Annotated in this window: 41 protein-coding genes and 1 pseudogene (1 of these 42 running past the window's edge); 17 read left to right on the top strand and 25 right to left on the bottom strand. The window is 70.0% G+C overall.

From position 1 onward, the window contains the following. Nucleotides 1-41: 41 nt before the first annotated feature. From RISW2_RS12880 to RISW2_RS12870, 3 genes are all read right to left on the bottom strand, one after another. On the bottom strand, nucleotides 42-722 hold the full coding sequence (locus RISW2_RS12880; protein WP_084615383.1) for a sugar transferase: 681 nt from the start codon (nucleotides 720-722) through the stop codon (nucleotides 42-44). A gap of 534 nt (nucleotides 723-1,256) precedes the next feature. Then, nucleotides 1,257-1,550, bottom strand: coding sequence for a hypothetical protein (locus tag RISW2_RS12875; RefSeq protein WP_043771824.1), 294 nt, complete (start codon nucleotides 1,548-1,550; stop codon nucleotides 1,257-1,259). 237 nt (nucleotides 1,551-1,787) lie between these two features. Continuing rightward, nucleotides 1,788-2,468 carry a sugar transferase gene (locus RISW2_RS12870; protein ID WP_043771823.1) on the bottom strand — a complete coding sequence of 227 codons (681 nt, stop codon included), beginning with the start codon at nucleotides 2,466-2,468 and terminating at the stop codon, nucleotides 1,788-1,790. A 532-nt stretch (nucleotides 2,469-3,000) separates the two neighbouring features. On the opposite strand from RISW2_RS12870, the gene RISW2_RS12865 reads away from it, so the two are divergent. Continuing rightward, complete coding sequence (locus RISW2_RS12865; RefSeq protein ID WP_043771820.1) at nucleotides 3,001-4,446, top strand: mannose-1-phosphate guanylyltransferase/mannose-6-phosphate isomerase; 1,446 nt, start codon at nucleotides 3,001-3,003, stop codon at nucleotides 4,444-4,446. A 31-nt stretch (nucleotides 4,447-4,477) separates the two neighbouring features. Beyond that, the gene (locus RISW2_RS12860) at nucleotides 4,478-5,878 is read left to right on the top strand and encodes a phosphomannomutase (RefSeq protein ID WP_043771818.1); all 1,401 of its coding nucleotides are present in this window, start codon (nucleotides 4,478-4,480) and stop codon (nucleotides 5,876-5,878) included. Between the two features lie 4 nt (nucleotides 5,879-5,882). Here RISW2_RS12860 and RISW2_RS12855 read toward each other — a convergent pair whose 3' ends face one another. Genes RISW2_RS12855 through RISW2_RS12840 form a run of 4 tightly spaced genes read right to left on the bottom strand, consistent with a single transcriptional unit; the run spans nucleotide 5,883 to nucleotide 12,584 of the window. Continuing rightward, nucleotides 5,883-7,922: a membrane protein gene (locus tag RISW2_RS12855; protein ID WP_043771816.1), complete on the bottom strand. Its 2,040-nt coding sequence runs from the start codon at nucleotides 7,920-7,922 to the stop codon at nucleotides 5,883-5,885. Beyond that, entirely contained in the window at nucleotides 7,919-10,708 is a 2,790-nt protein-coding gene (locus RISW2_RS12850) for a DUF4159 domain-containing protein (protein WP_043771814.1), read from the bottom strand. The genes RISW2_RS12855 and RISW2_RS12850 overlap by 4 nt, the downstream gene beginning before the upstream one ends. Then, on the bottom strand, nucleotides 10,705-11,580 hold the full coding sequence (locus RISW2_RS12845; RefSeq protein ID WP_043771812.1) for a DUF58 domain-containing protein: 876 nt from the start codon (nucleotides 11,578-11,580) through the stop codon (nucleotides 10,705-10,707). Before RISW2_RS12845 ends, RISW2_RS12850 begins: the two co-directional genes overlap by 4 nt. Continuing rightward, nucleotides 11,577-12,584 carry an AAA family ATPase gene (locus RISW2_RS12840; RefSeq protein ID WP_043771810.1) on the bottom strand — a complete coding sequence of 336 codons (1,008 nt, stop codon included), beginning with the start codon at nucleotides 12,582-12,584 and terminating at the stop codon, nucleotides 11,577-11,579. Before RISW2_RS12840 ends, RISW2_RS12845 begins: the two co-directional genes overlap by 4 nt. 70 nt (nucleotides 12,585-12,654) lie before the next feature. On the opposite strand from RISW2_RS12840, the gene RISW2_RS12835 reads away from it, so the two are divergent. Next, nucleotides 12,655-13,245, top strand: a complete 591-nt coding sequence (locus RISW2_RS12835) for a DUF1285 domain-containing protein (RefSeq protein ID WP_043771809.1) — start codon at nucleotides 12,655-12,657, stop codon at nucleotides 13,243-13,245. Here RISW2_RS12835 and RISW2_RS12830 read toward each other — a convergent pair. Together RISW2_RS12830 and RISW2_RS12825 are read right to left on the bottom strand one after the other, a co-directional pair. Continuing rightward, the gene (locus tag RISW2_RS12830) at nucleotides 13,242-13,568 is read right to left on the bottom strand and encodes a hypothetical protein (RefSeq protein WP_043771806.1); all 327 of its coding nucleotides are present in this window, start codon (nucleotides 13,566-13,568) and stop codon (nucleotides 13,242-13,244) included. The genes RISW2_RS12835 and RISW2_RS12830 overlap by 4 nt on opposite strands. A 105-nt stretch (nucleotides 13,569-13,673) precedes the next feature. Further along, nucleotides 13,674-14,492 carry a sulfotransferase family protein gene (locus tag RISW2_RS12825; RefSeq protein ID WP_043771804.1) on the bottom strand — a complete coding sequence of 273 codons (819 nt, stop codon included), beginning with the start codon at nucleotides 14,490-14,492 and terminating at the stop codon, nucleotides 13,674-13,676. A 161-nt stretch (nucleotides 14,493-14,653) separates the two neighbouring features. On the opposite strand from RISW2_RS12825, the gene RISW2_RS12820 reads away from it, so the two are divergent. Together RISW2_RS12820 and RISW2_RS12815 are read left to right on the top strand one after the other, a co-directional pair. Beyond that, nucleotides 14,654-16,231, top strand: coding sequence for a DUF5928 domain-containing protein (locus RISW2_RS12820; RefSeq protein ID WP_043771802.1), 1,578 nt, complete (start codon nucleotides 14,654-14,656; stop codon nucleotides 16,229-16,231). 8 nt (nucleotides 16,232-16,239) lie between these two features. Continuing rightward, nucleotides 16,240-16,608 (top strand): histidine triad nucleotide-binding protein, encoded by a 369-nt coding sequence (locus RISW2_RS12815; protein ID WP_043771800.1) that lies wholly within the window; start codon nucleotides 16,240-16,242, stop codon nucleotides 16,606-16,608. Nucleotides 16,609-16,731: 123 nt separating this feature from the next. Here RISW2_RS12815 and polA read toward each other — a convergent pair whose 3' ends face one another. The 3 genes from polA to RISW2_RS12800 form a co-directional block, all read right to left on the bottom strand. Then, nucleotides 16,732-19,539, bottom strand: coding sequence for a DNA polymerase I (gene polA / locus RISW2_RS12810; protein ID WP_043771797.1), 2,808 nt, complete (start codon nucleotides 19,537-19,539; stop codon nucleotides 16,732-16,734). A gap of 95 nt (nucleotides 19,540-19,634) precedes the next feature. Then, entirely contained in the window at nucleotides 19,635-20,324 is a 690-nt protein-coding gene (gene trhA / locus RISW2_RS12805; protein WP_051492012.1) for a PAQR family membrane homeostasis protein TrhA, read from the bottom strand. 70 nt (nucleotides 20,325-20,394) lie between these two features. After that, a complete protein-coding gene (locus tag RISW2_RS12800) occupies nucleotides 20,395-20,574 on the bottom strand; it encodes a zinc-finger domain-containing protein (protein ID WP_043771795.1) in 180 nt (59 codons plus the stop codon). Between the two features lie 73 nt (nucleotides 20,575-20,647). Between RISW2_RS12800 and RISW2_RS12795 the strand changes: the two genes are divergently transcribed. Continuing rightward, complete coding sequence (locus RISW2_RS12795; protein WP_043771793.1) at nucleotides 20,648-21,598, top strand: ABC transporter ATP-binding protein; 951 nt, start codon at nucleotides 20,648-20,650, stop codon at nucleotides 21,596-21,598. Nucleotides 21,599-21,616: 18 nt separating this feature from the next. Here RISW2_RS12795 and RISW2_RS12790 read toward each other — a convergent pair whose 3' ends face one another. Then, the gene (locus RISW2_RS12790; RefSeq protein ID WP_244437559.1) at nucleotides 21,617-22,516 is read right to left on the bottom strand and encodes a LysR family transcriptional regulator; all 900 of its coding nucleotides are present in this window, start codon (nucleotides 22,514-22,516) and stop codon (nucleotides 21,617-21,619) included. Nucleotides 22,517-22,607: 91 nt separating this feature from the next. On the opposite strand from RISW2_RS12790, the pseudogene RISW2_RS12785 reads away from it, so the two are divergent. Next, nucleotides 22,608-23,432 (top strand): annotated as a pseudogene (locus RISW2_RS12785) (MFS transporter); the annotation flags it as partial. On the opposite strand, the gene RISW2_RS23985 reads toward RISW2_RS12785, so the two are convergent. From RISW2_RS23985 to nth, 3 genes are all read right to left on the bottom strand, one after another. Beyond that, nucleotides 23,339-24,403, bottom strand: a complete 1,065-nt coding sequence (locus RISW2_RS23985; RefSeq protein ID WP_043771790.1) for a S8 family serine peptidase — start codon at nucleotides 24,401-24,403, stop codon at nucleotides 23,339-23,341. The pseudogene RISW2_RS12785 and the gene RISW2_RS23985 sit on opposite strands and share 94 nt — an antisense overlap. Nucleotides 24,404-24,526: 123 nt before the next feature. Further along, on the bottom strand, nucleotides 24,527-25,516 hold the full coding sequence (locus RISW2_RS12775; protein ID WP_043771788.1) for an adenosine kinase: 990 nt from the start codon (nucleotides 25,514-25,516) through the stop codon (nucleotides 24,527-24,529). Next, the gene (nth, locus tag RISW2_RS12770) at nucleotides 25,513-26,157 is read right to left on the bottom strand and encodes an endonuclease III (RefSeq protein ID WP_043771853.1); all 645 of its coding nucleotides are present in this window, start codon (nucleotides 26,155-26,157) and stop codon (nucleotides 25,513-25,515) included. Before nth ends, RISW2_RS12775 begins: the two co-directional genes overlap by 4 nt. Before the next feature lie 107 nt (nucleotides 26,158-26,264). On the opposite strand from nth, the gene RISW2_RS12765 reads away from it, so the two are divergent. From RISW2_RS12765 to RISW2_RS12755, 3 genes are all read left to right on the top strand, one after another. Then, a complete protein-coding gene (locus RISW2_RS12765) occupies nucleotides 26,265-27,146 on the top strand; it encodes a methylated-DNA--[protein]-cysteine S-methyltransferase (protein ID WP_051492011.1) in 882 nt (293 codons plus the stop codon). Between the two features lie 138 nt (nucleotides 27,147-27,284). Next, nucleotides 27,285-27,953, top strand: coding sequence for a YiaD family glycine zipper/OmpA-like lipoprotein (locus RISW2_RS12760; RefSeq protein WP_043771786.1), 669 nt, complete (start codon nucleotides 27,285-27,287; stop codon nucleotides 27,951-27,953). Nucleotides 27,954-28,119: 166 nt separating this feature from the next. Continuing rightward, a complete protein-coding gene (locus RISW2_RS12755) occupies nucleotides 28,120-28,671 on the top strand; it encodes an NADPH-dependent FMN reductase (RefSeq protein ID WP_043771785.1) in 552 nt (183 codons plus the stop codon). 48 nt (nucleotides 28,672-28,719) lie between these two features. On the opposite strand, the gene RISW2_RS12750 is transcribed toward RISW2_RS12755, so the two are convergent. Beyond that, on the bottom strand, nucleotides 28,720-29,412 hold the full coding sequence (locus RISW2_RS12750; RefSeq protein ID WP_043771783.1) for a sugar transferase: 693 nt from the start codon (nucleotides 29,410-29,412) through the stop codon (nucleotides 28,720-28,722). Between the two features lie 893 nt (nucleotides 29,413-30,305). Here RISW2_RS12750 and RISW2_RS12745 point away from each other — a divergent pair. The 6 genes from RISW2_RS12745 to RISW2_RS12720 all read left to right on the top strand — a co-directional run bounded on the left by RISW2_RS12745 (nucleotide 30,306) and on the right by RISW2_RS12720 (nucleotide 34,214). Continuing rightward, nucleotides 30,306-30,920, top strand: a complete 615-nt coding sequence (locus RISW2_RS12745; RefSeq protein ID WP_043771781.1) for a ribonuclease D — start codon at nucleotides 30,306-30,308, stop codon at nucleotides 30,918-30,920. A 14-nt stretch (nucleotides 30,921-30,934) separates the two neighbouring features. Next, on the top strand, nucleotides 30,935-31,546 hold the full coding sequence (lptC, locus tag RISW2_RS12740; RefSeq protein WP_043771778.1) for an LPS export ABC transporter periplasmic protein LptC: 612 nt from the start codon (nucleotides 30,935-30,937) through the stop codon (nucleotides 31,544-31,546). Nucleotides 31,547-31,568: 22 nt separating this feature from the next. After that, complete coding sequence (gene lptA / locus RISW2_RS12735) at nucleotides 31,569-32,063, top strand: lipopolysaccharide transport periplasmic protein LptA (RefSeq protein WP_043771776.1); 495 nt, start codon at nucleotides 31,569-31,571, stop codon at nucleotides 32,061-32,063. A gap of 1 nt (nucleotide 32,064) precedes the next feature. After that, complete coding sequence (gene lptB, locus RISW2_RS12730; protein WP_043771774.1) at nucleotides 32,065-32,823, top strand: LPS export ABC transporter ATP-binding protein; 759 nt, start codon at nucleotides 32,065-32,067, stop codon at nucleotides 32,821-32,823. A 291-nt stretch (nucleotides 32,824-33,114) separates the two neighbouring features. Then, nucleotides 33,115-33,681, top strand: coding sequence for a ribosome hibernation-promoting factor, HPF/YfiA family (hpf, locus tag RISW2_RS12725; RefSeq protein WP_043771772.1), 567 nt, complete (start codon nucleotides 33,115-33,117; stop codon nucleotides 33,679-33,681). A 68-nt stretch (nucleotides 33,682-33,749) separates the two neighbouring features. Next, nucleotides 33,750-34,214 carry a PTS sugar transporter subunit IIA gene (locus tag RISW2_RS12720; protein ID WP_043771770.1) on the top strand — a complete coding sequence of 155 codons (465 nt, stop codon included), beginning with the start codon at nucleotides 33,750-33,752 and terminating at the stop codon, nucleotides 34,212-34,214. A gap of 10 nt (nucleotides 34,215-34,224) precedes the next feature. Here RISW2_RS12720 and RISW2_RS12715 read toward each other — a convergent pair whose 3' ends face one another. The 8 genes from RISW2_RS12715 to cysQ form a co-directional block, all read right to left on the bottom strand. Further along, nucleotides 34,225-35,652 carry a nodulation protein NodH gene (locus tag RISW2_RS12715; RefSeq protein WP_043771768.1) on the bottom strand — a complete coding sequence of 476 codons (1,428 nt, stop codon included), beginning with the start codon at nucleotides 35,650-35,652 and terminating at the stop codon, nucleotides 34,225-34,227. A gap of 40 nt (nucleotides 35,653-35,692) precedes the next feature. Beyond that, nucleotides 35,693-37,399 carry a DUF5927 domain-containing protein gene (locus tag RISW2_RS12710; RefSeq protein ID WP_043771766.1) on the bottom strand — a complete coding sequence of 569 codons (1,707 nt, stop codon included), beginning with the start codon at nucleotides 37,397-37,399 and terminating at the stop codon, nucleotides 35,693-35,695. Beyond that, nucleotides 37,396-38,406: a glycosyltransferase family 2 protein gene (locus tag RISW2_RS12705; protein ID WP_043771764.1), complete on the bottom strand. Its 1,011-nt coding sequence runs from the start codon at nucleotides 38,404-38,406 to the stop codon at nucleotides 37,396-37,398. Before RISW2_RS12705 ends, RISW2_RS12710 begins: the two co-directional genes overlap by 4 nt. A gap of 45 nt (nucleotides 38,407-38,451) precedes the next feature. Next, nucleotides 38,452-39,618: a glycosyltransferase family 4 protein gene (locus tag RISW2_RS12700; protein ID WP_162164327.1), complete on the bottom strand. Its 1,167-nt coding sequence runs from the start codon at nucleotides 39,616-39,618 to the stop codon at nucleotides 38,452-38,454. 34 nt (nucleotides 39,619-39,652) lie between these two features. Next, on the bottom strand, nucleotides 39,653-40,636 hold the full coding sequence (galE, locus tag RISW2_RS12695; RefSeq protein ID WP_043771759.1) for a UDP-glucose 4-epimerase GalE: 984 nt from the start codon (nucleotides 40,634-40,636) through the stop codon (nucleotides 39,653-39,655). Between the two features lie 7 nt (nucleotides 40,637-40,643). Then, complete coding sequence (galU, locus tag RISW2_RS12690; protein WP_043771848.1) at nucleotides 40,644-41,537, bottom strand: UTP--glucose-1-phosphate uridylyltransferase GalU; 894 nt, start codon at nucleotides 41,535-41,537, stop codon at nucleotides 40,644-40,646. A gap of 104 nt (nucleotides 41,538-41,641) precedes the next feature. Continuing rightward, on the bottom strand, nucleotides 41,642-42,925 hold the full coding sequence (locus RISW2_RS12685; RefSeq protein ID WP_051492010.1) for a glycosyltransferase family 2 protein: 1,284 nt from the start codon (nucleotides 42,923-42,925) through the stop codon (nucleotides 41,642-41,644). Between the two features lie 6 nt (nucleotides 42,926-42,931). Further along, on the bottom strand, nucleotides 42,932-43,729 hold the full coding sequence (gene cysQ, locus RISW2_RS12680; protein WP_043771757.1) for a 3'(2'),5'-bisphosphate nucleotidase CysQ: 798 nt from the start codon (nucleotides 43,727-43,729) through the stop codon (nucleotides 42,932-42,934). 202 nt (nucleotides 43,730-43,931) lie between these two features. Here cysQ and RISW2_RS12675 point away from each other — a divergent pair, with 202 nt between their 5' ends. Further along, on the top strand, nucleotides 43,932-44,591 hold the 5' portion of the coding sequence (locus RISW2_RS12675) for an ABC transporter permease (protein WP_043771754.1). Its footprint extends 171 nt past the window's final position; only the first 660 of its 831 coding nucleotides appear in the window; it begins with the start codon at nucleotides 43,932-43,934; its stop codon lies off the right edge, out of view.

The following is a 44,591-nucleotide window of genomic DNA, read 5'->3' as shown; positions in this document are numbered from 1 at the left end:
GCACTGGGAGGCCGGCGGCGCGGCCTGACCGCAGGGCGGCGTCACATGCCCGTGCGGTTCAGCACGGCCTGCGCCGTCCGCGCCAGGATCATGACGTCGTGGAGCAGCGTCACGCGTTCGACATAGGCCACGTCCAGCATCACGCGGTCAGCGTAGTCGAGCGCGTTGCGCCCCGACACCTGCCAGAGCCCCGTCACGCCGGGGCGCAGTGCCAGGTAGGCAGGCCGGTGCGCGCCGTAGAGATCGAGCTCGGCCGCCGTCACCGGGCGCGGCCCGATCAGGCTCATGTCGCCCTTCAGCACGTTCCAGATCTGCGGCAGCTCGTCGAGCGAGGTCGCGCGCAGCATCGCCCCCAGCCGGGTGATCCGCGGATCGCGGCGCAGCTTGCGGCCGGCCAGCCATTCCCGGCGTGCCGCCGGGTCGTCGCGCAGCAGAGCCTGCAGGCGGGCCTCGGCATCGGGCACCATCGTGCGGATCTTCCAGCAGCGGAAGGGCCGTCCGTTCCGCCCGACCCGGACATGGCCGAAGAATCCCGGCCCACCCTCGATCCGCATGCAGAGGTACAGGATCGCGATCAGCGGCAGGACGATCGGCAGCATGGTCAGCGACAGCGCGATGTCGAACAGCCGCTTGGGCATCCGCGCATAGGCGAGCCGCGACCCCGGGGCGCTCGCGACCTCGACGGACGCGCCGCAGCCGGCGTTCGTGTGCGAAAGGCTCATCTGGTCATTCCTGGAAATTGCGTCGGGTCGATCCCTGTCCGGTCGGTGCGGACACGCCGTTCCCGGCTCAGCCGACGTCGAGTTTCCTCATGGCCGGACAATCGACCTCCGCGAACATGCCAGGGACGGAACCCGTCCAGGGTTGAAATCCGACCGGGATGCGGAAGCCCCTGAATGTGGAGCGACCGACCGACGGGCGGCTCCCGGTCACCGCGTTGTGCTACATCACAACCTTCGTGCGCGCAGCCCTTTTCCGACAACCTCGGGGCGAAGTTGCCGCTTTTTTGCCATTTTTGGACTTCGCGTGCGCAATTTTCATGCGTATGGGGCGGCGGAATGGGTCTTTTCGGCCGGCCGGCGGCCCTGTCGGGGCGTCGCGGACGCCTGTCCGGCGCGGGGCGATTCCCTTGGGCCACGGCAATGACGGCGAAATCGGCGGCCTGCCCGCGAAGCGTCATGCGATCGAGGGATTGCGCCGTGACGGCCAATGCCTTTGCGGCCGGCGGGCAATCACGGGCTGCGGGTCCGTGTGCGTCAGCCGCGATCCCGGGCCACGGTTCCGACCGCGGCGCCCACCAGGACACCGATCGAGCCCACCACGGAGTAGAGCGGCAAGAACCACCAGAAGCTCAGGGAAAAGGCGACGATCAGGCAGATCGAGATGACCGCCGACAGCCCGGCGGCCGCCAGAACAAGCCCCAGCGGAAAGCCCTGTCGCGATTCGGTCCGGCAGGCGCCGGTGGATGTAGCGGCGCGGGGTGCCGACTTGCCGGGCCTTTCAATCCAGGTACTTGAATCGGTTCCGAAGACTCGCTTTTCCTGTCGCACACAACGCCTTTCCATTCGTACCCATGACGAATTGGCGCTGCCGAACGAAAGCGGTACCGAACCCGACAGCCCCGATCCCTTTCGCGACGCTACCCGGATTCCGGTAGAATTTCATGCACCGATATTCGGAACTTTACCGTTTTTTAAGAACTGTTACTGGCCGGAAGGGAAAAGGGTCCGGCACATGCATCGGTCGCGCACGCCGCGCGGCTGGCTCGGCCGCACTTGGGCGGGGGCCTATTTCCCGGTCCGGCCCAACACGGCGCCCGTGGTGCGCGCGAGGATGGCGAGGTCGCGCCGCAGCGAGAGGTTCACGAAGTAGCGCGTGTCGAGCGCCACGCGCTCCTGGTAGCTCAGGTCGTTGCGGCCCGACACCTGCCACAGCCCCGTGACGCCCGGGCGGAGGGCCAGGTAGACCGACTGGCGGTGGCCGTAGCGTTCGAGCTCGGTCTCGGTGATGGGGCGCGGGCCCACGAGGCTCATCTCGCCGCGCAGCACGTTCCAGATCTGAGGCAGCTCGTCGAGCGAGGTCCGGCGCAGCAGCCCGCCGATCGCGGTGATGCGCGGGTCGTCGTGCAGCTTGTGCTCGGCCTCCCACATCTGGCGGGCGGCAGGATCGGTGCGCAGGAGCTCGAGCAGGCGATCCTCCGCGTCGGGCACCATGGTGCGGATCTTCCAGCAGCGGAAGGTCTCGCCGTTGCGCCCGATGCGACGGTGCCCGAAGAATCCGGGGCCCCCGTCGCACCGTGCGAGGACGTAGAGCAGCGCGATCAGCGGCAGGATCACCGGCAGGATCACGAGGCACAGAAGGATGTCTATCACGCGCTTCGTGGAGCGGTCGTACAGGCGGCCCGAGAGCGGTCGGCGCACCCTACGGTCCGCAAGCTGCACGTCGCAGTCGATCCTGGCATCGGTCATGTCTTGTCCCCGTAACTGAGTGTGGGCCGGGCTGCAGCCCCCAAGGTTGTTTCTTACGGCATATACGTCCCGTGTAGGTTGCATATCGCGTCCGTGCAACGGTTTACATGCCGCATCGACCTCCCTGGCCTCGTGGGTGCGTACACATTCGTCAAACGTGCCCGTCACCTTCGACACCCCCTAGCCGGTTGATAATGCATCCGCGACACCCTGCGATGCCATCTTGACGCCGTGATGCGGTCGACTTGTTGCACTGCAGCGTAAACTTGCGATGAAGATTGCGGTTGTTTGCATTTGAGGCTTCCGAAAAGCGGCCTGCGCGGGCGGCGGTGCCGGCCGGAGGGCAAGCTAGGCCGCACCTCCACCGAATCGCGGGTTCCGTGGAGTCGGGCGCGGGACAGGCCGGATTCCATGCTGCGGCGCGACAACCGGTGCTGGCCTTGCGTCGGTGCTTTGGTATGGTGCTCATCGGCCGGCCGGTGCCGGCGCACGCGATTTGGGCAGATCACGGCGTATTGGACAGAAGGCATCCATGCAGAAAATTCATCCTGTCATTCTCTGCGGCGGCTCCGGAACCCGTCTCTGGCCGCTGTCGCGCAAGAGCTACCCCAAGCAGTTCACCCACCTCATGGGCGCCGAATCGCTCTTCCAGGGGACCGCGCTGCGGCTCTCGGGGGTGCAGGACGGTCTCTCCTTCGAGCGTCCGGTCGTCGTCACCAACTCCGACTTCCGGTTCGTGGTGACCGAACAGCTGGCCGGCGTGGGGGTCGATCCCGGGGCGATCCTGATCGAGCCCGCGGGGCGCAACACCGCGCCCGCCGTGCTCGCCGCCGCGCTGCACCTTCACGCGACCGATCCCGACGCCGTCATGCTGGTGGCGCCGTCCGATCACATGATCCGCAGCCCCGATGTGTTCCGGCAGGCGGTGGCGCGCGGGCTCTCCTCGGCCGCCGCGGGCCACCTCACGCTTTTCGGGATCGCGCCCGACCGCCCCGAGACGGGCTACGGCTATCTCGAGCTCGACGGTGCGGCGGGCGACGGCACCGTGCCGCTCAAGAGCTTCGTGGAAAAGCCCGACGCGGACCGGGCGGCTCAGATGGTCGCCAGCGACGCCTATCTCTGGAACTCCGGCATCTTTCTCTTCCGGGTGCGCGACATCGTGGCGGCGTTCGAGGCGCACGCGCCCGAGGTGGTGCCGCCCGTGTCCGCCGCGGTGGCCGAGGCCGAGGTCGACCTGGGCTTCCTCCGCCTCGCGCCGGCCCGGTGGAAGGACGCGCCCGACATCTCCATCGACTACGCGGTGATGGAAAAGGCGCAGGGCCTGCAGGTCGTGCCCTATAGCGGCGACTGGTCGGACCTGGGCGGCTGGGACGCCGTCTGGCGCGAGAGCGAGCGCGACGCGGACGGCAACGTGGCCGGCGCCGGCGCCACCGCCATCGACTGCCGCAACTCGCTGCTCCGCGCGGATTCCGAGCGGCTCGAGATCGTCGGCATCGGGCTCGACGACATGATCGCGGTGGCGATGAAGGACGCGGTCGTGGTGGCGCCCAAGGGGCGCGCGCAGGACGTCAAGAACGCCGTGTCGGCGCTGCGCGACAAGAAGGCCGAGCAGGCCGAGACCTTCCCGCTCGACCATCGCCCCTGGGGCTGGTTCGAGAGCCTCGTCGTCGGCACGCGCTTCCAGGTCAAGCGCATCCTCGTGCACCCGGGCGCCTCGCTCAGCCTGCAGTCGCATTTCCACCGGTCCGAGCACTGGATCGTGGTCGAGGGCACCGCGCGGGTGACCGTGGACGACGAGGTCAAGCTCGTGACCGAGAACGAAAGCGTCTACATCCCGCTCGGCGCGGTGCACCGGATGGAGAACCCCGGCAAGGTGCCCATGGTGCTGATCGAGGTGCAGACCGGCTCCTACGTGGGCGAGGACGACATCGTGCGCTACGAGGACATCTACGCCCGCGGCCAGGGCGCCAAGGGCTGAGCCCCGCACCGGCATCAGGAAGGACGCGACCATGGCACCGAAATTCGGCACGAGCGGCCTGCGCGGTCTCGTCACCGAGCTGACCCCGGACCTCGTCACCGGCTACGTGCGCGCCTTTCTCGCGGCCTGCCCCACGGGGGGCGGACTGCAGGTGGGGCGCGACCTGCGCGAAAGCTCCCCGGCGATCGCCGCCATCGTGGCGGAGGCCGCGCGCGGCGCCGGCGTGCCCGTGACCGAATGCGGCGTGCTGCCGACCCCGGCGCTGGCGCTCGCGGCGCAGCGGGCGGGGCAGGCGGCGGTGATGGTCACCGGCAGCCACATCCCGGCTGATCGCAACGGGCTCAAGTTCTACGTGCCCGCGGGCGAGATCAGCAAGGCCGAGGAACAGGCGATCCAGGGCGCGCTGGGCACCGGTGCGCCGGACGCGGACCGCGCGCCGCTCGTCGAGGATGCAGGTGCGGGCGACGCGTTCCGCGACCGCTACGTGACCGCCTATGGCGGCGGCGCGCTCCGGGGGCTGCGGATCGGCGTCTACCAGCACAGCTCGGTCGCGCGGGACATGCTGGTGGAGGTCCTCGGCGCGCTCGGCGCCGAGCCCGTGCCGCTCGGCCGGTCGGACAGCTTCGTTCCGGTGGACACCGAGGCGCTCGATCCCGCGACGCGCGGCATGCTGGCGGGCTGGTGCGCCGATCACCGGCTCGACGCGGTCGTGTCCACGGACGGCGACGCGGACCGGCCCATGGTCGCGGACGCCTCGGGCCGCGTGGTGCCGGGCGACATCCTGGGCGCGCTGACCTCCCGCGCGCTGGGCGCGGGCACGATCTGCACGCCCATCTCGTCGAATTCCATGGTGGTCGACCTCTTCGGCCCCGAGGCCGTGCACCTGACGCGGATCGGATCGCCCTACGTCATCGCCGCGATGGAGGCCGCGCTGGCCGACGATCCCGCGGCGCGCGTTGTGGGCTACGAGGCGAATGGCGGCTTCCTCCTCGGCTTCCCGGCCGAGGGTCCGGCAGGCACGCTCGAGCCGCTGATGACCCGCGACTGCGTGCTGCCCATCGTCGCGCCGCTCGCCGCCGCCGTGGCCGAGGGCCGCACTCTGGCGCAGCTGGTGGCGGCACTGCCGCCGCGCTTCACCGCCGCGGACCGAATCCAGAACGTCCCCAGCGAGGCGTCGGCGGCGTTCATCGCCCGGCTGGCCGACGACGCGGCGGCGCGCGCGGCATTCTTCGAGGCGGGCGCGCCCGAACGGGACACCGACCTGACCGACGGTCTGCGGGTATCGTTCGACACCGGCGCCGTGGTGCACCTCCGGCCCTCGGGCAACGCGCCCGAATGCCGGATCTACGCCGAGGCCGACAGCCCCGAGGCGGCCGAGGCGCTGGTCGCCACCCATTTCGCCCGCCTGGCCGAGGCCCTGCGCGGCGCCTGAAGTCTCACCGGCCCTCGCGCAGCCAGGCGCCGACGATCAGGCCCGAGGCCAGCATCAGCACCAGCCAGGCGGGCAGCGCCGGCACCTGCGTCACGTCCATCGTCTCGTAGGCGTCGCGCGCGGTCAGCCCGATCCAGCCGCGGCCCGCGGCGGGGCGTCCGGGCGACACCTCGCGCAGGTCCGGCACGCCGTCCTCGAGCCGCACCACGCCCCCCCGGGCAGGGGCCAGCACCGGTTCGAGCAGCTCGCCCGTGGCGATCGTCTGCTCGAGTTCCCGCGGCGCCGCGGGGCCGAGGCCCACCACCGCCGACTGCTCGCCCTCGCGAAGGCGGTAGAGCCCGATCTCCGGACCCTCGTAGACCGCCTCGAACCGGCCCGGCGAGGTCTCTTCCAGCGTGACCTCCTCGGTCTCGCCGTCGGGCCGCGTGATCGTGACCGGACCCACGCTGTCGCCCAGCGTCCGGCGGATGATGCGCATGCTCTGCCCGGTCGGTTCGGCCAGCAGCGTCTCCTCCTCGAGCTCGGGCTCCTTCATCATCCAGTGGGCGAGCCGGCGCAGCAGGTCGAGCTGCGGCCCGCCGCCCTCGTACCCGCGCGACCAGAGCCAGGCCTGGTCCGATCCCATGAGCGACACGCGCCCCTCGCCTACCCGGTCGAGGATCAGCAGCGGCCGGCCGTCCACGCCGGACATGACCACGTCCCCGGCCTCGGACGGCGACAGGTCCACCTGCCGCAGCCAGCGGCCCCAGGTCTCCTCGCCGGCGAGCCCGGCCGTGACCGGGTGGCGGTGGCCGAGATCGGTGATCGTGGGGCGGTAGGCTTCCTCGACCACGCGCGCGGTGGGCGCGGCCGGCATGATCTCTCCCAGCGGCGAGCGGTAGAGGCTGTCGGCCGAGGCGAAGTCCGGCCCCGCCGCGACCAGCACCGCGCCGCCGTTCTCGACATACTGGCGCACGTTGTCGAGGTAGATCGAGGGCAGGATCCCGCGCCGCTTGTAGCGGTCGAAGATGATCAGGTCGAAATCGTCGATCTTCTCGAGGAACAGCTCGCGGGTGGGGAAGGCGATCAGCGACAGCTCGTTCACCGGCACGCCGTCCTGCTTTTCCGGGGGGCGCAGGATGGTGAAATGCACGAGGTCGACGGAACTGTCGGATTTCAGCAGGTTCCGCCAGGTCCGCCCGCCCGCGTGCGGCTCGCCCGAGACGAGCAGCACGCGCAGCCGGTCGCGCACGCCGTTGATCTGCACGAGCGCGGTGTTGTTGCGCGCGGTGATCTCGCCCTCCGCCTCGGGCACCGAGAACTGGATGACGTTGAGCCCGCCATGGGGCAGCGTGATGGGCAGGTCGAAGCTCTGCCCGATGGGGATGGTGAAGGTCTGCGGCTCGGCGCCGTCGACGGAGATGTCGATCGTCGTCTCCTCGGCCGGTGGTGGCGCGCCCTCGTCCTCGACCCGCACGGTCAGCGTCACCGGTTCGTCGAGGATGGCAAAGGCCGGCGCGTTCTCGACGATCAGCCGGCGGTCCCAGTCGTCCTCGCGGCCCGTCATCACCAGGTGCATGGGCGCCGGCAGGTCCGGCGCGCGGTCGAGGTCGTGCACCCGCCCGTCGGACAGGAGCACGATGCCCGCGATGCGCGCCTGCGGCTCCTCCGCCAGCGCCTCGGACACCGCGGTCATGAGCAGCGTGCCGGCGTTTTCCTCGCCGTCGCCCACCTCGATCCGGCGCAGCTCGGTGTTGGGGCGCTCGGCGATCTCCGCGGCAAGCTCCTCGGCCGCCGCGTCCGTCGTCTCGGCCCGGTCGGCCAGCCGCTGCGAGGCCGAGCGGTCCTCGACCATCAGCACGATGTCGGTAAGGGGCGCGCGGTCCTCCACCTGCCAGGACGGCTGCGACAACGCCGCCACCAGCACCGCACCGGCGAGCGCCCGCAGCGCCCAGCCCGAGAGCCCGCGCCAGAGCGCCAGCGCCACGCCCAGAAGGGCGACGCCGCCCAGTGCCGCGATGGCGGCCCAGGGCAGCAGGGGATCGAAGACGAGCGTTCCGTTCATTGGCCGAGCCTGTCCAGGAGGGCGGGCACATGCACCTGGTCCGACTTGTAGTTGCCGGTCAGCACATGCATCACGAGGTTGACCCCGAAGCGGAACGCGATCTCGCGCTGGCGTTCGCCCGCGAAGCCGCGGCCGATCGGTGTCGTGGGCTGGCCGTTCTCGCCGACCGCCCAGGCGGCGGCCCAGTCATTGCCGCCGATGACCACCGGGGTCACGTTGTCGTTGAGGTTGCGGAAGGGCATGCCCTCGACGAATTCCGCGTCGGCGGGCGCCGCCTCGACCCAGACGTCGCGGCTGGCGTAGCGGCCGGGAAAGTCCTGCAGCAGGTAGAAGGTCCGCGTCAGCACGTGGTCCTGCGGCACCGGCTCGAGCGGCGGGATGTCGAGCGGCGCCGCCAGGTCCTGCAGCTTGCGCCCGTTGGGCGAGGCCGCGCCAAAGCTCGCGATGTCCGCGTCCCGCGTGTCGAACAGGATCATGCCGCCCGAGCGAAGGTATTCGTTGAGCTTGGCATAGGCCTCGGCCGACGGTGTCGGCTGGTCCGGCGTCACCGGCCAATAGAGCAGCGGGAAAAAGGCGAGCTCGTCCGTCTCGAGATCGACGCCCATCGGGTCGGAGGGTTCGACCGAGGTGCGGAAGAACAGCGTGTCGGACAGGCCGCGCAGGCCCGCCGCGGCCAGCGAATCGAGCTCCGCATCGCCGGTCAGGACATGCGCCAGCGTCACCTCGGACGTGGCGGCGATGGCGAAATCCACGTCCGCGCCCTGGGAGTCGCCCGTCTCCTGCGCGCGCGCATGGCCGGGCATCAGCAGCGCGAGCGCGACCAGCGCCGCGGCTGTTCCGGCGGTCGCGCGCGCGCCGCGCAGGCGCCCCGACAGCGCGAGCGAGGCCAGCACGTCGGCGAACAGCAGCACCGTGGCGAGCGCGATCAGCCAGCCCGCGAGCGGCGTCTCCTCCGGCCCCGCGAGCCCGCGCACCGGCACGTCGTCCGGCCAGACGGCGGGGCGGATCTCGGTCTCCGCGGTGACCACGTTGCGCGCGAGGCTGCGGTCCTCGCCCTGGTAGAGCCCCGGCTGCAGGTCGGGCCCGAGCGCCCCCGTGGCGAGCGCCGCGCCGTCGACGCCGGGCAGGGTGCCCGCGTCGCGCAGCGTGCCGAAGGCGTCGAGCACCATCTGCGGCTCCCAGGTCGTGCCCTCGAGCTCGGCCGCCTCGGGTTCGGCCGGCATCGACGACACCGCCAGCCGTTCCAGCATGTCGACGAAGAGGACCGACAGCGGCAGCGACGACCATTCCGCGTTCGCGGTCACGTGGAACAGCACGACCTGCCCCTGTCCCACGCGCTTGCGGGTCACGAGCGGCGTGCCGTCGGTCAGCTGCGCGATCACCCGCTCGGCGAGCGTCGGGTCGGGCTGCGCCATGACCTGCGCGGTCACGGTCACGTCCGGCGGCACGTCGAGCCCGAAGAACGGGCTCTCGGCATCGAAGGGCGCCAGCGTCTTCGGCTCGCCCCAGCTCATGGCGCCGCCGACGCTGCGTCCGCCCGCGCGCAGGCGGACCGGCATCAGCGGGTCCTCCTCCTCGCGGCTGAGCTCGGAGCCCGCAAGCCGCGGGCCGGCGAAGCGCAAGAGCATCCCGCCATCCTCGACCCAGTCGAGCACCTCCTCCTCCTCGCCGCCGAGCGCGGCCACGTCCGCAAGCACGATCACGTCCGGGTTCGCGGGCAGGATGTCGGGCAGGGCGCCGTCGATCAGGTCGGCGGTCGGCTCGAGGGCGCGTTCGAGGTAATGCAGCGGCGACAGGAGCTCGAGCCCCTCGCGGTTCTCGCTCCCGGCGATCAGGGCGACCTCGCGGCGGCGGAGCGAATCGTCGGACAGGGTCAGCGCCCCTGCCGATGCCGTGCCGACGACCTCGAACCGTTCGACCCGCGCCCGCAGCTCGGCGGGCAGCGACAGCTCGCCCTCGGCCAGCACGGCGCCGTCGGCAAAGGTCACGGGCAGCGCGGCCAGCTCGGCGGGGGCGCCCGAGGGGTCGCGCCCCTGCGCCACCACGCGCACCTCGCGTTCGGGGCCGGGCCGCAGCCGCTGCAGCGACAATGCCACGTTGCCGTCCTCGAACCGCGCGGGAGCGAGGGCAAAGAGCGTCTCCGGGCTCTCGTAGACGGTGACCGACCCCCGACCCTGCAGCGCCTCGAGCAGGGGCGTGCGGCTCTCCCGCGCGATCCCGTCCGAGAACCAGAGCGTGTCGAACGCGCCCTCGGGCAGAAATTCGATCGCGCGCCCCGTGCGCTCGGCGTCAGGCTCCCAGGGCCGAGGGATCAGCCCCGTGATGCGGGACGCGACCGTGTCCGCGGCGGCGAAGGTCGTCGCTTCGGGTTCGGTCAGCCGCAGGACGGCGGCGGGCCGGTCCTCGCGGCCCGCGCGCGCCAGCACCGCGCCGAGCGCGGTCTCCTGGGCGCGCCACGCCTCGGCGCTGGCCCAGCTCGCGTCCATCACGATCAGGAGCGGCGCCGCGCCGGCAGCCTCCTCGTCGGTCTCGGGATTGAGGACCGGGCCGGCCAGGCCCAGGATCACCGCCGCCACCGCCAGCATCCGCAGGAGCAGGAGCCACCACGGCGTGCGGTCGCTCACCTGTTCCTCGTCCCGGAGCCCGAGCAGCAGCACGACCCCCGGGAACAGCCGCCGGATCGGCGCCGGCGGCACGGCGCGCAGGATCACCCACAGCACCGGAAGGGCGAGAAGGCCCACGAGCAGCCAGGGCGTCGTGAATCCGAGCGCGCCGAAAAGGGTCATCCATGGCCTCCGTCCATCGCGCGCCAGATCCACAGCATGGCGTTCTGGGCGCTGTCACCGGTGTGGTGGCACTGGTACTGCCAGCCGGTCAGCCGGCAGAGCGCGTCGAGTCGCCCCTTCCGCTCGGCCAGCCGGTCGAGATAGCGGCCGCGCAGGTCGCCCGCCTTGAGCGTCTCGTGCGCGACCGACCCGCCCACCGACTGGAAGATCGTGCGCCCCTCGAACGGGAACGCCTCTTCGCTGGGGTCGAGCACCTGCACCAGGACGCCGCGCACGCCGCGGTCGGCGGCCTTGGTCAGCGCCGCCTCGACCGGTGCGATGTCGCCGAGAAAGTCCGACACGAACAGCGCCCGCGCATGCGGCAGCATGCCCCGCGCCTCGGGCGCGCCGTAATCGTCGGCGCCGTCGTCGCTCAGCGCCGCGGCCAGCCGCGCGATCTGCGGCCTGCCGCCGCGCGGCGGCAGCGACCAGCCGGTCAGGCCCACCCGTTCGCCCGCGCGGATCAGCAGGACCGTCGTCGCAAGCGCCAGGAGCCGCGCGCGGTCGGCCTTGCTGGGCAGGTTCCGGCCCGAGGTGAAGCGCATGGACGCGCCCTGGTCGACCCACAGCAGCACGCTCTGCGCGATCTGCCATTCGCGGTCGCGCACGAATTGCGAATCGCCCCGCGCCGAGCGACGCCAGTCGATGGCGCGGTAGCTGTCGCCGGCCGCCATGGGCCGGTACTGCCAGAAATCGTCCCCGAGCCCTGCGCGCCTGCGGCCGTGATCGCCCAGAAGGACGGTGCCCGCGAGCTGTTCGGCCCGGGCGAGAAGGGCGGGGAGTCTGCTGGCCTCTTCCTCGGCGTGCTGGCGAAGGGTCGGGGCCGTCGTCACGCCGCCGCCTCGGTGCGCACGAGCGCCCCCGCGACATCCTCGATGAACCCGCCGAGATCCTCGCCCCGCGCCCGCGCCGAGAAGGTCAGCGCCATGCGGTGCACGAGCACGGGCCGCGCCATGTCGATCACGTCCTCGGGCGAGGGCGCGAGCCGGCCCTGCAGCAGCGCGCGCGCCCGCACCGTCAGCATCAGCGCCTGTGCCGCCCGCGGCCCGGGGCCCCAGGCGACGATGTCGCGCACGCGGTCGGAGGCCGAGGGATCGGACGGACGGAACGCGCGCACGAGGTCGAGGATCATCTCGACCACGCGGTCGCCCACCGGCATCCGTCGCAGCAGCCGCTGCGCCGCCAGCAGCGAGCGGCCGTCGAACACCTGGTGCGCCTCGGCCTCCTCGGTGCCGGTGGTGGCGAGCAGGATGTCGCGCTCGGTCTTGCGGTCGGGATAGGCCACGTCGATCTGAACGAGGAAACGGTCGAGCTGCGCCTCGGGCAGGGGGTAGGTGCCCTCCTGCTCGATCGGGTTCTGCGTCGCCAGCACGTGGAACGGCAGGTCGAGCGCGCGGGTCTCGCCCGCGACGGTCACCTTCTTCTCCTGCATCGCCTGCAGCAGCGCCGATTGAGTCCGCGGGCTCGCGCGGTTGATCTCGTCCGCCATCAGCAGCTGGCAGAAGATCGGCCCCTCGATGAACTTGAACGCGCGCGCGCCGTCCGCGCCGGTCTCCAGCACCTCGGAGCCCAGGATGTCCGCGGGCATCAGGTCGGGGGTGAACTGCACCCGGTTGCCGTCGAGGCCCATGACCGTCGACAGCGTCTCGACGAGCCGCGTCTTGCCGAGCCCCGGCAGGCCGATCAGCAGGCCGTGGCCGCCGCAGAGGAGCGCCGACAGGGTCAGGTCGACCACGCGCTCCTGGCCGATGAAGCGCCGGGTGATCGCCGCCTTCGCCTCGGCGAGCTTCGCCTCCAGCGCCTCGATCTCGGCGACCAGGTCCTCGGTCTCGGCCATGACAACGCTCCTTGTCGGGTTAGGTCTTGAGTGAGAAATGGTATCGTGACTGGGAGAAATGGCAAAAGCGATGAGTTCACAAAATTCCGTGACGCCCTCCGCCGAGGGGATTGCCGCCCATGCACGCGCCGCGAAGGGCCGCGGCCTGCCGCCCGTGCACAAGTGGAATCCGCCCTTCTGCGGCGATCTCGACATGCGCATCGCCCGTGACGGGACGTGGTTCTACCAGGGCAGTCCCATCGGGCGGATCGAACTGGTGCGGCTCTTCTCGTCGATACTCAAGCGCGAGAACGGTAAATATTTCCTTGTGACACCTGCCGAGAAGGTCGGCATCACCGTCGAGGACGCGCCCTTCGTCGCCACCGACTTCGAGGTCGAGGGGGACGGCGAGACGCAGGTGCTCACCTTCGTGACCCATGTGGGCGACCGCGCCGCCGCCGGTCCCGACCACCCGATCCGGGTGGAACGCGACCCCGAGACCGGCGAGCCGTCGCCCTACGTGCTGATCCGCCACGATCTCGAGGCGCTCATCGACCGCAAGAGCTTCTACCGGCTGGCGGAGATCGGCGCGCATCACGGGCATGACGGGCAGGACTGGTTCGGCCTCTGGTCCGGCGGGCGATTCTTCCCGATGATTCCCTCGGCCGAACTGCCCGACTAGCGGCGCGACAGGGGCGTGCGGCGCGCGCGGCCCGCGGGGACGCGGACCGGGATCGCCACGAGGTCGGACCGCAGGCCGCCGCGCGGGCCGTCCCCGCCCGCATCCTCGGCCATCAGCAGGACGCGCACGCTGGCCTGCGCGCCGGTGAACACGATCCCGTTGAAGAACCACAGCAGGAAGAGCGCCAGAGGACCCTCGGCGGTCCCGGCGATCAGGTGGCCCAGCCCGGCGATGTCGCCCCAGGCCAGCGCACCCACGAAAACCGCGGCGAGGGCGAAGCCCACGACCGCGCATTGCACGTAGAAGGAAACCAGTCGGGGCATTTCACGGATACTCCTGCGGCATGACATGACCGGCTTCTGCCGGCAGCCTTCCTTGCGGAAGATAGCGCAGCCGCGGCCCTCCGCATAGGGGCCGCCCGCGCGCGGTCAGTCCCCGAGCTTGGCGTGGACCTCGTCGAGGTCGATCTCGCCCGTGGGCATCTTGTTGGCAGGGTTCTCGAAATCGTAGCGGAAGAGCTCGAAGTCGCGCTTGTAGATCTCGTAGACGAGATGCATCGACAGGTCATCGAAATAGGCCTCGACCGGGTGCGCGCGCTTCGGCCCGTGCCCCTCGCTCTCGTTGAAGCGCGGGATCGCCGCGAGGTCGACGCGGTGCGGCGTGCGGGTCCGGTCGAGCACGGCCTGCATCCCCTCGTCGAAGCGCTCCGTCCAGAAGATCGAATCGTAGCGCCCGCCGTTCACGATGAAGGTCGACACGTGCCCCGACACCGCCGACCAGTGGATGTCGGGCTCCATCGGGCGGCGCCAGCGGATCGTGTCGCGCACGAACAGCAGGAAGCGGCGGAACGACCGCACCTGGTCGAACGGCTCGCGGCCGTCCTCGCCGCCGACCTCGATCCCGTATTTCTGGATCAGCAGCGGCACGAGGTTCCCGCGGTAGCGCCGGCCGTTGCGCTGGATTCCGCAGATCTTGTCGAAGAACGACGACAGGATGCGGGTGTAGGGATTGCGCACGCAGGTGAAGGCGTAGGACGACCGCGTCTTCACGTTGGCGCGGATCGGTGCCTGGCTCTCCTCGCGCGCCCACTTGTGCAGGCCGTCCTCGGCGTCGTGGATGTCGCCGTCGAAGAACCGGCCGTGGTCGGAATAGTACATGATCTGGCCGATGGTCGAGCAGGCGCATTTCGGGACCACCCGGTACACCATGCTCTCGCTCTCGGTCATCCAGGTGCCGGGAAAGCCCATCGCCCGCCAATCTCCGCTCGTGCCTCGGGAGGCGCGCGTCCGGTCTGTCCCTGCCCGCGCCACCGGGCGAAAAAACCAGACCATGGTCATTCGTTCAACGCCCGTTTATCTCTATCAACCTAAGCATTCAGGCGACAAAAGGGCACAACGCTTCCGTCGACATGGCAAAGATCGCCTTCATCCTGCTGTGCCACAAGGATCCGGATGCGATCATCAAGCAGGCGCAGAGCCTGACCGCCGTCGGCGACTGCATGGCGATCCATTTCGACGCCCGCGCGCCGCGGCAGGATTACCGCCGCATCCGCGCGGCGCTCGCCGACAATCCGAACGTCACCTTCGCGCGCCGGCGCGTGCGCTGCGGCTGGGGGGAATGGAGCCTCGTCGCGGCGACGCTCGCCGCCGCGCGGGCCGCGCTCGACGCCTTTCCGCGCGCCACGCATCTCTACATGGTCTCGGGCGACTGCATGGCGATCAAGTCGGCCGAATACGCCCATGCCTTCCTCGACCGGCGCGACTGCGACCACATCGAGAGCGTCGACTACTTCCGCTCGGACTGGATCCGCACCGGCTGGAAGGAAGAGCGGCTGATCTACCGCCACTGGTTCAACGAGCGCACACAGAAGCGGCGGTTCTACGCGATGTTCGAGCTGCAGCGCCGGCTGCGCCTCTCCCGGCCGATCCCGGGGGACCTCGAGATGATGATCGGGTCGCAATGGTGGTGCCTGCGCCGCCGCACCGTCGAGGCGGTGCTCGACTTCGCGCGGGCGCGCCGCGACGTGATGCGCTTCTTCCGCACCACGTGGATCCCAGACGAGACGTTCTTCCAGACGCTGGTGCGCCACCTCGTGCCCGAGGCCGAGATCGAGAACCGGACGCCGACCTTCCTGCTGTTCACCGACTACGGGATGCCGGTCACGTTCCACAACGACCACTACGACCTGCTGCTGGCGCAGGACTACCTCTTCGCCCGCAAGATCAGTCCGCACGCCACCGACCTGCGCCGGCGGCTGGGCGTGCTCTACGCCTCCGAGGGCGCGCGGTTCCGCGTCTCGAACGAGGGACGCGCGCTCTTCCGCTTCCTGACCGCGAAGGGCCGGATCGGGCGGCGCTTCGCCCCCCGCTTCTGGGAGACCGAGAGCTCGCTCGGGCGGAACCGCGAGCTGCTGATCGTGGTCTGCAAGAAGTGGCACGTGGCCAAGCGGCTGCTCGACCGGGTGCGCCAGCTCACCAACCTGCCCTGCATCGAGTACCTCTTCAGCGAGGAGAACGCGCGCCTGCCGGACCTCGGCGGCATCCAGTCGACGCTGGCCAAGCGCCACCGTCACCGCCGCGCGCTGATGCGGATGCTGTTCGAATATTACGAGACCGACCGGCTGATCGTCTGCCTCGATCCGGCGAATCTCGATCTGATCGAGGATTTCTGCCGCGACCGCGCCCTGACGCGCATCCTCGAGGTGGAATGCCAGTATTCCGACGCCTACCTGTCCGGACATGCGCTGCGGGTCGGGCTGGCGGGCGACCGGACGCCGGCGGAGGCGCTGGCGCGGCTTCTGCCAGCGATCCGCGACGATTTCGGCCACGAGAGCGACCGCATCCGCGACCGCGGCTTCGAGAACCACCTGCGCATCCGCGAGATCGACAGCGCCGAGGCCAATGCCGCCCCGCTGGCGCAGTTCCTGGGGGTGCCGCACGACCAGGCGCGCGGCATCGCCGAGACCCCCCACCTGTTTGCCGATTGAGGAGACCCATGGCCTATACCTACGATTCCCAGAACATCTTCGCCAAGATCCTGCGCGGCGAGATCCCGAACGACACCGTGCTCGAGACCGCGCACAGTCTCGCCTTCCGCGACATCCGTCCGCAGGCGCCGGTACACGTGCTGGTGATCCCCAAGGGCCCCTATGTGAGCTACGACCACTTCGCGCAGGAGGCGAGCGAGGCGGAGATCGTCGACTTCACCCGCGCGGTCGGCCGGGTCTGCGAGATGGAGGGCGTGGCCGAAGGCGGCTTCCGGATGATCGCGAACGCGGGCCGCGACGGGGTGCAGGAGGTGCCGCACCTGCACGTGCACATCCTCGCGGGCCGCGGCCTCGGGCGGATGCTCGCACCCGCCTGATCCCCCCTGGTCCCCGCCGGACCGGCGCGATCCGGCGGAGCCGCGCCTGCCGGCGCGGCACAGGTCATGTCGCTGCCGCGCCTGTCGGCGCGGCGCTCCGGCGGGTGCCCGGCGCGGCCGGCGTCAGTGCGCGGCGGCCCAGTTCGGGCCGGCGCCCGCCTCGACCACCAGCGGCACGTCGAGGCGCACCACCGGGTCGGCCGCGCCTTCCATGACCTCGCGCGCGGTGGCGACGAGCGCGTCGACCGCGTCCTCCGCCACCTCGAAGAGCAGTTCGTCGTGGACCTGCAGCAGCATCCGCGCCGGCATCCCGTCGATCGCGGGGGGCATGCGCACCATGGCGCGGCGGATGATGTCGGCGGCGCTGCCCTGGATCGGCGCGTTGATCGCCGCGCGCCGCGCGAAGCCCGCGCGCGGCCCCTTGGCGTCGATCTCGGGGGTGTGGATGCGCCGGCCGAACAGCGTCTCGACCCGGCCATGCGCCTTGGCGAAGGCCACGGTCGCGTCCATGTAGTCGCGGATCCCCGGGAAGCGTTCGAAGTAGCGGTCGATGAAGCCCTGCGCGTCGCCGCGCGGGATGCGCAGGTTGCGCGCCAGCCCGAAGCCCGAGATGCCGTAGATGACGCCGAAATTGATCGCCTTGGCCTGGCGGCGGATCTCGGGCGTCATCTCGGCCATGGGCACGCCGAACATCTCGGACGCGGTCATGGCGTGGATGTCCTGCCCGTCGCGGAAGGCCTGTTTCAGCGTCTCGATCCCGGCCACGTGGGCGAGGATCCGGAGCTCGATCTGGCTGTAGTCGAGCGAGACCAGCACCCGGCCCGGTTCGGCGACGAAGGCCTCGCGGATGCGGCGGCCCTCCTCTGTGCGCACGGGGATGTTCTGCAGGTTGGGCTCGGTCGAGGCGAGGCGCCCGGTATTCGCGCCGGCGATCGAGTAGCAGGTGTGCACGCGGCCGGTCTCGCGGTTGATGTGCTCCTGCAGCGCGTCGGTATAGGTCGACTTGAGCTTGGAGATCTGCCGCCAGTCGAGCACGCGCGCGGGCAGCTCGTGCTCGGTCGCGAGGTCCTCGAGGATGTCGGCGCCGGTCGCGTAGGCGCCGGTCTTGCCCTTCTTGCCGCCGTCGAGGCCCATCCGGTCGAACAGGATCTCGCCGAGCTGCTTGGGCGAGCCCACGTTGAACGTCTCGCCCGCGAGCGCGTGGATCTCGGCCTCGAGCGCGGCCATCTTCTGGCTGAAGGCATTCGACATGCGGCTGAGCGTGTCGCGGTCGACCTTGATGCCCGCGCGTTCCATGTCCGCGAGCACGGGCACGAGGGGCCGTTCCATGGTCTCGTAGACGCGGGTGACCTGCGCGCGGTGCAGCTGCGGCCGGAAGAGCCGCCAGAGCCGCAGCGTGACGTCCGCGTCCTCGGCGGCATAGGTCGTGGCCGCGTCGATCGGCACCCGGTCGAAGGTGACCTGCGTCTTGCCGCTGCCGATCACCTCCTTGATCGGGATCGGGCGGTGCGCGAGGTAGCGTTCGGACAGCGTGTCCATGCCGTGCCCGTGCTCGCCGCCATGCAGCGCGTAGGACATGAGCATCGTGTCGTCGAAGGGCGCCACGTCGATCCCGCAGCGCGCGAGGATCTTGGCGTCGTATTTCATGTTCTGGCCGATCTTCAGGACCGACCGGTCCTCGAGGAGCGGCTTCAGCGCGGCGAGGGCGTCCTCGCGCGCCACCTGGTCCGGCAGGAGCGCACCGTCGTCGAAGAGGTCGCCGTCGCCGGCCGCGCGGTGCGCGAGCGGCAGGTAGGCGGCGCGCCCCGGCGCGGTGGCGAGCGAGACGCCCACGAGCTCCGCGGTCATCTCGTTGAGGCCGGTGGTCTCGGTGTCGAGCGCGACGAAGCCCTGGTCGCGCGCCTCGGCGATCCAGCGCTCGAGGGTCGCGAGGTCCCGGATGCAGGCATAGGCGGTGCCGTCGAAGGGCGGGGCGTCCTCGGTGCTGCCGGGAGCGCCGGCGGCAGCGGCGGCGGGCGCGGTCTCGGGGATGGTCGGCGCCTCGGTGCCGAGCGTCTCGGCGATGCGGCGCGAGAGCGAGCGGAACTCCATCTCCGCGAGGAAGCCCAGCAGCGTGTCGGGATCGGGGTCGCGGATCTCGAGGTCGTCGAGGGTGAAATCGAGCGGCGTCCGGTCGTCGAGCAGCACGAGCCGCTTCGACAGCTCGATCTGGTCGCGGTAGGCGATCAGGGTCTCGCGGCGCTTCGGCTGCTTGATCTCCCCCGCGCGGTCGAGCAGCTCATCGAGCGAGCCGAACTCGTTCAGGAGCAGCGCCGCGGTCTTCACGCCGATGCCCGGCGCACCCGGCACGTTGTCGACCGAATCGCCCGCCAACGCCTGCACGTCGACCACGCGCTCGGGGTAGACGCCGAACTTCTCGAACACGCCGTCGCGGTCGATGCGGCGGTTCTTCATGGCGTCGAACATCACGACGCCGTCGCCCACGAGCTGCATCAGGTCCTTGTCAGAGCTCACGATCGTGACCTCGCCCCCGGCCTCGCGCGCCTGCCGCGCGAGCGTGGCGATGATGTCGTCGGCCTCGAAGCCCTCGACCTCCTTGCAGGCGATGTTGAACGCCTCGGTCGCGCGGCGGGTGAGGGGGATCTGCGGGCGCAGGTCCTCGGGCATCTCGTCGCGGTTGGCCTTGTAGAGGTCGTAGAGGTCGTTGCGGAAGGTGTGGCTGCCCTTGTCGAAGATCACCGCGAGATGCGTGGGCGCGAAGTCGCCGTGATCGGTGCCCACGTAGCGCCGCAGCATGTCGCAGAAGCCCTGCACCGCGCCCACCGGCAGCCCGTCGGACTTGCGCGTGAGCGGTGGCAGCGCGTGGAAGGCGCGAAAGATGAAGGCCGAGCCGTCGATCAGGTGGAGGTTACAGCCTTTGCCGAAGCTCATGGGGGCGCGCTCCCTATCGTCGCGGTGTCGGGCGCGCGGGGGGCGGCGCCGGCGGTCGCGCCCGTCTTAGCGGCTCGCGCCGGGGATGGCGAGCCTCAGGCGGTGCCGGGAACCGCCGCAGCGGTCAGGAAGACCGCGACGAAGAAGAGGATCGAGGCCGCGACCACGAAGCCGTGCCAGATCGTGTTGTGGTATCGCAGCCGCTCGGCCAGCAGGAACGGCGTGCCGGCGGAATAGAGAAGGCCGCCCACGACCATGAGCCCCAGAACCGACCAGGGCAGCGCGGCGATCACGTCCTGCCCGCCGACGATCACGGCCCACCCCATCAGCAGCCCCACGACCACGCCTGTGCGCGTGGGCCTGCGCCGCACCAGCACGACGAGCAGCGTGGCCGCGGCCGCCGCCACCCAGATCGCGGCGAGAAGCGTGCCGCCCGCGCCCGAGAGCAGCGCGAAGGGCGTGTAGGTGCCGGCGATCTTGAAATGGATCGCCGAATGGTCGAGCCGGCGCAGGAACGGCGTCCAGCCCGGCGTCCGGAGGTGGTTGTAGAGCAGCGAGCAGAGCAGCATCGCGATCAGCGTCGCGCCGTAGATCGACACCGCGGCGATGCCCGCCGCGTCGCCCCGCCAGACCGCCGTCAGCGTGATCAGCACCGGCACCGCGGCGAGCGCCAGCACCAGCCCGGCGAGGTGCACCACCGCGTCGCTCAGGCGTTCGCCGCGGGAATATTCGCGCGGTGCGGCCGTCAGGGCATCGGGCAGGGATGTGGAGTCAGGTGTCACCATGCGGGCAATGTAACATCGCCCGGTTAACGGACAAACACCCCCGCACCGCGACGTGACGGCGTCTTGACGGTCAGGCCTTGCCCTCGAAGTCGCGGTGGACGAACCGCGCGTCGCAATAGCCGCACTCGGCCCAGCCGCGATCCTCGGGGATCTGGATCCACACGCGGGGATGACCGAGCGCTCCCTCGCCGCCGTCGCAGGCCACGCGGTAGCTGTCCACGATCTTGGTCTCCGGCGCGTCGGTGGTCATCGGCCGCTGTCCCTCTCGCTCTTGGCGCACTAGGTGCGTTATGGACGAGGCATCGAGAAGGAGCAAGGCGCGCATGGCAGAGGACGCGATCCGCATCGAGGGACTGCGCAAGGTCTACGGCGGACAGGGCAAGGCGCCCGCGAAGGAGGCGCTGAGGGGCATCGACCTCACGGTGCCGCAAGGGTCCGTGTTCGGGCTCCTCGGGCCGAACGGCGCGGGAAAATCGACGCTCATCAACATCCTCGCGGGGCTGGTGATCAAGACCGCAGGACGGGTGACGATCTGGGGCTTCGACCAGGACGTGAACCCGCGGCAGTCGCGCGCCTCGATCGGCGTCATGCCGCAGGAGCTGAACCTCGACCCGTTCTTCACGCCGCGCGGCGCGCTCGAGGTGCAGGCCGGCCTCTACGGCGTGCCGAAGGCGCAGCGCCGCTCGGACGAGATCCTCGCCATGGTCGGCCTCGAGGACAAGGCCGAGGCCTATGCCCGCACCCTCTCGGGCGGGATGCGCCGGCGGCTCCTGCTGGCCAAGGCGCTGGTGCACCAGCCGCACGTGCTCGTCCTCGACGAGCCGACCGCGGGGGTCGACATCGAGCTGCGCCAGATGCTGTGGGAGAACGTCCGCCGGCTCAACCGCGAGCTCGGCATGACGGTGATCCTCACGACGCATTACCTCGAGGAGGCCGAGGAGATGTGCAACGAGATCGCCATCATCAACGACGGCGCGGTGGTCGCCCGCGACGCGACCTCGAACCTGCTGGGGCAGATCGACGCGCGCACCATGGTGATCCAGCCCGAGGAGACGCCCGCGCGCCTGCCCGAGGGGGAGGGGCTCGAGGTCGAGACCCGCGAGGACGGCAGCCTCGCCATCACCTACCACGCCAACGCGACGAATGCCGAACGCGTGCTCGATGCCGTGCGCGCGGCCGACATCCGCATCGCAGATGTGCGCACCGAACAGGCCGACCTCGAGGACGTCTTCCTGTCGCTGACCCGCGGCGCGCACGACAGCCGGACCGCGTGACGCTCCTGCGCGCGTCCCTCAGGGCGCGCGCAGGCTTTCCTCCAGCCAGTCGAGGAACACCGCGAGCCGCCTCAGCCCCGAGGCCCGCGTGAGGTAGAGCGCGGTGATCTCGAGCGGCTCGGCCTCGAGCGCGCCGGGAAAGAGCTCGACGAGCCGGCCCTCGGCCAGGTCGCCCGCCACCATGAATTCCGAGAACCGCGCGAGTCCGAGCCCGCCCAGCACGAGGTGCCGCGCCGCCTCGCCGTTGCCGGCGACGATTGCGGGGCGCGGCGTGACCGGCGCGGGCAGGTCGCGGAATTTCAGCACGTTGATGTGCTCGGGCGCGGCGAACCTCACCTGCTCGAAATCCGACAGCTCGCCGGGCGATCCGGGCCAGCCCGTGCGGTCGAGGTAGCCCGGCGCCGCGACCAGCTTCCACGGCGTGTGGCCCAGCCGGCGGTGCAGCATGGCGCTGTCGGGCAGGGGGCCGAAGCGGATCGCCACGTCCGCATGCGCCTCGATCAGGTCGACGAGGCTGTCGGTCATGTCGAGGGTCAGCGCCACGTCGGGCCAGGCCGCGCGGAATCCCGCGAGCCGCGGCGCCAGCGCGTGCAGCACGAAGGGCACCGGCGCGTTCACCCGCAGCGGGCCGCGCGGGCTGCGGCTGCCCGCGCCGATATCGGCCAGCGCCTCGGTCCGCTCGAGGATGCCGCGGGCGGCCTCGCGCAGCTCGCGCCCCTCGGGCGTCATCTCGATCGACCGGGTCGTGCGCCGCAGCAGCGTCACGCCCAGCACCGACTCGAGCCGCGACACCGTACGGCTCAGGGTCGACGGCGCGGTGTTGAGCCGGCGCGCGGCCTCGGCAAAGCCGCCATCCTCGACCACGGCGACGAAGGCCGCGAGGTCGCGCGTCTGCGGCAATTCGTGCAGTCTGCGCAAAGGCCCGTTCCCAAACCGTTCGTTCACGCAAAGGCTAGGGGGTGCCATCTCTCGCGTCGATCCGAAATCGCACCGCAAGGAGATCTCCGCCATGCCACTCGCGCTCTGGGCGCTGACGATCAGCGCCTTCGCCGTCGGGACGACCGAGTTCGTCATCGTCGGCCTTCTGCCCGCCATCGCCGCCGATCTCGGCGTCTCGCTGCCCGATGCGGGCCTTCTCGTCAGCGTCTACGCGCTGGGCGTCACCATCGGCGCGCCGGTGCTGACCGCGCTCGCCGGACGCTTGCCGCGCAAGACGCTGCTCCTGTCGCTCCTGGCGCTGTTCGTCGCCGGCAACGCCTTCGCCGCCATGGCCCCGGGCTACGGCAGCCTCGTCGGCGCACGCTTCCTGACCGGCCTCGCGCACGGGGTGTTCTTCGCCATCGCCTCGACCATCGCCACCGACCTCGTCGACCGCGACCGCGAGAACTCGGCCATTGCGACCGTCTTCCTCGGCCTGACCGTGGCGCTCGTCACCGGCGTGCCGCTCGGCACCTGGATCGGGCAGAGCTTCGGCTGGCAGGCGACCTTCCTCGGCGTCGTGGGACTGGGGATCGTGGGCCTCGTCGCCAGCGCGCTGCTCGTGCCCTCCGATCTCAGCCGTCCGGCCGCGCCCGGCCTGCGCGCGCAGCTGGCGGTGCTGACGGCGCCGCGCCTTCTGCTCGTCTACCTCGTGACGGCGGTGGGCTACGGCGGCAACTTCGTCGCCTTCACCTACCTCGCGCCGATGCTGACGGACGTCACGGGCCTCTCGGCCGGGGCCGTCAGCCTCGTGATCCTGCTCTACGGCGCCTCGGTCGCGGCGGGCAACATCCTCGGTGGCAGGCTCGCCGACCGGATCGGCGCGATCCCCGCGCTCACGCTGATCTTCGCGGGCCTCGCGGTCCTGCTCGCGGCGCTCGGGCTCGCGCTGACCTCGCCGATCACCGGGTTCGTGTTCGAGAACGGCGCCACCACGAAGCCCGCCGGCCCCTGTCCGAGCGCCCCCACGCTGATCACGCCGAAGGCCGCCGCCGGCACCGAGGCCGACACCTCGAAGTTCGGGTCCTGGTCGCGGGCGCTTTCGTTGCCCGCCGCGGCGCAGACCACGACGCCCCCGTCGAAGGCCGCCTGCGCGCGCATCATCTCCATCAGCGCGTCGAACATCCGCAGGTTGGTGCGGTAGCCCTCGAGCGCGATCGACGTGGCAAGGACCGGCGGGAACCCGTCGGCCTGCAGTTGCGCCGCGAAGCCCGGGAAGTCGAAGCCGAGCGACATGGAGATCACCCGGCAACCCTCGCTCGATGCCCAGCGCAGGGCGTCGAACAGCATGTCCGAGGACCCGCCGCCGGAATTGTCCAGCACCTTGCCGATCAGCGCGTCGGTCACCCCGCGCGCCACGCCGATCCGCGTGCCGTCCACGTCGCGGCCGAAGATCGTGCCGGCGCAATGGGTGCCGTGGCCGTTGCCGTCGTGCACCCCCTCGCCGGTGAAGTCGCGCGTGGTGAGCATCACGCCCTGGAACGCCGCGTGCCCCTGGTCGATGCCGGTGTCCAGAACGCAGACCCGCACGCCCGCCCCGGTGAAGGGCGACAGGTCCGCCCCCACCGCCTGCACGCCCCAGGTGGGCTGGCCGCTCCGGCCCGCGGCGGCCTCGACCGTCGCCGTCTCCACGAGCTTCGTGGGCATCGCGCGTGCCACGCTGATGATGCCCGGATCGCGCGTCGCCTCGCGCACCTCCGCCGGACCCAGATCCGCGGTCTCGATCAGCGGCCGGGGCGGCACCGCCGCCGACAGGCCCGATTCGAGGGACGTTCCGCGGCTGCGGAACCCGGCATTGCCGTCGCGCAGAATGATGTATCTCGCCATGTCTTGCTCCTTGGAAATCACTGCGCACCGCCTGGGCGGTGCCAATGATCCGAGGATACACCTGCGAGTTGAGTGACGTAAGGTAAGGAATCCATCAGGTGCGCCGGCTCCCCCGGCGCGCCCTCAGATCAGGCCTTCGGCGCGGAACAGGGCGGGCAGCGACGCCTCGGGCCGCGGCCCCATGTGCGAGATCACCTCGCCCGCCGCCGCGTGGCCCATGCGTCCGCAGGTCTCCATGTCCCGGCCCGTGGCCAGCCCGTAGAGGAAGCCCGCCGCGAACTGGTCGCCCGCGCCGGTGGCGTCGACCGGCACCACCTTCTTCACCGGCACGTCGGTGCGGGCGCCCTCGCGGATGATGGTCACCCCGTCGCCCGACCGCGTGCAGACCACCAGCGGGCAGATCGCGGACACCGCGGCCAGGTCCGCCTCGAGGTCGTCGTTTTGGAACAGCGCGCGGATCTCGGCCTCGTTGCCGATCACGTAGTCGAGGTCATGCTCGATCAGCCGCAGGAAATCCTCGCGGTGCCGCTCGACGCAGAACGGGTCCGAGATGGCGATGCCCGCGAGCCCGCCCGCCGCGCGGCAGCCCCGCGCCAGCGCGCCGAACGCGTCCTTCCCCTTGTCCTTGTCGAAGAGGTAACCCTCGAGGAACACGATCTCGGCGGTGCCGCCGACCGCGTCCGGCACGTCGTCGGGGCCAAGCTCGGCCGAGATCCCGAGATATGTGTTCATCGACCGCTCGCCGTCCGGCGAGACGAAGATCATCGACCGCGACGTGGGCAGCTCGCCCCCCGCCTTCGGCGCGTTCAGGAAGTCGGTGCCGATCTTCTCCATCTCGGCGGCGTAGAACCGTCCCAGCGCGTCGTCCTTCACCCGGCCCACGAACCCGGTCCGGAGGCCGAGATTGCCGAGCCCCGCGAGGGTGTTCGCCACCGATCCGCCCGGCGCCTGCACCCGCGCCTCCATCGCGCCGTAGAGCGTCTCAGCCCGTTCGCGTTCCACGAGCTGCATGATGCCCTTCTCGATGCCCATGTGGTCGAGAAAGCTGTCGTCGGCGCGGGTCAGCACGTCGACGATCGCGTTGCCGATGCCGACGACCTGGTAGGTCTTCATGGGGTCTTCTCCTCGAATGGGCAGAGGTCGCGGATCAGGCAGGCCGGACATTTCGGCTTGCGCGCGACGCAGGTGTAGCGGCCGTGCAGGATCATCCAGTGATGCGCGTGCAGCAGGTAGTCGACCGGCACGTTGTCCTCGATCGCGCGCTCCACCGCGACCACGTCGCGTCCGGGCGCGATCCCGGTGCGGTTGCCCACGCGGAAGATGTGGGTGTCCACCGCCTGCGCCGGGAACCGCCACCACATGTTCAGGACCACGTTCGCGGTCTTGCGTCCGACGCCGGGCAGGCTTTCGAGCGCCGCGCGGCTGTTCGGGACCTCGCCGCCATACTCCTCGACGAGTATGCGGCTCAGCTTGATGACGTTCTTCGCCTTGTTGCGGAAGAGGCCGATGGTGCGGATGTGCTCGGTCACGCCCTCCTCGCCCAGGGCGAGCATCTTCTCGGGCGTGTCGGCCACCGCGAACAGCTTGCGCGTCGCCTTGTTCACACCCGCATCCGTGGCCTGAGCCGACAGCGCCACCGCCACCACCAGCGTGAAGGCGTTCACGTGCTCGAGCTCGCCCTCGGGCTCGGGCTCGGCGGTCTGGAACCGGTCGAAGATCGCGCGGATCGTGTGGTAATCGAGCTGCCTGGCCATCGGCGCCGACATATGACCGCAAGCGCCGGGATGCGCAATATTCGGGTCGCGCGACGAGGGCGTGCCGCCTAGTCTCTGGGCAACGCCACCTGTGGGGGATGACGCCCATGTCCGTGCTGGACCAGATCGAGACTGCCGCGAGCCCGGAGGGGGCGCGCGCCTACCATTACGGGGTGATGGCGCGGGCCATCGACGCCGTCGACCGGCTCGGGCCCGGCGCGCGCCTCGACGACCTCGCGCGCGAGGTCAACATGAGCCCCGCGCATTTCCAGCGCCTCTTTTCCGAATGGGCGGGCGTCAGTCCCAAGCGGCTGCAGCAATATCTTGCCCTCGGCCACGCCAAGGCGCTCCTGCGCGACCGCTTCACCACGCTCGCGGCGGCGCACGCGACCGGCCTCTCGGGCGGCGGGCGGCTGCACGACCTCTTCCTGCGGTGGGAGGCGATGTCGCCGGGCGACTGGGCCCGCGCCGGTGAGGGGCTCACCGTGCGCTGGGGCTGGTTCGACAGCCCGTTCGGGCCCGCGCTCGTCACCGGCACCGACCGCGGCATCTGCGGCATCGCCTTCTCCGCCGAGGCGGGGCCCGACGCGGCCTTCGCCGACCTCTCGGGCCGCTGGCCCATGGCCCGCTTCGTCGAGGAGCCCGACACGCTGCGCCCCTGGGCCGACGCCGCCTTCGGCGCGGTTCCCGACCGCGCGCCGCTCTTCGTCATCGGCGCGCCCTTCCAGATCAAGGTGTGGGAGGCGCTGATGCGCATCCCCTCGGGCCACGTCACCACCTATTCGGAGATCGCCGAGGCGATCGGTCACCCGCGCGCCGTGCGCGCCGTGGGGACCGCCGTCGGCCGCAACCCGGTCAGCTTCCTGATCCCCTGCCACCGCGCGCTGCGGAAATCGGGCGGGCTCGGCGGCTACCACTGGGGCCTGCCGGTGAAACGCGCCATCCTCGCCTGGGAATCCGCCCGCGCCGAGGCGGCGGAGCCCGCGTGAGCCGCTGAAACATCCCGTGTCCGCCCCGGCGGAACTTCGCCGAATTCCCGTTCGTTCCAGTTCAGGAGGGCGCCATGTCGCTCTATACCAGTGCATGATCCCGAAACCGGGACCGAACACCAAGGAACGAGGCACCACATGATCCGAGCGAGATCCTCCCTTCTTCTGTCGTCCGCGGCGCTGCTGGTTCTGAGCGCGTGCGCGGACACCGCGCTCAACGATCCCAACAACCCGCGCCGCAACACCCAGTCCGGCGCGCTGATCGGTGCCGGCCTCGGCGCCGCCGCCGGCGCCATCCTCGGCAACGACCCCGAAGAGCGGCGCGCGAACGCGGCCGCGGGCGCGCTCGTCGGCGCGGGCGCGGGCGCCCTCGTCGGCAACGAGCTCGACAAGCAGGCGGCGGAGCTGCGCAACCAGGTCGGCAACAGCCAGATCGACGTGCGCAACACCGGCGACCGCCTGGTCGTGACGCTGCCACAGAACATCCTCTTCGCGACCGACTCGACCCAGGTGTCGCCGTCGATCCAGGGGGACCTCGCCGCCGTGGCCGGAAACCTGCGCCAGTACCCGAACCAGACCATCCAGGTCATCGGTCACACCGACAACACCGGCGACGCGTCCTACAACTACGACCTGTCGCAGCGCCGCGCGCAGGCAGTGTCGGGCATCCTGATCTCGAACGGCGTGTCGGCGAACCGCGTTCGCGCCATCGGCCGCGGCGAGGACCAGCCGGTCGCGTCGAACCTGACGCCCGAGGGCCGTCAGCAGAACCGCCGGGTCGAGATCGTCATCCTGCCGAACGCCTGACGGCCGCGTGCGGCCCCGCGGGGCCGTGCCGGCGTCCTAAGGACCGGGAAGGGGCGTCGCGGGTTGCCGCGGCGCCCTTTCGTGTCAGATGTGACGGGCATGCGCGGGCCAGACCCGAGCCATACGCAAGCCATACCGGACCCATACGACAGGAGACCCACCGCCCATGACCGACCTCACGCTTGTCGGACTGTGCGGCGCGTTGCGCCGCGCCTCGACCAATCGGCTTCTGATGCGCGAGGCCGCACACCGTTTCGGCCCCGCAACCTTCATCGAGGCCGACCTCGACCTGCCGCTCTACAACGGCGACGTCGAGGCGGAAGGCATCCCGGCGAAGGTGCAGGCGCTGGCGGACACGATCGCGTCGGCAGATGCCGTGATCGTGGCAACCCCCGAATACAACAAGGGAATTTCCGGCGTTCTGAAGAACGCGCTCGACTGGGTCAGCCGGACCGACGGCAATCCTTGGCGCGACAAGCCCGTGGCCATCGTGTCTGCCGCGGCCGGTGGCGCAGGCGGGCAGCGGGCGCAGAACATGCTCCGGCTCTGCCTCAACCCGTTCCGTCCGCTGGTGCTGCCGGGACCCGAGGTCTTCGTCGGCCAGACCTCGCAGAAATGGGACGACAGCGGCCGCCTCAACGACGCGACCGGCCAGAAGATGCTCGACGAGCTGATGGGCCTTCTCCGCGATGCAGCGGAGCGCAAGTCACAGAGCTGAAAGGGAAAATGGCACGCTGCCGGGGCGTCCGACGCCCCGGCCGAGGGCTCAGCAGCCGGTGCCGGTCAGCACGACCCGCACCGTGCGCAGCATCACCGCGAGGTCGGTTCCGAACGACAGGTCGCGCAGGTAGGCATGGTCGAACCGCGCCCGCTCGGAAAAGCTCGACAGGTTGCGCACCGATGTCTGCCAGTACCCGGTGATCCCCGGCCGCAGCGCGTAATAGGCCGTGCCCGGGTAGATGTCGCGCTGCGACACCATCATCGGGCGCGGGCCGACCAGGGACATGTCGCCGCGCAGCACGTTCCACAGCTGCGGAAGCTCGTCGATCGACGCCTTGCGGATCAGGTGCCCGATGGGGGTGATCCGCGGGTCGTGCCGGAGCTTCTGATTGATGGTCCACTCGATCCGCGCCCGCGGGTCCGCCGCGAGATGCGCTTCGAGCCGCGCGTCGGCGTCGACCACCATGCTGCGCAGCTTCCACATGTTGAACACCCTTCCCCCCAGCCCGACGCGCTTCTGCCGGTAGATCGGCGAGGCGCCGTCGAGCGCGACGAGAATGCAGAACGGCAGCAGGACCAGCAGGACCGGGATGGCCGCGACGAGCACGAGCGCGATGTCGAGTAGGCGCTTGAAGCGGTCGCGGTAGAGGCGCGGACGCGTGTCCGGGGACAGGGCGTCGCGGATGAGGAACTCGAAATCAGCCGAAAACTGCGCGGGCTGACGAACATGTAAACTCACAGTGCCCTCCAAGAGGCAAGACGCAACGGGGTACAGACAGACAGATGCCAGCCGGGCCGCGAACGCGCGGACCGGGGCCCTCCCGCGAACGGCGGGAAGGAATGCCGGAAACGGACCGGCGATCATTTCAGGACGTTTCGGTTCTCCTGGTGCCTGGCAAACTCTTTACCCTCGATAAGAACGCACCGACCCCCAGGTGCCGCGATGCGCCCGCGCCATCCGAAACATGGCACTCGTGCGCCCTCTGGGTATGGAAATATGGCGGCATTTAGTCAACGTACCTCACGAAGATACAGCCATGGCGGGAATTCCCCACGATCCTTGCGGCAGGGCCGCGCGCGCAGCGGTCGCGGGCATAGAAGCCCCAGGCCATCGGAAAGGCTCGATTTCCGCCTGGCGCGCGAGCGGTCGGATCGCGAACAATCCAGGGCGCTCCGGACCTGCGGCGCAGGGTGCGGTGGAAACGATGCTCGCCTCGGACGTGAATCGTAGGTGTTTGCATCCAAAATGGCCTCGGACCCGTGAGGTCACAGCATTTCGATTGTCGGTCGTTTCGAAACAGTTTGGCGTTCGTGCAGGTGCAATGACGACGTGCCCGGTCCCATGGGGCGCTGCACCGATGCGTCTGTCGAGGTGCCTCGGAAGCGACACGCGCAGGCTGTGTGATGACCTCACTTGATGTTACAGATTTGTTGTCAGTGGGCGAAAGTGCGCCGGCTCTGCCCCATTCACGCCATATTCCGCCCGAATCACTGCCCGATTCCGTACGGATCGATGGGCCGCGGGTTGAGCGGGCATGCCGCGCGTCGCGCGGGGGCATCGCCTTGTCTCGTCCGAAGGCACTGGTTATGTGCCATCGACGCACGGGCACGACACGGGACGAGGAGCGGTACATGACGATCCACTTGCACCAGGGCGACCTGCCGGACGGCCTGGACCTCGGGCCCGCGGTCGCCATCGACTGCGAGACCATGGGGCTCGACCTCAAGCGCGACCGCCTGTGCCTCGTGCAGCTGTCGGCGGGTGACGGGGACGCGCATCTCGTGCAGGTGGCACAGGGCCAGCGCGAGGCGCCGAACCTCGTCCGCCTCGTCGAGGACCCGCAGGTGGTCAAGCTGTTCCATTTCGGCCGCTTCGACATCGCGGCCCTGCACCACACGTTCGGAGCGCTGGCGCGGCCCGTCTACTGCACAAAGATCGCGAGCCGTCTCGTCCGCACATATACCGACCGTCACGGGCTCAAGGCGCTGACGCAGGAGCTCCTTGGCGTCGACATCTCGAAACAGCAGCAGTCGAGCGACTGGGGGGCCGAGACGCTGACCGAGGCGCAGGCGGAATACGCCGCCTCGGACGTGCTGTACCTGCATCGCCTGCGCGAGGTGCTGGACGGCATGCTGGCGCGCGAGGGCCGCACCGATCTCGCGGAGGCCTGTTTCGGTTTCCTTCCCGACCGCGCGCGGCTCGACCTCGCCGGGTGGGACGAGACCGACATCTTCGCGCACAGCTGAGGGGGCGCGGTCAGTTGGCGCGCGGTCCGGGCACCTACTCCGCGATGGTGTCGTGGCTCAAGCTGCTCCTGCCGCTTGTCGCGCTCGGGCTCCTGTCCACGATCTTCCTCTTCGCGCGCAGCACCGATCCGACCGAGAACATCCCCGTCGCTACCGCCCGCGACCTTGCCGACCGCGGATCCGAGGAGGTGACGGCACCGTCCTATTCCGGCACCACGGATTCGGGCGCCATGCTGCGGCTCGAGGCAGCGCGCGCCCGGCCCGATCCGGATGCCGAGGGCGACGTACTGGCCGAGGCGCTGACGGGCACCATGACCTTCGAGGACGGCGGAAGGATCGACCTCGCGGCCCCGACGGCGCGGGTCGTCGACGCGGACGGCACCGCGCTCCTGTCCGGCGGTGTCGAGATCGAGAGCTCGCAAGGCTATGTCCTGCGCACCCCGGCGCTCACCACCTCGCTGTCGCGCATCGCGGTCGAGACGGACGGTCGCGTCGAGGGCACCGGCCCGGCGGGCCGGATCACCGCGGGCCGCATGCGGATAGAGGAAAGCACGGCCGAGGGCGGCGCGCCCGGGGATGTGCGGCTGCTCTTCACCGACGGCGTGGACGTGATATATGAGCCGTGAACCGACAGAAGGCGTCCGACCCATGTTCCGTGTCCTGCCGCTCGCGGCGCTGCTGCTGGTGCCGCTCTCCCTTGCCTATGCCCAGGGCGCAGATGTCGCCTTCGGCTCCATGCGTCAGGACAGCGACCTGCCGGTCGAGGTCAGCGCCGACCAGCTCGAGGTGAACCAGAGCGACGGCACCGCGCTCTATACCGGCGACGTGGTGATCGGGCAGGGCGAGATGCGCCTCGCCGCCCCGCGGGTGCTCGTCGTCTACGGCGAATCGGCGGGCCGGATCGAGCGGCTCGAGGCGACGGGTGGCGTCACGCTCGTCTCGGGCGAGGACGCGGCAGAGGCCGACCGCGCGGATTACGACATCGATGCCGGCACCGTGGTCATGACGGGCAACGTGCTGCTGACACAGGGCGACAACGCGCTGACGTCGAACCGGCTGGTGGTGGACCTCGACGGCGGCACGGCGCAGATGGACGGGCGCGTGCGCACCGTCCTTCAGCCCGGCGGTCCCGGGTCGGAATGAGATGGGCCGCGCAGATCTCAGCATCGCGGAGGGCCCGCACGGCCTGACCGTCAGCCACCTGCGCAAGAGCTACCGCAAGAAGGTGGTGATCCGCGACGTGTCGCTGACGCTGGACCGCGGCGAGGTCGTGGCGCTGCTCGGCCCGAACGGGTCGGGCAAGACGACGAGCTTCTACGCCATCGCGGGGCTCGTGAACCCCGAGGGAGGGCAGGTGCTGATCGACGGGCAGGACGCCACCTACCTGCCCATGTACCGCCGCGCCCGCATGGGGATCGGCTACCTGCCGCAGGAGATGTCGATCTTCCGCGGCCTGTCGGTCGAGGACAACATCTCGGCCATCCTCGACATCAGCCTGGACGAGGGCCACAAGCGGCGGCGCCGGCTCGAGGCGCTGCTGTCGGAGTTCTCGATCGAGCACCTGCGCCGGGCGCCCGCGCTGGCGCTGTCGGGCGGTGAACGGCGGCGGGTCGAGATCGCGCGCTGCCTTGCGGCCGATCCCAAGTACCTCCTGCTCGACGAACCCTTCGCCGGCGTCGACCCGATCAGCGTGGGCGACATCCGTGCCCTCGTGGCGGACCTGAGGACACGGGGAATCGGCGTGCTGATCACCGATCACAACGTCCGCGAGACGCTCGAGATCGTCGATCGCGCCTACATCCTGCACGACGGGCAGGTGCTGATGTCGGGCACGCCCGACGAGGTCGTGCGCAACGAGAACGTGCGCCGCGTCTACCTCGGAGACAGTTTCCGCTTCGGCTGAAATCCCGCAGGCGGCGCGCTGCACGTGCGGCGCTGCGGGCCGCGCCGCGCGGCGCAATTTCGGAGAATGCGGCGCGGGTTTCGTTTGACAGGACGCGGCCTTCTCATCTCAAATGGAGGGATGATGCCGCGAGCCCTTGCCTTGTGTCTCTTTCGGCCTCCTGCCTCGGAGGCCGAGGTCACGGGCGCCACGCGGGCGTCAGTTCCCGACCGTACCGGCCACCCGAGCCGCGCCCCCGCGCGCGGTCGCGATGTCCTGCGCGGTCGTTAAAAAGAAGGACACCGTATCCACATGCGCTACCAGATCACGGGGAAACAGATCGACATCGGCGAGGCGCTGCAGAGCCACGTCAAGACGGAGCTCGGCGCAACGATCGAGAAGTATTCGGGCCGTCCCACCGATGCCAATGTGATCTTCTCGAAGTCCGGGCATGAATTCGTCTGCGAGGCCGTGGTCCATCTGTCGACCGGCCTCAACTGCACCGCCAAGGCGCACGCGAACGAGATCTACGCCGCGCTCGATGCCTGCGTGGAGAAGATGGACAAGCAGCTGCGCCGCTACAAGCGCAGGCTGAAGGACCATCACAAGGAGCGGACGACCCCGGTTGAACTCTTCGGGGCGTCCTCGTATATCCTCGCCGGCAATGCCGAGGCCGAGGACCCGGCTGAGCCCGATACGCTGCAGCCGATCATCGTGGCGGAGATGGAGACCCAGATCCCGTCCCTGTCCGTCGGCGAGGCTGTCATGCAGATGGAACTCGCCGGCGCTCCCGTGCTCGTGTTCCGGAACGACAAGAAGGACGGCGTGAACGTCGTGTACCGCCGCGACGACGGCAATATCGGTTGGATCGATCCGTAAGGCGGGTCTCCCGGATACGACGGGCGGCCCTCTGCGGGGCCGCCCCAAACAACAGAGCAGGCGACCTGATGACGTTGATGGAACTTCTGAACCCGGCAGCGGTGCGCGTCATCGCGGGCGCGTCCAGCAAGAAGCGGCTGATGCACGACATCGCCGAGACCGCGGAAGTCGCGCTGGGGGTCAACGCCGATGCCACCTGCGAGGCGCTGATGGACCGCGAGAGCCTCGGTCCGACGGGCGTCGGTCATGGCGTCGCCCTGCCGCACGCGCGCCTCGCCGAGGTCGACCGCGTGACCGGCGTCTTCATCCTTTTGGAGAAGCCCATGAACTTCGAGGCGGTGGACCGTCAGCCGGTCGACATCGTCTTTGCGCTGTTCGCGCCCGAGGATGCGGGCGTCGAGCACCTGAAGGCGCTCGCGCTGGTGTCGCGGACGCTGCGCGACGCGAGCTTCTGCTCCAAGCTGCGGGCGAATCCCGACCCGGGCAAGCTCTACACCATCCTGACCGAGGCCACGCCGGTCCAGGCCGCCTGACGCGGCCGCATCACCCCCACGCACCGTAGCCGAACATGATGTAATCGCGGGCATAGGCTTCCTGTGCCAGCGCCTCGAGCGTGTCGTCGTAGATCCGCGCGAGCCCGAACGGCGCCTGCACGACATGCGGCGCGGGATCTGGCGGGGCGGCATGTCCGACCTGCATGGCGAGCGCGGGCAGGTAGGCCGGCATCTCGTCCTCGCGCACGATCATGTCGGGCAGCGCGAACTCCGCATGTCCCTGCAGGCACTGGCTCTGCGACGCCCAGTGCGCGTCGACGCGGATCGCGGTCTGTCCGGCGAGGTTCGCCTTGAGGAACCGCAGGAACCCCTCGAACGCCCGTCGGTGTCGGTCGGCATCGTAGTCGGCGCCGGGCGCGCTCTCGGGCAGATCGAGCCCGTGTTGCTTGACGAGCGTCCGGCGGATCGCGGCGAAGCTGCCGGGCCCGGTCGACAGGATGCGCGCGCAGAATGCCTCGTGGGCGCGGGCAAGCGGGTGACGCACCACGGTGAAGCTGCGGTGCCCCGGGTTCTCGCGCATCCACTGGCGCAGCGTCTTCTGGCTGAACGCGTTCTTGAGCGCGTCGGTCCCGACCCCGTCCAGCGCCGCCATCCAGTCCAGCACCGCCGCCTCGGGGCCGGAGCGGATCGGCAGGTACAAGAGCGGCGTCCGCGCGCCCGCATGGTAGGACGGCACGACCGGCCCGCGCCGCGGCTCGAAGTTCGGCGTGCGAGAGAGGTTGAAGCGGTCGAGGCGCACCAGCGCCGCCTCCATCTCGGCGAAGTTCTCGACCTTGTCCTCGACCGATTCCGGGTTCTGCCGCTTGAGCGAGGTGTCGAGCCCCTCGAGGCGGTCGGGGATGCCGAGCCAGCGCGCGATCCCGTTCATCACCGCCACGTCCTGCAGGTCCTCGTAGGCCACGTGGAAAGCAGTCTGCCCGCCATGCTGCAGGCTGCGCTGGATCAGCACCTGGAAATCCTGCAGGGCGGCGAGGTGCTGCTCGAATTCCTGCGCGTCGAACCGGGCCCGGGTCTCGCGCCGCCTGGCCACGTTCGTGAGCTTCCACTGGCCGGTGCCCTGCGCGATCTTCCAACTGACATAGCTGTCCACGGGGTTCCGCGTGAGGATGATCTTGGCCGCGCGCGGGTCGTCGAGCACCGTCTGCAGGATGCGCGGGTCATGGTCGTGGAAGTAGCGGAAGCCGCCCAGTCCCGGCGTCGCCCGCGCGATCTGCCGAAGCAGCCGCTCGGGGTCCGCGTCACGCTCGGCCTGGTCGATGCCGAGGATCGACTGGGCGTTCGGATAGCCGATGAAGTGCGGGTTGAACGCCTCGCCGTGGCAGGTGAGCGCGGGGAAGGCGTTCAGGTTCGTCTCGAGGAAGTTCGAGCCGGTGCGCATCTCGGCGAAGATCACGAAATAGTCGAAGCGGTCGGTCATGGCTGGCCTTGCAGGCGGAGACGACGCGCGGCGCGCGGCATCATCCGGATTTCTTCACGAGATAGGGGCGCTTTGCCGGGCGCTGGCCGTGCCGCGGCGGGGGATCGACCGGGAAGTCGCCCATCAGGTAGGGATGCATCCCCTGGTTCTTGAGGTTCTGCAGGAACTGGCCGAACCCGGTCAGGTCCTCCATGCGCGGGGCCTCGGCCAGCCGGCGCGGCTGGCGCGGGCCGATCTCGTCGATGATGAGCTGCAGGGGCTCCATCGGGGCCTCGATGAACTCGGCCATGGTCCAGATGCGGATGCGGGCCTTCACGTCCGGGGCGCGCAGTTCGTCGAGCATCCGTGCCTCGATCTTCTGCAGCGCCGCAGCCTCGCGGCGGAGTTCGGGAAAGCCGCGGTCGGACTTGAAGAGCGGTACCGCCCAGGCGCCCGAGATGACCGAGACCTGCGCGTTGGGGTCGCGGGCGATGTGCCAGTTGATCCAGACGTTGTCGCGCGGCCCGAGCGCGAAGCACTGCCGCTCGCCCCGCGTGTTCCAGATCAGGTTGGTGAGGAAGGCGCGCGGATTGGCGTCGCGCAGGCTCGCGCTGTCCGACAGCGCCCCGCTCACCACGCTCTGGCCGTCCGCGAACTCGGCCCGGTCCCTGGCAAAGAGGTGGCCGTGCACCTGCGCGCCGGTGGCGCGCGCCAGCCAGTCCCCGAAATCCTGGAAGAGGTCGCCGAAACCCTGGAAGACCGAATACTTCCCGGCGGTCACGCCGTTCTCCCAGCTCCAGTTCGGAAAGCGCGACTGCATGTAGAGGCCGGGGCGCCCGCGCGTCCGGCGCTCCACCGCCCTGGCGAAGATGCGGTCGATCTTGCCGGGATTCGGTTCCGCCCGTGCGCCCTGGCCGGCGCCGTCGCCCAGGAACGCCTCGTAGAGACGATCGGCGTGGGGCCAGATCTTGCGCGCCACGAAACAGTCCGACCGGCGCAGGAGCTGCAGGTGGTCGTCGTAGAAGATGTGCGGCTTGCCCTGGAAATCGAACTTGGACAGCGTCAGCGACCGGCTCTCGATGGTGTCGGAATAAAGCCGCGCGAGCGTCTGGAAATAGCTCTCGTCCGGGATCCACACCGAGCGGAAGTAGCGGTCGTGCACCGCGCGGCGCGGATCGTGCAGGATCGAGGACAGCGTCTTGCGCGTGAGGCACCACCATTGCGACCCCATGTGCGGCGTCAGGCCTTCGGGGATGGGGCGCCGGTAGCCCACGGCGCGCTGGAGCGCCACGAACCGGTCGAAGAGGAAGCGGTTCCTGCGCCACGAGAACGGGAAGCGCAAGGTGAACCGTTCCGCGTCGAGCCCGCCCACCGTCCACGGCACCTCGGAGGTGGTGGCGCTTTCGATGAAATCCGTGCGCGGCCGGTCGGCGAGGTAGGCCACAAGTTCCTCGACGGGCCGGAGCGGCATGCAGGACCCCGAGGAGAGGTACACGTGCTGCACGTCGGTAAAGGTGGCGAGCATCAGCGTGCCTGCGTCCTGGCTGGCGGCGACCAGCCCCCAGCTGCCCCATTCGCAGCGATGCCGCCGCGAGAAGAGGATGGTCGGCACGTCGGCGAGCGCCGCGCGGAAGGCGGCGACCACCGGGGTCGGCACGGCGCTGTCCACGTGGATCACCACCGGGCAGCCCGCGCGCGTCCAGTGGCGCGCCACCTGTTCGGCCCGGTCGAGCGCGGTGTGCACCAGCATGATGATCCCGACGCTCATGCCCAGTTCCCCTTGGACATGAGGCCGAGGATCTCGAGCTGGCGCCAGTTGATGTACTTCTCGGACCAGCTGCACCAGAGCTCGGGATTGTCGCGGATGCCCTCGGCATAGGCGATGTATTCCTTGGACCCGCCGTAATGCTGCCGGCGGGCCAGCTCCTCCTCGGCCTTGTGGCCGAAGGTGTCGAGGAACTTGGTGTGCAGCAGGACGCCCGACGCCTTCTCGCCGCCCCACTCGTCGTAGACGAGGTTCAGGCCGCGGGGCAGCAGCATATGGGTCGAGGACACGTAGGCGAACCGGCGGTCCCAGCGCACGAGCGGGATCTTGTTGAGCGCCGGCGCGCGTTCGGGTTCGTTCCGGAAGAACACCCGCGCCCGCGGGCCGCCCTGGATCCAGAGGTTGCCGTAGCGCGGATTGCGCGAGATCGCGTAGTTGCCGGCATCGAACCAGCACGCGATCTCGAGCGGATCCTGTCCCGCCGCGTAGGGCTGCGCGTCGATGCGACCCTTGGGATACATGTCGAGCAGCATGGCCGAGAACGACCGGATGGAGGACGCGTCGAGCCAGTCGGTCAGGGCACGCAGGGGCCGCGTGTCGCAGAACGGGTAGAGGAACAGCTCGTCGGGATCGACCACGAGGCACCAGTGCCCGTGTCCGTGCCGCATCTGCAGCCAGTTCAGCCAGTCGACCCCGAAGCGCGCGCGCTTGTAGCTCGCGGTCGTATGCCAGAGCGAGACGTCGGGCTGGGCGGCGAGGTAGTCACGCGAGCCGTCGGTCGAATCGTTGTCGACGATCAGGAAGTGGTTCACGCCCATGTCGCGGTAATAGTTCAGGAACCACGGCAGGCGGACGCCCTCGTTGCGCGCGGTCGAGAACACCAGCAGGTCGTCGGGACGGATCGTGGCGCTGCGGTCGGCCACGGCGCGGAGCTCGCGGCGCTTGCGGAAGGCGCGGATGCGCCAGCGCCTGCGCTGCAACCTCAGCCGGTATGAGTGCCATACCTTCACTCGCAATCCTCACACCGCCCGCGTTCCGACCGTGGAACCGGGCCCTTACAGGCGCGGAAGGACAAGCGCGAAATGGTCATCCCAGGCCGGCGGATCGCGAGGGATCCTCCGGCCGGAGCTGCTGTTTCCCTGCCTGTCCTGCCGCGCGTCGGCGTCCCGCGCGAGACGCCGTACCGTTGACGCCCAAGAGTAATGATCGCCGATCGTGGCGTAAATTGGAAAGTCCCCGCCAATTTCGCGAAAAACCGCAAGATCGTTGCAGAGGACAGGCACGCCGAGCGCCGCCGCCTCGACCAGCGGAAGGCCGTAGCCTTCGGCCCGGCTTGGAAAGAGCAGGCCCGCGCTCGCGGCGAGCAGGCCGAAGACCTGCGCATCGGACAGTCCGTTCAGTTCGTGCACGCGCTGCGGCCGCGCATCGAGCCGGGCGAAGGTCTCGTGGTTTTCCCACCCGCGGGTGCCGACGATCAGGAGGTGGGGCGCCCCGGCGCCGAGATGGTCCCAGATGTCGAGCAGGAACGTGTGGTTCTTGCGTGGCTCGATGGTGCCAAGCGAGACGAAATAGGGAGTGCCCGTCCAGGGCCCCTCGGGGGGCGGGCCTGCGCGCGGCCGCGCGACGCCGAGCGGCGCGACGACGATCTCGGGCAGATTTGTCCCGGCATGGCGGGTGATGTCGTCGGCCGTGACCCGCGAGTTGGCGATCACAAGGTCCGCGGTGTCCATCACCCCGCGGAACAGCGTCGCGAAGCGTTCGGGCGTGCCCGGCCGCTGGAAGTCCGGCCAGTCGAGGGGGATCGTGTCGTGCAGCATCACGGCGGCGCGCAAGCCCGGCACCTGCCCCAGGCCCTTCCAGGTATGCGCGTCGAGGTTCGCGTGGCCGACGTTCACGTAACACGTGCCGTCGGGCAGCCGGCGGCGGAGGAGCGCGCCGAGCCGCCCGGGCAGCGCGCGGCCGAGGGCGAGACGCCGGAGCCGCGTCTCGGCGGCGGCGCGCGCCGGGTCATTCTGCCGGAGTAGGTGTGCCAGCGGTCCCGCACGGCCCCAGCCACGCTCCGCCGAGTCGAGGACGGCCCGGGCGCCGGCCCCGTCCAGCAGGAGATAGCCGAGGCTCGTGCGCACGAGCCCGAACAGCGGCACGTCGTCCGACAGGAACCGCGCGAGATAGGCGGTTTCGACCCGGTCGACGCCCGTGGGCGTGCGACCGGCGCGGCTCACGAGACGGGTCAGGTCCAGGAGCCGCGCAGGGGCCTCAGCGCGTGTAGGAACCGGTCTGCTGCCAGCGCCAGGCATCGGCGATCATCCGGGCCATGGTGGAATGCTTCGGGGTCCAGCCGAGCTCTTCCACCGCGCGTGTCGATCCCGAGACGAGCTTGGTCGCGTCGCCGGCCCGGCGCGGTCCCTCCGAATAGGGGACCTCGCTGTTGGTGACGGCGCGCGAGGCGTCGATCACCTCGCGCACGGAAAAGCCGCGCCCGGTGCCGAGGTTGAAGACGCGGCTGGCCTTGCCGTCCTGCAGCCACGTCAGCCCGAGGACATGCGCGTCCACCAGGTCGCAGACGTGCACGTAGTCGCGGATGCACGTGCCGTCCGGCGTGTCGTAGTCGGTGCCGTGGATCGTGAGCGCGTCGCGCTTTCCCTGGATCGCCTCGAGCATCACGGGGATCAGGTGCGTCTCCGGCCGGTGATGTTCGCCCACCTCGGCATCGGGATCGGCGCCCGCCACGTTGAAGTAGCGGAAGATCACGTGCCGCAGCCCGTGCGCGGCCTCGAAGTCGCGCAGCATGTCCTCGATCGCGCGCTTCGACGCGCCGTAGGCGTTCAGCGGCGATTGCGGCGTGTTCTCGTCCAGCACGACGTTGTCGTGCTCGCCGTAGGTCGCGCAGGTGGAGGAGAAGACGAAGTTCGTGCATCCGCCCGCGACCGCCGCCTCCATCAGCGTCAGCGATCCGGCGACGTTGTTGTGCCAGTACTTGCCGGGGTTGGACATCGCTTCGCCCACGAGGCTCAGTGCGGCGAAATGCATGACCGCGACGGGCGCGTGTTCGGCGAAGGCGCGGTCGAGCGCGGCGCGATCGGTCAGGTCACCCTCGACGAGGGGGCCGAATTTCACCGCGTCGCGCCACCCGGTCGAGAAGTTGTCGTAGGTGACCGGCGTGAAGCCGGCCGCCATCAGGGCCTTGCAGGCGTGCGAGCCGATATAGCCCGCACCGCCGGTCACGAGGACGTTGGGCATGGAGGGATTATTCCGCCGCCTTTTCCGCCGACACGACCTCGTAGAGGAAGCGGCGCAGGTCGTCGCCGAGATCCGGCCGCTCGAGGCCGAAGGCGACGGTCGCCTGCAGGAAGCCCGCCTTCGAACCGCAGTCGAACCGCTGGCCGCGGAAGCGCAGGCCGTAGACGCCGCCCGATCCGCCGATCTCCTTCGCGATCGCGTCGGTCAGCTGGATCTCGCCGCCGGCCCCGGTCTGCATGTCGTTGAGGTTCTCGAGGACCGCGGGCGACAGGATGTAGCGCCCGATCACGGCGAGGTTCGACGGTGCGTCAGCCGCCTTGGGCTTTTCGACCATGCCCTTGACCTGGACGAGCTGGCCCATGTCCTCGGCCACGTCGAGGATGCCGTAGGATGACGTCTTGTCCTGCGGAACCTCCATGGCGGCGACCATGTTGCCGCCCGTCTGCTCGTAGGCCTCGACCATCTGCTGCAGGCAGGGCGTCTCAGCCGCGATCACGTCGTCGGGCAGGATCACCGCGAAGGGCTCGTCGCCGATCAGCCGCCGCGCGCACCAGACGGCGTGGCCGAGGCCGAGCGCCTTGTGCTGGCGGATATAGGCGATCTCGCCCGAATCCATGTAGGTGGATTTCAGCACCTCGAGCAGGTCGTCCTTGCCCTTCTTCCGCAGCTCGTCCTCGAGGCTCGGGGCGTGGTCGAAGTAGTCCTCGAGCGCGCCCTTGCCGCGGGAGGTCACGAAGATGAACTCCTTGATCCCGGCGGCGCGCGCCTCGTCGATGGCGTACTGGACGAGCGGCCGGTCGACGAGCGTCATGATCTCCTTCGGAACGGATTTCGTCGCAGGCAGGAACCGCGTTCCTAGACCCGCGACCGGGAAGATCGCCTTGGTGACCTTGTTCGACATGCTGTGCTCCGCTTTCTTCATGGAAGAGGCTAACCGATGCGCCGGGCCGTTTCATCCCTCAATGATCCGACCGGCCGACGCGATCAACTCACCAAAAGACGTCATCAACGTATCATACGGATCGGATCTGGCGTTTTCCCGCCGGTCCTGCCGTCCTCCGACAATGGCCTGACCGTTGCGAGGCGCGCAACCTCTGCGTGTGCGCGGGATCGGCGCGTGTGCAGTGTGAAGAGTGGGTCGCCCCGGTCGGAGCGCCCGAAGATGCCGCCCGCCTGTTCCCAGAACCCCTCGGGCCGGAATCGCATGCGGTGATAGAGCGCGGTGGGGGACAGCAGGAGCACGGTCGCAAGATCCCCCGCTGCGACGGCGTCCTGCGCCGCGCGCCTGAGCGCCGCGCGCCGCCGCCAAGGACCAGTGAAAACATGGTGCGTGGCGCCGGGCCGCGCGGCAAATGCCCGGAACCCTTCCGCCGCACGGGGCAGCGGTGTGGTTTCCCCGGTCGGACGGGCGGCGCCGTCGGCGATGCCGCGCTCGAGGCCGTGCAGGATCCGGCGCACGTCGAGCGGGTCGAGCGGGCCGTCCCGGAGCGCCCGCAGGAGCCGCGCGCGCTGGTCCGCGCGCAGCCGCTCGAGGTGGCGGGCATGCAGTTCAGGCGGGCAGTGCTTGCGCAGGAAGACCATGGTCGAGGCGCCGATCTCGAACAGGTCGCGCGGCGTGCGGTTGCCTGCGCGGCGGGCACTTTCGGCATAGCCGTGGTGAACCTGGGCGCGCGGCACGATCGCGACTGCCGCGCCTTCGGCGGCGAGGCGCATGTCGAGATCGGTCTCGTCGAGGTAGAACCGGAAGGCGGGGTCGAAGCCGCCCGCGGCCGCGAGCGCCTCGCGCCGCAGCGCCATGTTGGTGCCTTCCGTTTTGATCGCCCGGCCGGGGCGGCCGGTCAGGACGGTGGGCTTGTCGGCATGGATGGCGAGCGGCGTCGCGACGCCGCCCGAATCCACGGCCCGGGAGCCCCATTGCAGGGTGATGCCGTTGCGCCCGATCACGTGGCCGCCCGCCGCCGCCACCTCCGGATCGGCGAAGACTGCCAGGAGGTGGCGCAGCCACGAAGGTTCGGGCACCGAATCGTCGTCGATGAAGGCCACGATCTCGCCCGCGGCCGCCGCGATGCCGTGGTTCCGCGCAGCCGAGATGTTGGGCACGTCGAAGGGCACGAGCTTGATCGCCGCGGCGTCCGGCCGCGCGGACACGACGGCGCAGCCGTCGGGGCAGGCCACCACCACCAGTTCGAGCCGCGGCCAGTCGAGCTGCGAGAGCCCCGTGATGCAGCGGGACAGGAGCGCGGGCCGCCCGCGCGACACCACGATCACGCTGACGGACGGCGGCTCCATCCCCTCTCAGCCCTCCTTGAGGTCGACCCCCGGAGCGTAGGCGATGAAGAAGGGGTTCGCGAAACCCGCCTTGCCGTAGTCGAGCGGGGTGTGGTCGTCGAAGCGCACCACCCGGCCTCCGGCGCCGGCGAGAACCGCGTGTCCCGCGGCGGTGTCCCATTCCATTGTGCGCCCGAGCCGCGGGTAGAGGTCGGCTTCCCCGGTCGCCACGAGGCAGAACTTGAGCGACGAGCCGGCGCTCGTCATGTCGTGCACGGCGTACTTGCCGATGTAGTCGTCCGTCGCGGCGTCACGGTGCGATTTCGACGCCACCACCATGAGGGCGGAATTGTCGGGTTTCCCCACGCGAAGCGGCTTCGTCTCGCCCGGCGTGTCGGGATCGAAGGGCCCGGTTTCCTCGACCGACCCGCCGACGCTGTCGGTGTAGAACAGCCGCTCCTTGGCAGGGGCGTAGACCACGCCGCGCACCGGGACGCCGTCTTCGACGTAGGCGATGTTCACGGTGAAATCGCCGCGGCGGTTCACGAATTCCTTGGTGCCGTCGAGCGGGTCGACGATCAGGAACGTCGCCACGTCCTGATCGTGGCTCGCCGCCTGCTCCTCGGTCACGAGCGCGGTGTCGGGGAAGGCGGCCCGCAATCCCGCCGAGATCAGCGCGTCGGCAGCCTCGTCGGCCTCCGTCACCGGAGAGGCGTCGGACTTGGTCTTCACCTCGAAGTCGTCCGAGTTGTAGATCTGCATGATCTTCTCGCCGGCCTCGAGGGCCAGTCGGCGCATGACGGTGGAGAGTTCGGAATAATTCAAGCCTTCGCCCTTTCGATGGCACAATTGCCGGGTTCATTGATGCGGTCCGGCGCGCCCCTTATGCTCGCCGCAGACGTGTCCGGCAAGGCGCGCGCGGGCGGACGGCGCCGCCGGGCCGTCCGTCTGCGCAAGGATGCGGCGATCGGTGATCCGCCGGAAGGACGGCACGGTGCCCGACACCGGCAGAGCGGAGCGAACGAGGATGTTCCAGACCACCCAGCCGCGCACCCGGATCGGCTCGGCCTACTACCTGTCGGAAGTGGTGTACCACAGCGCGGTGCGGTCCGTGCGCAAGACCCACGGCAACGCGCTGATGGCGATCTTCATGAACATCCTGCAGGCGATCGTCTTCGTCGCGGTGTTCTACTTCATGTTCTCGCTGCTCGGCTTGCGCGGGGCCTCGCTGCGCGGCGACTTCCTGCTCTACATCATGACCGGGGTGTTCCTCTACCTCACGCATTCCAAGACCCTCGGCGCGGTCGCGGGGGCGGAGGGACCGACGAGCCCGATGATGCAGCACGCGCCGATGAACACCGCGGTGGCGATCCTCGCGGCGATGCTGTCGACGCTCTACATCCAGGTTCTCAGCCTCTTCGTCATTCTCTTCGCCTACGATGTCGTCCTGAACCCGGGCGTGCTGTCCGAGATCCACATGCCCATCGCGGCCTTCGGGATGCTGCTGCTCGCGTGGTTCACCGGGGCGGCGATCGGCATGGTCCTGCTGGCGGCCAAGCCCTGGGCACCGGTGCCGGTGGGAATCGTCACCACGATCTACCAGCGCGCCAACATGATCGCCTCGGGCAAGATGTTCGTCGCGAACGCGCTGCCGCCCGCGATGCTGAACCTGTTCGACTGGAATCCG

The sequence above is a fragment of the Roseivivax isoporae LMG 25204 genome (assembly GCF_000521865.1).
Classification (GTDB): Bacteria; Pseudomonadota; Alphaproteobacteria; order Rhodobacterales; family Rhodobacteraceae; genus Roseivivax; species Roseivivax isoporae.
Note: the sequence above shows the minus strand (reverse complement) of the source record. Positions and strands in the feature narration are given on the sequence as shown.

Excerpts from the sequence above, each read along its gene's own strand:
- RISW2_RS12880 (WP_084615383.1), bottom strand. The coding sequence starts at position 722 with ATGAGCCTTTCGCACACGAACGCCGGCTGCGGCGCGTCCGTCGAGGTC.
- RISW2_RS12870 (WP_043771823.1), bottom strand. The coding sequence starts at position 2,468 with ATGACCGATGCCAGGATCGACTGCGACGTGCAGCTTGCGGACCGTAGG.
- RISW2_RS12865 (WP_043771820.1), top strand. The coding sequence starts at position 3,001 with ATGCAGAAAATTCATCCTGTCATTCTCTGCGGCGGCTCCGGAACCCGT.
- RISW2_RS12860 (WP_043771818.1), top strand. The coding sequence starts at position 4,478 with ATGGCACCGAAATTCGGCACGAGCGGCCTGCGCGGTCTCGTCACCGAG.
- RISW2_RS12855 (WP_043771816.1), bottom strand. The coding sequence starts at position 7,922 with ATGAACGGAACGCTCGTCTTCGATCCCCTGCTGCCCTGGGCCGCCATC.
- RISW2_RS12850 (WP_043771814.1), bottom strand. The coding sequence starts at position 10,708 with ATGACCCTTTTCGGCGCGCTCGGATTCACGACGCCCTGGCTGCTCGTG.
- RISW2_RS12840 (WP_043771810.1), bottom strand. The coding sequence starts at position 12,584 with ATGGCCGAGACCGAGGACCTGGTCGCCGAGATCGAGGCGCTGGAGGCG.
- RISW2_RS12835 (WP_043771809.1), top strand. The coding sequence starts at position 12,655 with ATGAGTTCACAAAATTCCGTGACGCCCTCCGCCGAGGGGATTGCCGCC.
- RISW2_RS12830 (WP_043771806.1), bottom strand. The coding sequence starts at position 13,568 with ATGCCCCGACTGGTTTCCTTCTACGTGCAATGCGCGGTCGTGGGCTTC.
- RISW2_RS12825 (WP_043771804.1), bottom strand. The coding sequence starts at position 14,492 with ATGGGCTTTCCCGGCACCTGGATGACCGAGAGCGAGAGCATGGTGTAC.
- RISW2_RS12820 (WP_043771802.1), top strand. The coding sequence starts at position 14,654 with ATGGCAAAGATCGCCTTCATCCTGCTGTGCCACAAGGATCCGGATGCG.
- RISW2_RS12815 (WP_043771800.1), top strand. The coding sequence starts at position 16,240 with ATGGCCTATACCTACGATTCCCAGAACATCTTCGCCAAGATCCTGCGC.
- polA (WP_043771797.1), bottom strand. The coding sequence starts at position 19,539 with ATGAGCTTCGGCAAAGGCTGTAACCTCCACCTGATCGACGGCTCGGCC.
- trhA (WP_051492012.1), bottom strand. The coding sequence starts at position 20,324 with ATGGTGACACCTGACTCCACATCCCTGCCCGATGCCCTGACGGCCGCA.
- RISW2_RS12800 (WP_043771795.1), bottom strand. The coding sequence starts at position 20,574 with ATGACCACCGACGCGCCGGAGACCAAGATCGTGGACAGCTACCGCGTG.
- RISW2_RS12795 (WP_043771793.1), top strand. The coding sequence starts at position 20,648 with ATGGCAGAGGACGCGATCCGCATCGAGGGACTGCGCAAGGTCTACGGC.
- RISW2_RS23985 (WP_043771790.1), bottom strand. The coding sequence starts at position 24,403 with ATGGCGAGATACATCATTCTGCGCGACGGCAATGCCGGGTTCCGCAGC.
- RISW2_RS12775 (WP_043771788.1), bottom strand. The coding sequence starts at position 25,516 with ATGAAGACCTACCAGGTCGTCGGCATCGGCAACGCGATCGTCGACGTG.
- nth (WP_043771853.1), bottom strand. The coding sequence starts at position 26,157 with ATGGCCAGGCAGCTCGATTACCACACGATCCGCGCGATCTTCGACCGG.
- RISW2_RS12765 (WP_051492011.1), top strand. The coding sequence starts at position 26,265 with ATGTCCGTGCTGGACCAGATCGAGACTGCCGCGAGCCCGGAGGGGGCG.
- RISW2_RS12760 (WP_043771786.1), top strand. The coding sequence starts at position 27,285 with ATGATCCGAGCGAGATCCTCCCTTCTTCTGTCGTCCGCGGCGCTGCTG.
- RISW2_RS12755 (WP_043771785.1), top strand. The coding sequence starts at position 28,120 with ATGACCGACCTCACGCTTGTCGGACTGTGCGGCGCGTTGCGCCGCGCC.
- RISW2_RS12745 (WP_043771781.1), top strand. The coding sequence starts at position 30,306 with ATGACGATCCACTTGCACCAGGGCGACCTGCCGGACGGCCTGGACCTC.
- lptA (WP_043771776.1), top strand. The coding sequence starts at position 31,569 with ATGTTCCGTGTCCTGCCGCTCGCGGCGCTGCTGCTGGTGCCGCTCTCC.
- lptB (WP_043771774.1), top strand. The coding sequence starts at position 32,065 with ATGGGCCGCGCAGATCTCAGCATCGCGGAGGGCCCGCACGGCCTGACC.
- hpf (WP_043771772.1), top strand. The coding sequence starts at position 33,115 with ATGCGCTACCAGATCACGGGGAAACAGATCGACATCGGCGAGGCGCTG.
- RISW2_RS12720 (WP_043771770.1), top strand. The coding sequence starts at position 33,750 with ATGACGTTGATGGAACTTCTGAACCCGGCAGCGGTGCGCGTCATCGCG.
- RISW2_RS12715 (WP_043771768.1), bottom strand. The coding sequence starts at position 35,652 with ATGACCGACCGCTTCGACTATTTCGTGATCTTCGCCGAGATGCGCACC.
- RISW2_RS12710 (WP_043771766.1), bottom strand. The coding sequence starts at position 37,399 with ATGAGCGTCGGGATCATCATGCTGGTGCACACCGCGCTCGACCGGGCC.
- galE (WP_043771759.1), bottom strand. The coding sequence starts at position 40,636 with ATGCCCAACGTCCTCGTGACCGGCGGTGCGGGCTATATCGGCTCGCAC.
- galU (WP_043771848.1), bottom strand. The coding sequence starts at position 41,537 with ATGTCGAACAAGGTCACCAAGGCGATCTTCCCGGTCGCGGGTCTAGGA.
- RISW2_RS12685 (WP_051492010.1), bottom strand. The coding sequence starts at position 42,925 with ATGGAGCCGCCGTCCGTCAGCGTGATCGTGGTGTCGCGCGGGCGGCCC.